The 57,671-nt window shown below is 32.7% G+C and carries 53 protein-coding genes (1 of these 53 running past the window's edge); 20 read left to right on the forward strand and 33 right to left on the reverse strand.

Annotated elements, in window-relative coordinates; genetic code table 11:
- Positions 1-18: 18 nt before the first annotated feature.
- The 6 genes from C4S29_RS13300 to C4S29_RS13325 form a co-directional block, all read right to left on the reverse strand.
- The gene (locus C4S29_RS13300) at positions 19-924 is read right to left on the reverse strand and encodes a UDP-3-O-(3-hydroxymyristoyl)glucosamine N-acyltransferase (RefSeq protein WP_103914587.1); all 906 of its coding nucleotides are present in this window, start codon (positions 922-924) and stop codon (positions 19-21) included.
- 172 nt (positions 925-1,096) lie between these two features.
- On the reverse strand, positions 1,097-1,660 hold the full coding sequence (efp, locus tag C4S29_RS13305) for an elongation factor P (RefSeq protein ID WP_103914588.1): 564 nt from the start codon (positions 1,658-1,660) through the stop codon (positions 1,097-1,099).
- Positions 1,661-1,694: 34 nt separating this feature from the next.
- The gene (lpxA, locus tag C4S29_RS13310) at positions 1,695-2,483 is read right to left on the reverse strand and encodes an acyl-ACP--UDP-N-acetylglucosamine O-acyltransferase (RefSeq protein ID WP_103914589.1); all 789 of its coding nucleotides are present in this window, start codon (positions 2,481-2,483) and stop codon (positions 1,695-1,697) included.
- Positions 2,484-2,489: 6 nt separating this feature from the next.
- Entirely contained in the window at positions 2,490-3,887 is a 1,398-nt protein-coding gene (locus C4S29_RS13315; RefSeq protein ID WP_103914590.1) for a bifunctional UDP-3-O-[3-hydroxymyristoyl] N-acetylglucosamine deacetylase/3-hydroxyacyl-ACP dehydratase, read from the reverse strand.
- Positions 3,880-4,911 (reverse strand): UDP-3-O-(3-hydroxymyristoyl)glucosamine N-acyltransferase, encoded by a 1,032-nt coding sequence (lpxD, locus tag C4S29_RS13320; protein ID WP_103914591.1) that lies wholly within the window; start codon positions 4,909-4,911, stop codon positions 3,880-3,882. The genes C4S29_RS13315 and lpxD overlap by 8 nt, the downstream gene beginning before the upstream one ends.
- A 57-nt stretch (positions 4,912-4,968) precedes the next feature.
- Entirely contained in the window at positions 4,969-6,183 is a 1,215-nt protein-coding gene (locus tag C4S29_RS13325; protein WP_103914665.1) for an HD domain-containing protein, read from the reverse strand.
- 261 nt (positions 6,184-6,444) lie between these two features.
- Between C4S29_RS13325 and porX the strand changes: the two genes are divergently transcribed.
- The 3 genes from porX to C4S29_RS13345 all read left to right on the forward strand — a co-directional run bounded on the left by porX (position 6,445) and on the right by C4S29_RS13345 (position 10,047).
- A complete protein-coding gene (gene porX / locus C4S29_RS13330; RefSeq protein ID WP_103914592.1) occupies positions 6,445-7,989 on the forward strand; it encodes a T9SS response regulator signal transducer PorX in 1,545 nt (514 codons plus the stop codon).
- Positions 7,990-8,615: 626 nt separating this feature from the next.
- A complete protein-coding gene (locus C4S29_RS13340) occupies positions 8,616-9,374 on the forward strand; it encodes an exodeoxyribonuclease III (RefSeq protein ID WP_103914594.1) in 759 nt (252 codons plus the stop codon).
- A 199-nt stretch (positions 9,375-9,573) separates the two neighbouring features.
- Positions 9,574-10,047, forward strand: a complete 474-nt coding sequence (locus tag C4S29_RS13345; RefSeq protein WP_103914595.1) for a hypothetical protein — start codon at positions 9,574-9,576, stop codon at positions 10,045-10,047.
- A 454-nt stretch (positions 10,048-10,501) separates the two neighbouring features.
- On the opposite strand, the gene kdsA is transcribed toward C4S29_RS13345, so the two are convergent.
- Positions 10,502-11,311: a 3-deoxy-8-phosphooctulonate synthase gene (gene kdsA / locus C4S29_RS13350; protein ID WP_103914596.1), complete on the reverse strand. Its 810-nt coding sequence runs from the start codon at positions 11,309-11,311 to the stop codon at positions 10,502-10,504.
- Positions 11,312-11,686: 375 nt separating this feature from the next.
- Between kdsA and idi the strand changes: the two genes are divergently transcribed.
- Positions 11,687-12,196, forward strand: a complete 510-nt coding sequence (gene idi, locus C4S29_RS13355; RefSeq protein WP_103914597.1) for an isopentenyl-diphosphate Delta-isomerase — start codon at positions 11,687-11,689, stop codon at positions 12,194-12,196.
- 181 nt (positions 12,197-12,377) lie between these two features.
- Positions 12,378-13,457 carry a glycine cleavage system aminomethyltransferase GcvT gene (gene gcvT, locus C4S29_RS13365; RefSeq protein ID WP_103914599.1) on the forward strand — a complete coding sequence of 360 codons (1,080 nt, stop codon included), beginning with the start codon at positions 12,378-12,380 and terminating at the stop codon, positions 13,455-13,457.
- A gap of 73 nt (positions 13,458-13,530) precedes the next feature.
- Here gcvT and C4S29_RS13370 read toward each other — a convergent pair whose 3' ends face one another.
- Positions 13,531-13,884 (reverse strand): arsenate reductase family protein, encoded by a 354-nt coding sequence (locus C4S29_RS13370; RefSeq protein ID WP_103914600.1) that lies wholly within the window; start codon positions 13,882-13,884, stop codon positions 13,531-13,533.
- 421 nt (positions 13,885-14,305) lie between these two features.
- Between C4S29_RS13370 and C4S29_RS13375 the strand changes: the two genes are divergently transcribed.
- Positions 14,306-15,001, forward strand: a complete 696-nt coding sequence (locus C4S29_RS13375; protein WP_103914601.1) for a nitroreductase family protein — start codon at positions 14,306-14,308, stop codon at positions 14,999-15,001.
- Positions 15,002-15,101: 100 nt separating this feature from the next.
- Complete coding sequence (locus tag C4S29_RS13380; protein ID WP_103914602.1) at positions 15,102-15,569, forward strand: acyl-CoA thioesterase; 468 nt, start codon at positions 15,102-15,104, stop codon at positions 15,567-15,569.
- Positions 15,570-15,598: 29 nt separating this feature from the next.
- Here C4S29_RS13380 and C4S29_RS13385 read toward each other — a convergent pair whose 3' ends face one another.
- From C4S29_RS13385 to C4S29_RS13435, 10 genes are all read right to left on the reverse strand, one after another.
- Complete coding sequence (locus C4S29_RS13385) at positions 15,599-16,243, reverse strand: response regulator transcription factor (RefSeq protein ID WP_103914603.1); 645 nt, start codon at positions 16,241-16,243, stop codon at positions 15,599-15,601.
- A 9-nt stretch (positions 16,244-16,252) separates the two neighbouring features.
- Complete coding sequence (locus tag C4S29_RS13390) at positions 16,253-16,966, reverse strand: sensor histidine kinase (RefSeq protein ID WP_159969858.1); 714 nt, start codon at positions 16,964-16,966, stop codon at positions 16,253-16,255.
- 62 nt (positions 16,967-17,028) lie between these two features.
- A complete protein-coding gene (locus C4S29_RS13395) occupies positions 17,029-17,685 on the reverse strand; it encodes a hypothetical protein (RefSeq protein ID WP_103914605.1) in 657 nt (218 codons plus the stop codon).
- A 2-nt stretch (positions 17,686-17,687) separates the two neighbouring features.
- The gene (locus C4S29_RS13400; RefSeq protein WP_103914606.1) at positions 17,688-18,194 is read right to left on the reverse strand and encodes a hypothetical protein; all 507 of its coding nucleotides are present in this window, start codon (positions 18,192-18,194) and stop codon (positions 17,688-17,690) included.
- 134 nt (positions 18,195-18,328) lie between these two features.
- Entirely contained in the window at positions 18,329-19,897 is a 1,569-nt protein-coding gene (rny, locus tag C4S29_RS13405; RefSeq protein ID WP_103914607.1) for a ribonuclease Y, read from the reverse strand.
- Between the two features lie 253 nt (positions 19,898-20,150).
- Complete coding sequence (locus tag C4S29_RS13410; protein WP_103914608.1) at positions 20,151-20,438, reverse strand: cell division protein ZapA; 288 nt, start codon at positions 20,436-20,438, stop codon at positions 20,151-20,153.
- Complete coding sequence (locus C4S29_RS13415) at positions 20,438-20,740, reverse strand: hypothetical protein (protein WP_103914609.1); 303 nt, start codon at positions 20,738-20,740, stop codon at positions 20,438-20,440. The genes C4S29_RS13410 and C4S29_RS13415 overlap by 1 nt, the downstream gene beginning before the upstream one ends.
- Positions 20,741-21,757: 1,017 nt before the next feature.
- Positions 21,758-22,543, reverse strand: coding sequence for a type IX secretion/gliding motility protein PorT/SprT (porT, locus tag C4S29_RS13425; protein ID WP_103914611.1), 786 nt, complete (start codon positions 22,541-22,543; stop codon positions 21,758-21,760).
- Between the two features lie 2 nt (positions 22,544-22,545).
- A complete protein-coding gene (ubiE, locus tag C4S29_RS13430; RefSeq protein WP_103914612.1) occupies positions 22,546-23,265 on the reverse strand; it encodes a bifunctional demethylmenaquinone methyltransferase/2-methoxy-6-polyprenyl-1,4-benzoquinol methylase UbiE in 720 nt (239 codons plus the stop codon).
- An 88-nt stretch (positions 23,266-23,353) separates the two neighbouring features.
- Positions 23,354-23,923 carry a FixH family protein gene (locus C4S29_RS13435; protein WP_103914613.1) on the reverse strand — a complete coding sequence of 190 codons (570 nt, stop codon included), beginning with the start codon at positions 23,921-23,923 and terminating at the stop codon, positions 23,354-23,356.
- Between the two features lie 101 nt (positions 23,924-24,024).
- Here C4S29_RS13435 and C4S29_RS13440 point away from each other — a divergent pair, with 101 nt between their 5' ends.
- Positions 24,025-25,101 carry a 3-oxoacyl-ACP synthase III family protein gene (locus C4S29_RS13440; RefSeq protein ID WP_103914614.1) on the forward strand — a complete coding sequence of 359 codons (1,077 nt, stop codon included), beginning with the start codon at positions 24,025-24,027 and terminating at the stop codon, positions 25,099-25,101.
- Entirely contained in the window at positions 25,102-26,310 is a 1,209-nt protein-coding gene (locus tag C4S29_RS13445; RefSeq protein WP_103914615.1) for a metallophosphoesterase, read from the forward strand.
- Positions 26,311-26,314: 4 nt separating this feature from the next.
- On the opposite strand, the gene C4S29_RS13450 is transcribed toward C4S29_RS13445, so the two are convergent.
- Entirely contained in the window at positions 26,315-27,271 is a 957-nt protein-coding gene (locus C4S29_RS13450; RefSeq protein ID WP_103914616.1) for an NAD-dependent epimerase/dehydratase family protein, read from the reverse strand.
- 130 nt (positions 27,272-27,401) lie between these two features.
- Between C4S29_RS13450 and C4S29_RS13455 the strand changes: the two genes are divergently transcribed.
- From C4S29_RS13455 to rplI, 4 genes are all read left to right on the forward strand, one after another.
- The gene (locus C4S29_RS13455) at positions 27,402-27,881 is read left to right on the forward strand and encodes a GNAT family N-acetyltransferase (RefSeq protein ID WP_103914617.1); all 480 of its coding nucleotides are present in this window, start codon (positions 27,402-27,404) and stop codon (positions 27,879-27,881) included.
- 143 nt (positions 27,882-28,024) lie between these two features.
- Positions 28,025-28,366: a 30S ribosomal protein S6 gene (gene rpsF, locus C4S29_RS13460; protein ID WP_103914618.1), complete on the forward strand. Its 342-nt coding sequence runs from the start codon at positions 28,025-28,027 to the stop codon at positions 28,364-28,366.
- 32 nt (positions 28,367-28,398) lie between these two features.
- Positions 28,399-28,701, forward strand: coding sequence for a 30S ribosomal protein S18 (gene rpsR / locus C4S29_RS13465; protein ID WP_103914619.1), 303 nt, complete (start codon positions 28,399-28,401; stop codon positions 28,699-28,701).
- Positions 28,702-28,796: 95 nt separating this feature from the next.
- Positions 28,797-29,327 carry a 50S ribosomal protein L9 gene (rplI, locus tag C4S29_RS13470; protein ID WP_103914620.1) on the forward strand — a complete coding sequence of 177 codons (531 nt, stop codon included), beginning with the start codon at positions 28,797-28,799 and terminating at the stop codon, positions 29,325-29,327.
- A gap of 121 nt (positions 29,328-29,448) precedes the next feature.
- On the opposite strand, the gene bglX is transcribed toward rplI, so the two are convergent.
- The 8 genes from bglX to C4S29_RS13510 all read right to left on the reverse strand — a co-directional run bounded on the left by bglX (position 29,449) and on the right by C4S29_RS13510 (position 43,987).
- Positions 29,449-31,776, reverse strand: a complete 2,328-nt coding sequence (gene bglX, locus C4S29_RS13475; RefSeq protein WP_103914621.1) for a beta-glucosidase BglX — start codon at positions 31,774-31,776, stop codon at positions 29,449-29,451.
- Positions 31,777-31,893: 117 nt separating this feature from the next.
- Positions 31,894-32,682: a carboxylesterase family protein gene (locus C4S29_RS13480; protein ID WP_103914622.1), complete on the reverse strand. Its 789-nt coding sequence runs from the start codon at positions 32,680-32,682 to the stop codon at positions 31,894-31,896.
- Positions 32,683-32,693: 11 nt separating this feature from the next.
- Entirely contained in the window at positions 32,694-34,064 is a 1,371-nt protein-coding gene (locus C4S29_RS13485; protein WP_103914623.1) for a glucoamylase family protein, read from the reverse strand.
- A gap of 3 nt (positions 34,065-34,067) precedes the next feature.
- Entirely contained in the window at positions 34,068-35,465 is a 1,398-nt protein-coding gene (locus C4S29_RS13490) for a glucoamylase family protein (RefSeq protein ID WP_103914624.1), read from the reverse strand.
- A 269-nt stretch (positions 35,466-35,734) separates the two neighbouring features.
- Positions 35,735-36,715, reverse strand: coding sequence for a LamG-like jellyroll fold domain-containing protein (locus tag C4S29_RS13495; protein WP_103914625.1), 981 nt, complete (start codon positions 36,713-36,715; stop codon positions 35,735-35,737).
- 17 nt (positions 36,716-36,732) lie between these two features.
- Positions 36,733-38,199, reverse strand: a complete 1,467-nt coding sequence (locus tag C4S29_RS13500; RefSeq protein ID WP_103914626.1) for a RagB/SusD family nutrient uptake outer membrane protein — start codon at positions 38,197-38,199, stop codon at positions 36,733-36,735.
- An 18-nt stretch (positions 38,200-38,217) separates the two neighbouring features.
- Complete coding sequence (locus C4S29_RS13505) at positions 38,218-41,001, reverse strand: SusC/RagA family TonB-linked outer membrane protein (RefSeq protein ID WP_103914627.1); 2,784 nt, start codon at positions 40,999-41,001, stop codon at positions 38,218-38,220.
- Positions 41,002-41,281: 280 nt separating this feature from the next.
- Positions 41,282-43,987: a two-component regulator propeller domain-containing protein gene (locus tag C4S29_RS13510; protein WP_221405540.1), complete on the reverse strand. Its 2,706-nt coding sequence runs from the start codon at positions 43,985-43,987 to the stop codon at positions 41,282-41,284.
- Positions 43,988-44,279: 292 nt separating this feature from the next.
- Between C4S29_RS13510 and C4S29_RS13515 the strand changes: the two genes are divergently transcribed.
- From C4S29_RS13515 to C4S29_RS13535, 5 genes are all read left to right on the forward strand, one after another.
- Positions 44,280-44,969 carry a DUF4197 family protein gene (locus C4S29_RS13515; RefSeq protein WP_103914629.1) on the forward strand — a complete coding sequence of 230 codons (690 nt, stop codon included), beginning with the start codon at positions 44,280-44,282 and terminating at the stop codon, positions 44,967-44,969.
- Positions 44,970-45,013: 44 nt separating this feature from the next.
- Positions 45,014-45,319 carry a DUF493 family protein gene (locus C4S29_RS13520; RefSeq protein ID WP_103914630.1) on the forward strand — a complete coding sequence of 102 codons (306 nt, stop codon included), beginning with the start codon at positions 45,014-45,016 and terminating at the stop codon, positions 45,317-45,319.
- A 219-nt stretch (positions 45,320-45,538) separates the two neighbouring features.
- On the forward strand, positions 45,539-48,298 hold the full coding sequence (locus C4S29_RS13525) for a TonB-dependent receptor (RefSeq protein ID WP_103914631.1): 2,760 nt from the start codon (positions 45,539-45,541) through the stop codon (positions 48,296-48,298).
- Between the two features lie 13 nt (positions 48,299-48,311).
- On the forward strand, positions 48,312-49,703 hold the full coding sequence (locus tag C4S29_RS13530) for a hypothetical protein (RefSeq protein WP_103914632.1): 1,392 nt from the start codon (positions 48,312-48,314) through the stop codon (positions 49,701-49,703).
- Between the two features lie 258 nt (positions 49,704-49,961).
- On the forward strand, positions 49,962-50,855 hold the full coding sequence (locus tag C4S29_RS13535; protein ID WP_103914633.1) for a TIGR01777 family oxidoreductase: 894 nt from the start codon (positions 49,962-49,964) through the stop codon (positions 50,853-50,855).
- Positions 50,856-50,912: 57 nt separating this feature from the next.
- On the opposite strand, the gene arsC is transcribed toward C4S29_RS13535, so the two are convergent.
- The 4 genes from arsC to C4S29_RS13555 form a co-directional block, all read right to left on the reverse strand.
- A complete protein-coding gene (gene arsC / locus C4S29_RS13540; protein ID WP_103914634.1) occupies positions 50,913-51,263 on the reverse strand; it encodes an arsenate reductase (glutaredoxin) in 351 nt (116 codons plus the stop codon).
- Between the two features lie 122 nt (positions 51,264-51,385).
- On the reverse strand, positions 51,386-52,000 hold the full coding sequence (locus C4S29_RS13545) for a deoxynucleoside kinase (protein WP_103914635.1): 615 nt from the start codon (positions 51,998-52,000) through the stop codon (positions 51,386-51,388).
- A gap of 46 nt (positions 52,001-52,046) precedes the next feature.
- Positions 52,047-52,751, reverse strand: a complete 705-nt coding sequence (locus tag C4S29_RS13550; protein WP_233740557.1) for a hypothetical protein — start codon at positions 52,749-52,751, stop codon at positions 52,047-52,049.
- 122 nt (positions 52,752-52,873) lie between these two features.
- Positions 52,874-53,899 (reverse strand): glutaminyl-peptide cyclotransferase, encoded by a 1,026-nt coding sequence (locus C4S29_RS13555; protein ID WP_103914637.1) that lies wholly within the window; start codon positions 53,897-53,899, stop codon positions 52,874-52,876.
- Positions 53,900-54,134: 235 nt separating this feature from the next.
- On the opposite strand from C4S29_RS13555, the gene C4S29_RS13560 reads away from it, so the two are divergent.
- Both C4S29_RS13560 and C4S29_RS13565 read left to right on the forward strand, forming a co-directional pair.
- Complete coding sequence (locus tag C4S29_RS13560; protein WP_185116969.1) at positions 54,135-55,235, forward strand: MBL fold metallo-hydrolase; 1,101 nt, start codon at positions 54,135-54,137, stop codon at positions 55,233-55,235.
- Positions 55,236-55,358: 123 nt separating this feature from the next.
- Entirely contained in the window at positions 55,359-56,573 is a 1,215-nt protein-coding gene (locus C4S29_RS13565) for an acetyl-CoA C-acyltransferase (protein ID WP_103914639.1), read from the forward strand.
- A 68-nt stretch (positions 56,574-56,641) separates the two neighbouring features.
- On the opposite strand, the gene C4S29_RS13570 is transcribed toward C4S29_RS13565, so the two are convergent.
- Both C4S29_RS13570 and rsgA read right to left on the reverse strand, forming a co-directional pair.
- Complete coding sequence (locus C4S29_RS13570) at positions 56,642-57,028, reverse strand: DUF1398 domain-containing protein (protein WP_103914640.1); 387 nt, start codon at positions 57,026-57,028, stop codon at positions 56,642-56,644.
- Positions 57,029-57,057: 29 nt separating this feature from the next.
- Positions 57,058-57,671 carry the 3' portion of a ribosome small subunit-dependent GTPase A gene (rsgA, locus tag C4S29_RS13575; RefSeq protein WP_103914641.1) on the reverse strand. 313 nt of this gene lie beyond the right edge of the window, so the window shows 614 of its 927 coding nt (coding positions 314-927); its start codon lies off the right edge, out of view; the stop codon is at positions 57,058-57,060.

Below are 57,671 nucleotides of genomic sequence, written 5' to 3' on the forward strand. Positions count from 1 at the left end.
GTAAAATATTAGAAGGTTTTATTTTAAATTCTTTAGTTTTATTTCTTTTTTTAAATAATCTCGAAATTCTTCCGCCAATTGGCCGAAATAGGTTTTGCCACCTTCTAAATCTTTATTCACGCCTGTTTTCCCTAAAATTATTGCGCCTTTGCCTACTCTTTTCCCCGAAGCCATCGCGACTTGCCCCCAAATGGTGACATCTTCTTCAATAGTGCAGCAACCTGCAATGAGAACTCCTGAAGCCACTAAAGTTCTTTCGCCGAGCACAGTATCGTGCCCAATTTGAATTAGGTTATCGAGTTTTGAACCTTTTTTTATAATGGTAGAATCTGTTACGCCACGATCGATGCAGCAATTATTTCCAATTTCGACGTTGTCTTCTAAAATAACGTTTCCAACAGAAATCATCCTATCATATTCTCCGTTTAATTTTCTATAATAAAAGGCATCTCCACCCAAAACTGTGTTGGATTGAATGATGCAATTGTCGCCAATTTGCGTTCTATCTCCCAAAACTACGTTTGGATAAATAGTGCAGTTATTTCCGATTTTTACATCATTACCGATTACTACGCTTTTGTGGATGTGTGTATTTTCGCCGACTTCAAAATTATGAAGTTCTTTTAAGAAAGGATTTGGCGAGGTGAAATGGGTATTTATTAAATTAAAATCCCGAAACGGATCATCCGATATTAAAAGTGCTTTTCCTTCGGGCGCTTCAACTTTTTTATCTATTAAAATGATAGTTGCGTCTGAATTTAACGCTTTATCGTAATATTTTGGGTGGTTTACAAATACAATTTCGCCGGCTTTTACTCGGTGAATTTCATTAGAACCAAAAACAGGAAAATCTTCTGCGCCGACAAATTCTGCGTGAATTAATTCTGCAATGGATTTTAAAGTTTGAGGTTTGTTGAAAGTCATTTTTTGCAGTATAAGATTAAACTTACGATAAATTTTGTTTTTTGTAGTATTTGCAGCCCGACTTGAGTGGAGCTCTCCGCCGCGGCGAAAGCGGGAACGGAAGGCGGAAATGTCTGCCCAAAAGAGTTTAGACTACTTCCAACAAATTGTTTCTGTTCTCTCGCAATGACTTTTATTTTACACGTTCCAAGTAACTACCATCTTCCGTATTTACTTTTATTTTGTCGCCTGGCTCTATAAATAAGGGTACATTTACCGTTGCACCAGTTTCTAATACGGCTCTTTTCAAAGCGTTGGTTGCGGTATTTCCTTTAATGCCTGGGTCGGCTTCTGTTACTTCTAAATATACAGTTGGCGGGATTTCAGCGGAAAGTGGAGACTCATCTGCTTCTTTTAAAATGATGGTTACTTCTTCCCCGGCTTTCATAAACTGAGAATTTTCGATCATGGATTTATCAATATAAATCTGCGAATAATCGTCATTATTCATAAAGTGAAAACCGTTTTCGTCATCATAGAGATATTGAAATTTTCTGGTGATTACTTTTACCTCATCAATTTTATTGCCTGCAGAAAATGTATTTTCAAGAACTTTTCCGTTGGTTACACTTTTTAATTTTGTGCGCACAAATGCTGGACCTTTACCTGGTTTTACGTGCAAAAATTCTATTACTTTGAATATGTCATTGTTAAATTCAATGCAAAGACCTTTTCTAATATCGCCGCTTGTTGCCATTTATTTTTTTTAATATTTTATTTAATTTTTCAATTTATTCTTTACCGCTTCCGTATCCTTTTACAATTCCGCGAGGTGAATTTTGTATAAATGTTAGAATTTCATCGCGTTCCAAAGTTGGAAGCATTTCTTTTTCTATATAACTCACGGCTTGTGAAACATTAAGTTTCATTTGGAATATGGCGCGATAAATTTTTTGAATCTCGAAGATTTTCTCGTTGCTATAGCCTCTTCTTCTTAGGCCGACAGAATTAATTCCTGCGTAAGAAATTGGAACTCTTCCAACTTTTACGTAAGGTGGAATATCTTTTCTAATGAGTGAGCCACCAGAAATCATGGCATGTTTACCTATTTTGCCGAATTGTTGTATTGCAGAAAGTCCTCCCATAATTACAAAATCACCAATTTCTACGTGTCCTGCTATTCCACAGCCATTTGCAATAATAACGTTATCACCAATTAGACAATCGTGCGCAACATGAGAAGTAGCCATTATAAGGCAATTTTTTCCTAGTTTGGTGTAGCCCAAGGCTTTGGTACCGCGGTTTACGGTTACACATTCTCTTAATGTAGTTCCATCACCAATTATGACTTGTGTGATTTCACCATCAAATTTTAGATCTTGTGGAACTGCAGAAATAACAGTTCCGGGAAAAATTTTGCAATTTTTGCCAATTCTAGCACCATCCATTATGGTGACATTCGGCCCTATCCAAGTACCATCACCAATTTCTACATCTGGCGCAATGCTTGTGAAAGGTTCTACTACAACATTTTTACCAATTTTTGCTCTTTTATCTACAACTGCTAATTGATGGATCATAGGCTTTTAATCTTGTTTCATTTTGGCAACTTGCGCCATTAGTTCTGCTTCTACAACTACGCTGTCTCCTACATACCCATAACCTTGCATGTGAACAATGCCGCGTCTAATAGGTTCTAACAATTCGATTTTAAAAATAATAGTGTCACCTGGAACTACTTTTTTCTTAAATTTTACTTTATCAATTTTAATAAAATAAGTAGAATAATTTTCGGGGTCTGGCACGCTCGCTAAAACTAAAATCCCTGCTGCTTGCGCCATTGCTTCTACTTGCAGAACACCTGGCATAACTGGTTCTTTTGGAAAATGCCCTTGAAAGAAAGGTTCATTCATGGAGACATTTTTCAAACCAACAACATGATTATCCGATAACTCTAAAATTTTATCAATTAATAAGAATGGCGGCCTGTGCGGCAATAAGCGCATAATTCCGTTAATATCAAAAACAGGAGGTTTCGTTAAATCAAAATCTGGAACGTTCTTCTTTTTTTGAAGTCTCCATTGCCTAAAAAGTTTTCTTGCAAACTGAGTATTAACGTGATGCCCTGGCTTATTGGCAATTACTTTTCCTTTAATTTTAACACCAACTAAAGCTAAATCTCCCACAACATCTAAAAGTTTGTGTCTTGCGGCTTCATTTGGGTGATTTAATGTTAAATTATCTAAAATTCCATTTGGTCGGATGGCAATTTTATCTTTTCCAAATGCTTTTTTAAGTTTTTCTGTGGTTTCTGGCGTTAATTCTTTATCAACATAAACAATTGCATTGCTGATGTCTCCGCCTTTAATTAAACCGTTATCTAAAAGCATTTCTAATTCGTGCAAAAAGCTGAAAGTCCTTGCATTTGCGACTTCATCTTTAAATTCAGAAATATCCTTTATTGAAGCATTTTGAGTTCCTAAAACTTTGGTACCAAAATCCACCATTGTTGTAACTTCATAATGATCGGATGGAATAATTGTAATTTCGGAGCCAGTTTGCGCATCTACATAACTCAAAACTTCTTTTACCACCAAGTATTCTCGATCCACACTTTGCTCTACTACGCCTACTTTTTCTATGGCTTCCACAAAAAACTTTGAGGAGCCATCCATAATTGGTGGTTCGGCATTGTTCATTTCTATATAGCAGTTGTCTACATCCATACCGACTAAAGCAGCAAGTATATGTTCACAAGTATGAATTTTAACGCCCAATTTCTCTAAAGTGGTGCCTCTATCAGTTGTGGTAACATAAGTAACATCGGCCTCAACTTGTGGGTTGCCTTCCAAATCTGTACGGACAAAGACAAAACCTGTGTTTTCTTTGGCAGGTTTTAGATTAACGTTCACTTCTTTTCCTGTATGCAAACCAATGCCAGAAAGTGTAACTTCTTCGTTTATGGTTTTTTGCTTATCACTCATTCGTACTATCTTTTGAGTTTTTTTCTAATTTATTTATTCTTTCTACAATATCTGCAAAATTTCTAAAATGCACATAATTTCTTCTGTATTCTCCGGCGTTCATTGAAGGTGATCCGTATAAAACTTCACCATCTTTCACATTGCTAATAATTCCGCTTTGTGCTTGTATTTTTACTTGATTGCCTATTTTTACATGTCCTACAATTCCAACTTGTCCGCCAATCATATTCCAATCCCCGACTGTAGAAGAGCCAGCAATGCCCGTTTGCGAAGCAATCACATTATGCTTTCCAATTTTCACATTATGTGCAATCTGAATTAAATTATCAATTTTTGTTCCTTCACCAATAAGCGTAGGACCAATTGTTCCGCGATCTATACTGCAATTTGAACCAATTTCTACATTATTTTCAATAATAACATTTCCCAGTTGTGGTATTTTCTCAAAACCTTTTTCTGTAGGCTGAAAACCAAATCCATCGGAACCAATTACTGTATTGGAATGAACGATACAATTGTCGCCAAGCACGCAATAATCATAAATTCTTGCACCACTATATATTTTACAATTTTTACCAATTTTAACATTTTTACCTACAAAAACTTGCGGATAAATTTGTGTAGAATCGCCAATAATTGCTTTTTCTGAAATGTAGGTATGAGCACCAATAAAAATATCGCTGCCCAATTTTACAGTTTGATGAATGGTTGATCCTTCTTCGATGCCAGATTTTTTAGATTGCATTTCTTGGTACAAATTCATTAAAATTTGAAATGAAAGATAGGCGTTTTCAACTGAAATTATCGTGGGTTTGTATGATTGTTCTTTCAGTAAATGTTCTGATACAATTAGTACAGAACATAGTGAATTTTGTAAATAATCGGAAAATTTTTCTTGTGCCACAAAAGATAGATGTCCTTCTACCCCATTTTCTATAGGTGAGACACCATTTATACCGGCGTTTTCATCTCCTATAATTTTGCCGCCAATAATGCCTGCGATTTGCGCTGCTGTAAATTCCATATCCTGCAAAGATAATAAAAAACTCTTTTATTGAAATATTTAATGAATCCAAAATTATTATCCAATTTCTCGTGGGAAATATAGAATATATTTGGTCTTCGCTTGTGAGATTGATGAAGACAAAATTTGATTTTCAGATTCTTCTAATTTTACTTTTTTTCCATCTTTATTAAGCAAATAAATAGACTGATTTTCAGCATCATAAGGCAATAAAATTCTTTTTATTGTACCTAGCATTTCGTGGCCATTTTCTATTTTAAAATATTGATTTGCTTTTCTAATTTTTTCATTAATAAATTCTTCTGAAAACGGTTTGGAAGAAATTATTGTTTTAGGAAAATTTCTCTCGATAATAGATTTACAATAGTAAGACAATAAAAAATCTGGAGATTTGGTCCAAATTTTTATACTTAAAAAAACGTCATAGTCATCAAGTTCGGTGAATCTTGCAATGTCATCCTTACTTGTTTTTGAAAGTGGATTTCTATTCAGAAAATATTTTAAATTTTCTGAAGCTGGTAAATCGATGCCTTCGGAAGATAAATATTTTGCCCGCTCTAGAATTTTAACTAAAAAATGTTCTGCCAAAGAAGCCGTTTTATGAAAATAAACCTGCCAATACATAAACATTCTGGCCGTGAGATAATTTTCAACAGAATAGATACCTTTTGCGTCTATCACCAATTCATCCTCAGAAACATTCATCATAGAAATAATGCGCTGTGTATTTATATTTCCTTCAGATACGCCAGAAAAAAAACTATCTCTTTTTAAATAGTCTAGCCGATCAACGTCAATCTGCGAAGAAATTAATTGATTAAAAAATTTACGTGGATATTTCCCTTGAAACATTTCAATTGCAGTAGTCAGTTCGCCATTAAACTCTTCATTCAACTGTTGCATAAGTAACAAAGACAATTTCTCGTGGTGCCAATCTTCAATTAAAATATTTTCTAACGCGTGAGAAAACGGCCCGTGACCAATATCGTGTAATAAAATCGCTAAAAGTGCAGATTTTTCTTCCTCCTTGGAAATTTTAACACCTTTAAGTTTTAAATTTTCGAGCGCTGTAAACATCAAATGCATCGCACCTAAAGCGTGGTGAAATCTCGTATGTGTAGCGCCGGGAAAAATTAAATTTAATAAACCAGTTTGCGAAATTCGCCTTAAGCGCTGAAAAATAAGATGTTCGATTACATCAAATAAAATCTCGTATGGAATTTTTATAAAACCATGAACCGGATCATTTATTATTTTTAATTTATTGGTCATTTCAATTTTCATTAAGGCAAATTTAAAGTTAAAAAAAGAAATCGATTTACATTAATTATAAAAAACAAAGGAAAAATAAAAAAACTTTAAATTTATTGTCTTTCAAAGATTTTGAAAATGATTCCAAATAATTCTATAAATTTTATAAAAATAGATTTAGATCTGAAGAATTAACTAATATTTAACTTTAAAATAGCATATTTTGGGTATTTCAAACGAAGAAATTCTTGTAATTTTGAGGAAATAATTTAAAATAAATAGATGGCAAACAAAATATTATGGATTGATGATGAAGTGGATCTTTTAAAACCACATATAGTTTTTTTAGAAAACAAAGGCTACGAGGTGAAACCCATTAATAATGTAAATGAAGCGCTTGAAATTTTAGCAAAAGAAAAATTTCAGTTGGTACTTTTAGATGAAAACATGCCAGGAATTTCTGGCTTGGAAGCCATTCCTTTAATTAAAGATAAAGATTCTTCCTTAAAAATTGTGATGGTTACCAAAAATGAGGAAGAAAATATTATGGAACAAGCCATTGGCTCGCAAATCGCAGATTATTTGCTTAAACCCATTAATCCCAACCAAGTTTTATTGTCTTTGAAGAAAAATTTACAAAGCGAAACTTTAGTAGAACAGCAAACCATTTCCGAGTATCAGCAAGAATTCCGAAATCTTTCGATGGAACTGTCTTATTTAAAAACCTATAAAGATTGGGCAGAATATTATAAAAAAATCCTTGCTTGGGAAATAAAATTTGACAAAGTTTTCGATAATGATTTTGCAGATTTACTACAAAGTCAAAAAGAAGAAGCCAATATCCAGTTTTCAAAATTTATAGAAAATAATTATGAAGATTGGTTAAATACAAATGACAAACCATTAATGAGCCACACACTTTTTAAAGAAAAAGTAAAACCTGTGGTAGAAAAAAGTAAAACTTTACTCTTGATGGTAGATAATTTGCGCTACGACCAATGGAAAATGATAGAGCCACTTTTTACAAAATACTACAACAAAACCTCAGAAGATTACTATTACAGTATTCTGCCGACAGCCACACAATATGCTAGAAACTCTTTCTTCGCAGGACTTTTGCCCTCCGAAATAGAAAAAAGATTCCCCGATAAATGGTTTAATGATAATGAAGAAGGCAATAAAAATGAGTTTGAAAAAGAATTTTTAGAAGACCAAATGAAACGACTCGGGCTTTCTGCAAAGACGATCAAATATTTAAAAATCTTAAATTCTGACTTTGAAAAGAAAATATTAGATGATTTTAACCAATACAAAAGCAATGATTTATTGGTAATTGTTTACAATTTTATAGATATTCTATCACATGCAAAGACCGACAATACCATTGTAAATCAATTAATTAGAGACGATAAAACCTTTCGCGCACTTACGCAACATTGGTTTGAAAACTCATCATTAATTAAAATTATAAAACTAGCCGCAGAAAACGGTTTCAAGTTGGTGCTTACAACAGACCACGGAACTATTTATGTAAAAAAACCAAGCAAAGTAGTTGGCGATCGAGAAACATCAACAAATATCCGCTACAAAACAGGGCGAAGTTTAACTTATGAAAAAAGCGACGTTTGGGCAGTTGAGAATCCCGAAAAATTATTTTTACCAAAAGGAAACCTTAGTTCAAAATACATATTCGCAAAAACAAATTATTTTTTAGCATACCCGAAAAACTACAACCATTTTGTAAATTATTATAAAGAAACCTACCAACACGGCGGCATTTCTTTAGAAGAATGCATCATACCAATTAGTATTTTCGAACCCAAATAGTTTTTTTTTCATAGTTTATTTTCTTTGGGTTTAGGCGCGAAAAATCAGAAGATTTTTCGCGCTTTTAGAATAATCCCTCTCCATTGGAGAGGTTTTTTTTTCGAAAATAAGGAGCAACACAATTCTGCCTTTTCTGAAAATCCGTCCCGTCTTCCACTCTATCTTTTTTGGCGCATCTCCACCTCTGGCGGATCGCGCCAAAAAAGGATGCCGTTTCAGCCGCGGCTATTGAAGAAAGATTTTCTCACTTTCCGAAGGGAAGATTACAACGAAATAAACATGCACAATTGACCTCGAAAACTGAACCTTTAAGAAAATTTGATATTAATTCATTAAAAAATTCCTCTGTTTGCTTCAATATTTTATTTTAATCTAATGAATCAGAGAAATACCATTTGATTGTCGGCAAAAAAATAACAACTCAGAAAATAAGCAAAATTTACACCCGAGTTTTGGAAACCCAACAAAGTGGTTCGGCGACTTGTAAGGAGTCAAATTTTGGGCAAAAATTTATTTTTTAGTTGAGTTTCCAGTCATAATTTTTTGGTTATTTTTTATCAAGAAAAAAGAACAAATTAATTTGTACAAAAGATATTCGTAAATTTGAAATCATATAAAATAGAAAAATGAAAATAATATCCTACAACGTCAACGGCATTCGAGCCGCCTTCACAAAAAATTTTTTAGGCTGGCTGCAAATTGAAAACCCAGATGTAATTTGCATTCAAGAAAGCAAAGCCGGAACCGACCAAATTGATATTGAAAGTTTAGAAAAAGCTGGCTATTTCAGTTATTGGCATTCTGCGCAAAAAAAAGGTTACAGCGGCGTAGGAATTGCCAGTAAAACTGCACCAAAACATATTGAAATCGGTTGTGGAATTGAAAGTTACGACAATGAAGGCCGCATTATGCGCGCCGATTTTGAAGATTTTTCGGTAATCTCGGTCTATGTTCCTTCCGCTACAAATATCGACAGATTAGATTTTAAGATGCAATTTTGCGAAGATTTTTTAGACTATATTAAAGAATTGGAGAAAAAAATCCCAAATCTGATTATTTGTGGAGATTTTAATATTTGTCACGAAGAAATAGACATTCACAATCCAAAAGGTTTGAAAAACACGTCTGGTTTTCTACCGATGGAAAGAGAATGGATGACCAAATTTTTAGCAGAATGTAATCTCACAGACAGTTTCCGATACGTTCATCCAGAAACACAAAAATTTTCTTGGTGGAGTTACCGCGCCGGTTCTCGTGGTAAAAACCTTGGTTGGCGCTTGGATTATCATTTTTTAACGAAACCTTTAATTAAAAAATTAAAATCCGCAGAAATTTTAACTGAAGTCGTGCATTCTGATCATTGCCCGATTTTGGTGGAGATTTAAGGAGAATTTTAATTTAGATTTTGGATGGAAATAACAATATTTCAAAAAACTTTGTCAAAGTTACTATTGCGACGCTTTAAAACTTTGACAAAGTGAGAGATAGCAAGAAATTTAAGTAAAAAATAAAATTATAATTAATTTAAAACTTTGTCAAAGTTACTATTGCGACGCTTTAAAACTTTGACAAAGTGGAAATCCAATGAATATTGACAAGGATGAAATAAAAATGAAATATATCGTTTTAATATTACTTTTAGGAATTTGTTGGAATTGTAAAGATTCCACAAAAAATACAAGTCAAAAAAATCAGATTCAAAATTCTGTAGAAAATCTTTCTGAAAAGGATTATGAAGTAATACTTCAAAAAATTTTAAATCTCAAAAACATTAATCAGTACTTTCATAAACGCGAATTTTATATTTATTCGGAAAATAAGAATATTAATTCTAAACTGAATTTAAAATATAGAAATAAGAAAATAATTATATTAAATCAAAAGAATCTCCTTTCTGTAAATCAACGTGATATTTTTGAAATTACTAAAATAGAACTAAAAGGAAATGTGGTTAAAGTTTCATTACATTATAGTTTTCAAGGCATGTCTTCAGAAATTTCATTAACAAAAGTGAATAATATGTGGGAAATTATTGATGAACATACTTATGAAACCTAAAAGAAAAAAAATGAATACAAATGTTTCAAAGTTTTAATATGTATCTAAAAAACTTTGTCAAAGTTACTATTGCGACGCTTTAAAACTTTGGCAAAGTGAGAGATAGCAAGAAATTTAAGTAAAAAATAAAATTATAATTAATTTAAAACTTTGTCAAAGTTACTATTGCGACGCTTTAAAACTTTGACAAAGTGGAAGCCCAATAAACCTTGTCAAGGTTTTGAACCTTGACAAGGATGACAAAATTAAAGTTACTACCTCTTCGCTAAAAAACTTTGGCAAAATAACCGAACCTTCAAGGTTTTTAAAACCTTGAAAGTTAAAAATAAGGAAAATGTAAACTTTTAAAAAATCCTGTGATGGTTTTAATCCTTAACAAATGAAAATTACTAGGAAAGAAAACTAGGTTTTTTAAAGTTTAAAATTCTGTGGAAAACATAAACTATTTTAAAATCTAAATAATCGCCTCTCTAACTCGAGTAAGTTTTTGCAATAAATCTTCCAACAAATCCAATCGCAACATATTTGCGCCATCGGAAAGGGCAACTGCCGGATTTGGGTGCGTTTCTATGAATAATCCATCTGCGCCAACTGCAATACCTGCTTTTGCGATGGTTTCAATTAAATCTGGTCTTCCGCCAGTTACACCAGAAGATTGATTGGGTTGTTGCAAAGAATGCGTCACATCAAGAATAACGGGTGCAAAATTTTTCATTGTGGGAATTCCTCGGAAATCGACAACTAAATCTGTATATCCAAAAGAATTTCCACGCTCGATAATGGCGGTTTTTTTATTACCTGAATCGGTCATTTTTTCGACTGCAAATTTCATAGATTCGGGCGAAAGAAATTGCCCTTTTTTCAACGTAACACATTTTCCCGTTTTAGCGGCTGCAATTAAAAGATCTGTTTGCCGAACCAAAAATGCAGGAATTTGCAACACATCAACATATTGCGCCGCCAAAGCGGCGTGCTCATTTTCATGAATATCTGTGGTAGTCGGAATATTGAAAGTTTCACCTACTTTTTTTAATATTTCTAAAGATTTTTCTTCGCCAATAGTCGTAAAACTATCCACTCTAGAGCGATTTGCTTTTTTAAAACTGCCTTTAAAAATATATGGAATTTCATACTTATTGGTAATTTCAATCACTTTTTCTGCAATTCTTAAAGCCATATCTTCACCTTCGATGATGCAAGGTCCGGCAATAAGGAAAAAATTTTTTGACTTTTTATGCTGAATATTCTCTAAATATTGAATCATTTTTATTAAAATTTGGTTTGGTAAAAATAATTAAAGTTTATTTAAAAATTCCCGAATCTGAAAATAGATTTTTTTTTAATCAATTTGCTCCTTTTCAATCGCAATAGATAAGAGCCTGTTTAAATTTATAATTTATTTTTACCATTAAGGAATTAAGCCATTTTCGCTTAAAAAACTTAATAAAAATCAATTTATTGATTGCTTAATCAGAATAAACTTAACTCACTGAAATTCTTAATGTTAAATTTAAGAATAAACAGATTTTATTTTAATTTAGAAAATTAAGAAAAGCCTATAAAAAATTTATTGAATGAAATTTAAACAGGCTCTAAGTCTTTTATCAATTAAAATTATTAAATTTGGCGCTAATAAAATATGGAAGAATTAGTAGTTTTAGTGACGCCTGAAGACCAAGTTTTGGGGCAAATGGAAAAAATGAAAGCCCACCAAACCGGACTTTTGCATCGGGCGTTTTCTGTTTTTCTATTTAATGAAAAAGGCGAAATGCTTCTGCAAAAAAGAGCCGCAGAAAAATACCATTCTCCAAAGCAATGGACCAATGCAGTTTGTTCTCACCCAAGATTAAATGAAACTTATTTGCAAGCCGCAAATAGAAGATTAGAAGAAGAATTAGGAATTAAATGTGAATTGAAATCTAAATTTAATTTTATTTACAAAGCAGAAGTAGGCCAAAATCTTTGGGAACACGAGTTAGATCATGTTTTTGTGGGACAATATGAAGGTGATTTTAAATTGAACGAGAAAGAAGTTTCGGAAGTACGTTACATTTCTATGTCAGAATTAGAGAAAGAAATGGCTGCAAAACCTCAAGATTTCACAGAATGGTTTAAAATTATTCTGGAAGAATATAAAGAACACTTATAAACTGATTTTCTTCCTTTGAAAGAAAAAAATAGTAGCGAAAATTAGCCCCGATTGAACGGTTTGTTTGAGCTCTTCCAAAAAAATCGCATTTGGATTTTTTTTGGAAAGCGAGCCGTGAAAGCGGGAAGATAAGTGGAAAAATATAAAATTTTCTGCTTCTAAAAAATAAAAATATACAATTATGAGTAAAACGGCATTGTACGAAAAACATGTTTCTTTGGGCGCAAAAATGGTAGATTTTGCAGGGTTTGAAATGCCTGTGCAATATTCTGGGATCAATGAAGAGCATTTTGCAGTGCGCGAAAAAGTGGGGATTTTTGATGTTTCGCACATGGGGCAATTTTATGTAGAAGGCGAAAAAGCAAAGGATTTATTGCAATTTACTTGCAGCAATAATGTAGAAAATCTGGAAAATGGGAAAGCGCAATACACTTGTTTACCAAACGGAAAAGGCGGAATTGTAGATGATTTAATTATTTATAAAATTAATGATACGCAATATTTCGTGGTTGTAAATGCGGCTAATATCGACAAAGATTTTGCTCATTTCCAAAAATATAATGAAAATTTCGGGGCAGAATTAAAAAATGTGTCTGATGAAATGTCGTTAATTGCTGTGCAAGGGCCGAAAGCGAGCGAAACTTTACAAAAATTAACCGATACAGATTTAGCAAAAATTCCATACTATCATTTCGGAATTGGTAATGTTGCTGGTTTTTCGGATGTAATTATTTCAAACACTGGCTATACCGGAAGCGGCGGTTTTGAAATTTATTTTAAAAATGAAAATGCCGAAAAAATCTGGGATGAATTGACAAAAGCAGGGGAAGAATTTGGACTTTTACCTTGCGGTTTAGCAGCAAGAGATACTTTGCGTTTAGAGAAAGGATTTTGCCTTTATGGAAATGATATTGATGATTCTACTTCGCCTCTGGAAGCAGGTTTAGGTTGGATTACAAAATTTGAAAAAGATTTTGTGGACAAAGAATTTCTTGCAAAACAGAAAGCAGAAGGCGTTACAAAAAAATTGGTTGCGTTTGAAATGCAAGAAAAAGCCATCCCAAGGCACGATTATGAAGTGGTAGATTCTGAAGGAAATATTATCGGAAAAGTGACATCTGGAACGATGAGTCCGATGAAAAAAGTTGGAATTGGTTTGGCTTATGTGGCGAAAGATTTCACAAAAGTGGGAAGTGAAATTTTTATAAAAATTAGAAATAAAAACATTCCTGCCAAAATTGTAAAATTGCCTTTTGTTTAGGAAATAGCAGCAAAATCACGAATTTTAATTGTTTACGATATTTTTTATTCATTTAAAATTCGTGATTTGGTTTTTAAAATTCATTGAAAAAATCGGTTAAATTTTCAATATTTTTCTTGTCATTTCCAACAAATATTTCCTTATCGGTTACGAAAACTGGGCGTTTTAGAAAACTATAATGTTCTAAAATTAATGTTTTAAAATCGGATTCTTTTAAAGTTTTAACATCAATATTTCGCGCCTTGATTTGGGTAGATTTTTTACTAAATAATGCTTCATAAGAATTGGTGAATTTGTATAATTCCGCTAGTTCTTCTTCTGAAATATTTTGAGATTTTAGTTCGCGAAGTTCCCAATCTGAAAGATCGAAAAGGTTCATAATTTTTCTACAAGTGCCGCAGGTTTTTAGATAAAATACTTTTTTCATATGTAGATATTTATTGTTTTTAGGACATATGTTATCGCCTTATCTTCATAGGTGTTGGTTTGCAAATTTTTTAATGGCGATTTCATATTTCTAATTTAGTAATATTTTTTCATTACTTTTAAATTTAATTTAACCTGTTGTGCATTTAGACAAGCTGCATAATTAACCGTAAATCAAGTTAAACGCAAAGGCGCAAGAACTTAGTTACTATGAAAATAGTTCTAAGGCGCAAGAAAATCAAAGATTTTCAACTTTTAACGAAGTTAAAACTTTGCGCCTTATAAACGTAAATATCTGAAAATAAATTATTTGCGCCTTTGCGTTTAATATTTTTCAATATGCACAACAGGTTTAATTTAAAAAAATCTAGTAAACTTATATAAAATGGTTTCGGATTTTTTTGAAGAAAGAATTTTAAATTATGAAAAGCGACAATTACATTCTTATAAACGGTTTCAAACATATTTCGTACAATTCTTCGGCCGATTTTGACGAAAAAACAATGCTAGAAAAAAGTGAAGCATTTTTAGAAAAAATAAATACAAGAAGATCCATTCGCACATTTAGCGATAAACCAATTTCTAAAAAAATAATTGAAAATATTATACTTTCTGCTTCTACCGCGCCTTCTGGAGCGCACAAGCAACCTTGGACGTTTTGCGCCATTTCTAATGCTAAACTCAAAAAGAAAATAAGAATTGCGGCGGAAGAGGAAGAAAAAATAAGCTACGAAAGCAGAATGAGCGAGCGTTGGAAAAAAGATTTAGAAAAATTAGGAACGGATATGAATAAGCCGTTTTTAGAAAATGCGCCATGGCTAATTATCGCTTTTAAAAAAGTTTATGAATTAGACGAAAATAATGAAAAACAAAACAATTATTACGTAAATGAATCTGTGGGAATCGCTTGCGGATTTTTGATAGCGGCCATTCACAACGCTGGTTTAGTGACTCTTACGCACACGCCAAGTCCGATGAATTTTTTAGCAAAAATTCTCAATCGTCCTGCAAATGAACGTGCTTTTATTTTATTTCCGGTTGGCTATGCGCATTCTGACACTTATGTTCCTGATATTGAAAGAAAAACTTTGGACGAAGTCAGCGAGTTCTATGAGTAAATTTATATTTGTAACATTTTAAATAAAATATTTTTTATTGTAAATCACCAATTTTCATTTTCAAATAATATACTTTTGCACAGCAAAAAAAATAAAAACCATGACCAATTTACCTGTTATTTTTCAGTTTATATCCGAACCTTCAGACGTTAATTATGGCGGAAATGTACACGGCGGAAGTGTGATGAAATGGATTGACCAAGCGGGTTATGCGTGCGCCACAACTTGGAGCGGAAATTATTCTGTAACCGTTTATGTAGGCGGCATTCGGTTTTTTAAACCTATAAAAATTGGCGAAATTGTAAAGGTGGAGGCGCAAGTCATCTACACCGGAACTACGAGTATGCATATTTCTATTAATGTTTTTTCGCGAAATATAAAACAACCGGTTTTTACTAAAAAAACGCATTGCATCATCGTTTTTGTGGCTGTTGATGATAATGGAAATTCGCTTCCAGTTCCAAAATGGATTCCCGAAACAGAGCAGGAAAAACAACAAGAACAATACGCAAAAAGGCTAATGGATTTGCGGAAAACGATTGAAGATGAAATGAAACCGTTTTTATAAAATTTTAAATAAAACTGAATTAGTTTATATTAGTTCAGTTTATGTTTTAAGGCAAAAAGAACAAGGCCTACTCTATTTTTTACATCTAATTTCGCGAAAACTGAATCTCTGTAGCCATCTATGGTTTTGGGACTTAAGAACATAATTTCGGCTATTTCTTTGTAAGTCATTTCGCTGCACGCCAACTTGATGAAATCTTTTTCTCTTTCTTTTAATTCTTCCACACTATCCTGCACTGCATATGTTTCTGTGGGAATATTTTGCAAAGATTGTGTTACCAAATCTGTATAAAAAACACCTTTTTCATAAACGGCATCAATGGCTTCAAATAAAATTTTCGGCGACATATCTTTAAGTAAATAGCCTTTTGCACCAGAATTTATCATAGAAATAATGGTTTTTTCATTATCTTCCATCGTTAAGGCAATGACTTTAATTTCAGGGAAATTTTCTTTTAAATATTGTGTGGTTTCCAAACCGTTTTTTACTGGCATATTTATATCCATTAAAACTACATCTGGTAAAATATCGTTATTTTCAAGCGTATTCAAAAATTCTTCACCGTTACAAGAATTACTAACGACATTATATTTTTCATTACTTGAAATCATTTTTTCTATAGCAGCAGAAAGCATTTTGTGATCGTCTACAATTCCTACTTTGATAGTTTCCATCGTTTTGTTTTATTTAATTTTTTTATAAACTAATTTTATGGTAGTGCCTTCACCTGCATTAGAAGTAATATTAAAATCTGTATTTATAAGATTGGCTCTTTTTTGCATGCTTATAAGTCCGCTACCATTTTTAGAGTCATGATTTTCAAACCCAATTCCGTCATCTTTTAATATAATTTCTACCGATTTTTTTTTATCTTTCAATGAAATGGTCAGATTTTTTGCGCGAGAATGCTTTAAAACATTATTAATACATTCTTGAATAATTCTAAACAAAATAAGGCAATCTTTCGGATTTACATCAATTTTTTCAGAATCATTTTGAAAAATTATCTGCATTAAATTTAGCCTATCAATTCTAGAAACTTCCTTTTTGATTGATTCTATTAAGCCAATATTTTCTATCTGCTCGGAAATAAAACTTTTACTTAGGTTGCGAATATCTCTTATGCTTTCGCCAATAATTTCATTAATTTCTAATAAAATTTCTTTTTGACTACCTTCTGCGTTTTCTAAACATTGATTGACCATTAGTTTTGCGACAGACATTTTCTGGCCTAAATCGTCATGAAGTTCTTGGCCAATGTAACTTAGCGTAACTTCTCTCATTTCTATAATGGCAATAGTCAATTCTTGCTGAAATTGCGTCTCTTTAAATTGTCTTTCGAATAAGAGTTCAGATTTTTTTCTGTAGAAAAATATATAGACAATCACCAGTATCATTATAATAGTTAATACCAATAATGTGGTAAAAATGTATATTAAATTGAACTCTGAAAAATCCATTATTTATCTAATTTCTTTGCTTTAAACAAGCCTATTAAAAGAGTTCCATAACCCGCAAGATTGACTAAAAAAACTATAAACGACCATAAATTTAAAGAATTTTTGCTACTTACAATTTTACTTATAAAAATGGAAGGAACAACGCCAAGATATATTATTATTAACCCTAATGAAAACCAAAATGGATAATAATGGCTTATTTCTAAAATTAAATCCGTTTTAAAAGTATCTAATAAAAATAAAGATATACCGAATATTAGTAGAAATACGTTGATAAATAAAATAATATCAGGGAAACCATTTGAAATTTTTATTGTAAATATTTTATAAAAATATAAAATCAGAAAAAGAACAGTGATAAAGGTTGATATTTTTTTTAGAAGACGATCCTTAATTAAATTTTGATACATTAAAAAAATAATCAGAAAAAAAAGCCCAAGACCGCCATAAATGTAAATATAAAGAATATATATATTATTAATACTCGAACAACGGATAATAAACGTCACCAGATCGATAACATAAGTTAAGCCCATTGCAGCCATCATATAATAAAAATATTCGCCTAAAACAGTTCTTTTTTTGAACAACATTACGCAAATACTCAACATTAAAATATTGATTATCGAAAGGCCTAAATTAGTATTCCATTCCATAATTAATTTGGTGGAGATAATTGTCCAAAATCAAAAGTTTTAATTCCATCTGGATCACATAAATGTTTTAAAGAATCATTCGGTGATTTTATAATTTGTTTTATTGTCGGCTTCAAAAAAACAGTTTGATAGCCCAAGTAATTTGGATTCAGTCTTTTGTCAAAATCCCCATTATTTGGATATTGTCCGAAAGCAATTGTGATGCCTACATTTGCAATTCCTTTACTTTTTGCTTCTGCTTTTACGTATTGAATGTATTGTTCTAAAACATCAATATCATAATAAATTTCTTTAGAATCTGGCGTTTTCCGCTGGGCGTTTATTATTTTATAATTGTTATTCTCATATTCAGTTGCTAAAATTTTTGCTTGCTCCTGAGTTATAAGATGGGCTTCTAATTCTGGAGAGTTTGACACATTTCCCGAGCGAGTTTTATCCTTACAGGAAATGATTGTAAAAATTATTGAAACTGCAACTGCAGAAACAATGAAAAAAGGTTTAGATTTCATGTTACTAGTTTATAACAAATATATTAAATTGAATTAATTAAAATATAAGTGTTTTACCCGTTTTCTCTAAATATTTAACTAAAAAAAATACCAATAAATTTAATTATTGGTATTTTTTTTAAGTTTTAAAAATTTTATCTCGCGATATTGACAGCTCTGGTTTCTCGAATTACAGTGATTTTCACTTGTCCAGGATAAGTCATTTCATTCTGAATTTTTTCCGAAATGTCATAAGACAATTGCGCTGCAACATCATCTGAAACTTTTCCGCTTTCTACCATTACTCTTAATTCTCTTCCTGCCTGAATGGCATAAGCGCTCGAAACACCATCAAAACTTAGCGCGGCTGCTTCTAAATCCTTCAAACGCTGAATGTAAGATTCTAAAACCTGTCGTCTTGCGCCCGGTCTTGCACCAGAAATGGCATCTGCAACCTGAATAATTGGCGATAAAAGTGATGTCATTTCAATTTCATCGTGGTGCGCGCCGATGGCGTTTACAACTTCTGCATTTTCGCCCAATCTTTCGGCCCATTGCATTCCTAGAAGTGCGTGTGGCAATTCAGATTCTTGCTCTGGCACTTTTCCGATATCGTGTAATAAACCTGCTCTTTTGGCTAATTTTACGTTTAAACCTAATTCTGCCGCCATTGTTGCAGCAATATTCGCGACTTCTCTGGAGTGTTGCAGTAAATTCTGGCCATAAGACGAACGGAATTTCATTCGCCCAACAACTTTTACTAACTCTGGATGAAGACCATGAATTCCCAAATCTATAACCGTTCTCTTCCCTACTTCAATGATTTCTTCTTCGATCATTTTTTGGGTTTTTTCTACCACTTCTTCAATTCTCGCAGGGTGAATTCTGCCGTCTGTTACCAATCGGTGCAAAGATAATCTTGCAATTTCACGACGAACGGGATCAAAACAAGATAATAAAATGGCTTCTGGCGTATCATCAACGATAATTTCTACTCCCGTTGCAGCTTCTAAAGCACGAATATTTCTACCTTCTCGCCCGATAATTCTACCTTTAATTTCATCAGATTCGATATTAAAAACAGACACAGAATTCTCTATCGCTTGCTCTGTTCCAATTCTTTGAATGGTTTGAATCACGATTTTTTTGGCTTCAGCTTTAGCATTCATATTTGCTTCTGCCATTATGTTTTGCACGTGCGCTTGGGCTTTGGTTTTGGCCTCGGCTTTCATCGCCTCTACCAATTCGTTTTTGGCTTCTTCAGCAGAAAAATTAGCCACTTTTTCTAAAATCTCTACTTTTTGAGCGGTAATTTTATCTAATTCTTGTTGTTTTCTTTCAATAATTTCAGTTTTTTTGTCGAATTCTGCTGATTTTCTTTCCAAATCTTTTTCTAATTTCCCAGTTTTACTGAGTTCATCATTTAGTTTTTGTTCTTTGTCTTTTATTCTATTTTCTGCATCTTGCATTTTCTTTTCGCGACTTTGGATATTGGCATCGTGCTCAGATTTAAGTTCTAAAAACTTTTCTTTTGCTTGGATGTGTTTCTCTTTTCTAATCGCTTCCGCTTGAAGTTTAGTTTTTTCTAATAAGGCATCTGCATTTTTCTGTGCATCTTTTAAGAGAAAATTCGCTTTAGAATTCAGCGTACTTTTGCTGTATAAAAAGGCGGCAATTGCCCCTAAAACTAGGCAAATTATACCGACTGTTATTGTTGTGATCATTTATTGTTATTTATGTTAATGTTTGTTTTTAATATTTTTTATCTCATTTTTTTTTGCATAAAAAAAGCCTACAATAATTCAAAAGATGTAGAGTAAACTCCTAATCGACACGTTTTGAACTCATTTTCCCCGTCTGTAATCCGAAGTAAATCGGCGCGCCATTCTGGGAACATTTGCTCGGCTTTTTAATAGTGTTGAGTTTACCTTAATGTGTTAGAACTATTGTAGGCAGATTTTGGTGGAAAAGAACAATCTACTTTTCCAGTTCTTCTAAGAGTTGGTTTATTTTTTTCACCCGCTCTGTAGAAGCAATAATATTTTTTTCTTGAGACATTTTCGCTACTTCTGCGTCGGTGCCCATTCTTAAGGCACACATTGCAATCGCATCTTGCTTATCTCGTACATCGAAGTTGGCTTCGAATTCTTTAATCATACTTTCAATTTGCTTTCCCACGCGGCGAAGCGTTTCTTCTTCTGCGGAAGGCACATTTAGCGGATAGGTTCGCCCTGCGATATTAATTGTAATTCTTCTTACATCCATTATAAACCGCTGTTTTGCAATTGCATTATACAAGAATCTACTTCTTTTACCAATCTATTGATGTGATTTTTCATCAAGCGATTGTGGTCTGAGTTTCCTGAAAGTGCTGAATAAAGTTTTATATTTTTCTGTTCTTCTGCTAATTCCTGATTTTTTTTGCGCTCTTCTTCATATTTCTTTTTCATTAGCTCATACTCTAGACTCAATTCTACAAACTGCTCATTCAAATTTTTATAATTCTTATGAAGATTGAGAATTTTTTTTTCTAAAACTGAAAAATTATTTTCTAAGTCTTGAAGCATTTCAGGTTTTAATTCTAACTTTTACAAAAATATAAAATTTAAATTTCATATTACTATAAAGTTAAATTTATTTGAATTTTTCTAAAATGTGATAAAATTTATTTAAAAAAACTCTAATTAAATTACGTGTAATTGATTTAAAAGAGCGGATGATAATCTATATTTTTGGATTTTTTTGCCCATTATGGTATTTGTTTCCACCCATCTTGAGGAGCAGATTTTATGCTATCTGGAACTGGATATTCTACTAAAATTTTAGAAAGACCTTCGTCACCTGAAACAAAGATTGTAATAAATCTTATTATGTAAATCCTTTTTATTATTATAATATTCATCTGAAACACCTGATGAACCCGTGTAGTTTTTATTTTTAACTAAGTAAGAATAAAAAACTGTTCCGCCACCTCCTCTCATAAAATCAAACTTATTAACAATTCCTATTGTGTATTTTCCATTTTTGTGAAATTTTGGTTGTAAAAAATTTTTCCGTAAAAATACATTATAGCAAAGGGACTTAATAAAATGATAAGTGCCATTGGACGGGTGATTTTAATTTTATTTTCCATAAATAAAATTATCAGTTATAAAATAATTTTAATTTGTTAACTGATATAAATTAACAAATATTTTCTAATTTAAACTTACTTTTCTAATGTAAATGTAAAGCCATTACGACCTTATAAAATTTTTTGAAAATATTTAAGAATGTAAATATAGGGAATAGGTAAAATTATAACTATTAATAAAAGATATAAAATAAAAGAAATAATAGTCTTTTTGTTTACTAAAACAAAATATAATAATAAATCAATTATTAGTGGCAAAAATGTTCTAAAAAACACAATATTCATGATTGAATACTGTGAATCATTATTAATCCGGACATTAATTAATGAATCTAAATCTATAATTCTATAATATACAATTAAATAATAAACAAAGTTCACGCTTATTAGTATTAAAATTAATTTTAATACTGACAAAGAATTTGATTTATTAATAATTGTTTTCAAATCGCTACTCAAACTTCAAAATAAACATAAATGCTCTACTTTGCATCGTAGAAATTGCCGCAGCCCAATAAGGCGGCGTTGTTGCATTGTCTGAAACCAATTCGTTATTGGTGAAAAATGTGCCACGAAAGGCTGGTGTAAGTTTAAATCTGGAAAAATAAAACTGAATGCCTAGTTCGGCAGTCCAACCAAAATTAGTAGAAGTGGACCTAAAAACACCTTGCTGATTATCATCTGTGGCCGAACTGTTGGATTGCAAATTCACAGCGTAATTGATACCTGCAGCGGCGTAAGGACGAGAATTATACCAACGATCGCCATGAAATTCTAGCAACAAAGGAATATCCAAATAAGTTGATTTTACTTTTCTAAATTTATCCGCTTCGGTCAAAGTTAGAGGCGTAAAAGGTGCATTAGTCGTAGTTCCTGCGGCATATTGATCATTAGATTGCGTATCAAACGTTAACTCTCTATCCACAAATTGCAAGCCTGGCTCTAATCGCAAATCAAAATTATCATTCAAACGCAATCTACCGATTAGTCCTGCGCCAAAACTGAAAGTGGTTTTACTTTGCACTAAATTTTTCTGACCATCCATGCCATATTTTGGGTCTAAAACTAATTTATAATCAAATTGATTGGCGTTCAGAAAAAAGCCGTAACTCATTTTTTGATCATCTACCCCTTCTAAATTATCCATTCGGTCTTTGGTACGGAATAGTTGCGCCTCTAGAAGTGTGGCTGCAGAAAATACAGTTAAAAATATTATTTTTAGAAATAATTTATTCATCATTATTTTGTGGCTTTGTAAATTGTGGCAACGCCCAAAGTTAATTTTTTATATTCAACTTTTTTAAATCCTGTTTCTAGCAAAATATTTTTCATTTTTTCACCATAAGGAAAAGCGTTTACTGAATCTGGCAAATACGTATAAGCACGCGCATCTTTAGAAACTAATCGCCCAATTTTTGGTAAGATATTTTTAAAATAAAACATATAAAATGGCGCTAGAAAGCCTTCCACTTTTGAGAATTCTAAAATAAAAACGCTTCTATTTTCTTTCACTACTCTTCTCAATTCTTCCAAACCTTTATTTAAATTTTCGAAGTTGCGCACTCCAAATGCAACGCAAACAGCATCAAATTTATTATCTGTGAAAGTAAGATTTTCTGCATCGCCTTTTATCATTTCAATTTGGGAATCTAAATTAATATTTTTAATTTTAGTAATCCCAACATTAAGCATTTGCTGCGCAAGGTCTAAGCCAACCACCTTTGCGCCGGTTTTTTTCTGAACAGCAATGGCTAAATCTCCTGTGCCGGTTGCAACGTCTAACACCAATTTTGGTGCATCTTCATTCATCCATTTCACTAATTTATTTCGCCACAAAACGTCAATTTTCATTGATAAAACGTGGTTGAGCAAATCGTATTTCGGCGCGATATTATCAAACATATCTTCTACTTCGCGCTTTTTTCCGGCTTCTGTGTTATAAGGCGTAACTGGTTTCAAATTATTTTTTTTATTTATTTTAATACTTTTTTAATGATTAGTTTAAAAAAGTATTTTTTTTAGTAATTGTTTCTTTTTCTCTTAAAAATCAAAATTTATAAATCGATCGATAATAATTAATAAAATCTTGTTTTCTAAAAATCTTAGTGCGAGATTCTACAGTGGCTATATTTTTAATAATCTTATCGTAATCTTCATCTACGTTATAATAAAAATCGTCGGTGTAGAGTTTATTAAAGTGTTTTGCACCGCCAAAATATCTTTTGCCATCAATTTCTATAATATCTTGCGAGCGCAAAAGTGAATCTTTGTTCAAATTATAGCCATAATATTGACGGTAAATATAATAATCTTCATGCGCAATATTTATTAAACCACGGATTTTTTTTACTTGGAAAGTAGAATCGTACAATGGTTTTTTAGCCTCATCAAAAACAGCAATATTATTGCTTCCCTTTTTTATTTTTACTCTTACACTTTGGCCAGCAGCAACTACATTTTCTTCACCATTATTAATTTTGAAATAATAATTTTTTTGGGAAGGATTATCAACAACATAATAATTTTTTTTCGCTAAATAAAGAAAGTAGATAGTAAACGCAAATACCACTGCCAAAACCGCAATCACAAAACCTCTTACCGCTGCATTGTTTTTCATAAAATTTAAAAATATAGATATTGCAAATTTAATAATAAATTTGTTTAAGTACGATTTTAATATAAATTCATAACTTTGCTCCTCAAATATTTAGTTTTAAAATGCCAAACACTATTATCATCGGTTCTGGAAGCCATATTCCTGAAAGAATTATCACAAGAGAACATTTCCTAAACTCAGAATTCTACTCCGACGAGGGAGAATTATTAACCAAACCAAATGCGGAAGTTATTCAGAAGTTTGTAGAAATTACAGAAATTGAAAACCGAAGGTATATAAAAGATGAAGAACACAATTCTGATATCGGGTTTAGAGCAGCAGAAGAAGCGATTATAGATGCTAAAATAAACCGCGAAGATTTAGATTATATCATCTACGCTAGCAATTTTGGTGAAGTGGATACCAATGGAATGAGCAATTTTATGCCATCACTTTCTGCACGTGTTAAAAATAAATTGGGAATTAAGAATCGGAACTGTGTAAATTATGATATGATTTTTGGTTGTCCCGGCTGGGTTGAAGCCATGATTTTGGCGGATACTATTATTAAAGCAGGCAAAGCAAAATTGATTTTAGTGGTTGGCGCAGAAACTTTGAGCCGTGTTACAGATCCACACGATAGAAATAAAATGATATTTGCTGACGGCGCCGGAGCCGTTGTTGTAAAAGCAAGTGATGAAGAAAATGTTGGAATAATTTCTAATAAAACCTACTGCGATAATGATGCAGAATTAATGTTTTTAGAAAATTCGCCTTCACTAAACAAATCTGCCGAGCAAAAAACATTATACATCAGAATGCACGGACGAAAAATTTATGAATATGCCCTGAAAAATGTTCCCGATGCCATAAAAGAAACCATTGATGCAGCAAATTTGGGAATTGAAGATATTGATAAAATACTCATCCATCAAGCAAATGCCAAAATGGATTACGCCATGATTTCTCGGCTTTTCAAATTATATGACATTAAAGACTACGACCATTCTATAGCGCCAATGACGATTCAAGATTTTGGTAATTCTTCTGTTGCAACTATTCCCACAATGTTTGATCTTATTATTAAAGGTAAAATGGAAAATCAATCCTTCAAAAAAGATGGAAATATTGTTTTCGCTTCTGTGGGCGCAGGTATGAATATTAACGCTATAGTCTATAGATTTCCTTCAAAAAAATAAATGCAAAGTAGAATATTAATTATCACAGGAATCGTATTTCTGTTAGAATTTTACGTTTACCAGGCATTTAAAACACTTACTAGTAACACCTGGCTTCGTATTTCTTATTGGATTATTACGGTAGCCGTTTACGCTTTTTGTTTTTACCAGATTTTAAATTTTAATCGTGGCGATCGGGATCAGCACAAAATACAGACTTTAGCGGCTATTTTTGTGATATTTATTATTCCAAAACTTTTTATTGTTTTACTTCTTTTGCTAGAAGACGTTATCCGGATCTTCAGTTACGGCATAAGTTCTGTTGGTTCTAGTTCCACAGCGCATTTTCCGGCGAGAAGAAAATTTTTATCAATTATTGGTTTTGGAACAGCATCTTTGCTTTCGTATGCTTTTATTGATGGTATTATTTTTGGAAAATACCGCCATAAAGTGAGAAAAGTTAAAATTAAAATTGCCAATTTACCAGCAAGTTTTAAATCTTATAAAATTTTACAAATTTCCGATGTTCATAGCGGAAGTTTTTTTCATCCAGAAAAATTGCAGCATGCGGTAGATTTAATTAATGAGCAAAACGCAGATTTAGTTTTATTTACAGGCGATATGGTTAATAATTTTGCGGAAGAATTTGAACCATTTATTCCTTTATTTAAAACGATAAAATCTAAAGACGGAAAATTTTCCATTCTCGGCAATCACGATTACGGCGATTATGCAGATTGGCCATCACCAGAAGAAAAAGCAAAAAATATCCCAAAATTAATCGGGTTTCAAAAGCAAGCCGGTTTTGAAATGCTCCGAAACGAGCACCGAATTATTGAAAAAAATGGGGAGAAACTTTATATCTTAGGTGTAGAAAACTGGGGAATAAAACCATTTCCGCAATATGGAGATTTAGACAAAGCTTCTGAAAATGTCCCGCCAGAAGCCGCAAAAATATTAATGAGCCACGATCCTACACATTTTGATTATATTGTAAAAAAACATCCTTCAAACGTACAACTCACACTTTCGGGCCATACACATGGAATGCAATTTGGGATAGATTTAAAGAATTTTAAATGGTCGCCGGTAAAATATAAATATCCAAAATGGGCAGATTTATATGAAAGTGAAGGCAAAAACCTCTACGTAAACAGAGGTTTTGGAGTGATTGGTTATCCTGGAAGAGTTGGGATTGAGCCTGAAATTACTTTATTTGAATTGAGATAAAATACTATTTCTTTAGTTTAATTCTTAAATTTTTCAACATATCTTTCGTCATTTCAGAGATATCAAAAGTATAATTTAAATCCCAATCTTTTTTGGCGATAGAATCATCAATAGACGCGGGCCAAGATTCTGCAATTTTTTGGCGAAAATCTGCTTCGTAAGAAATTTCGAATTCTGGAATTTCTTTTTTTATTTCCGCTGCTAATTCTTTTGGTGTAAAAGTCATTCCGCCCAAATTATAAGAAGTGTGAACCGTCAATTTTTCTTTTGGAGCCGCCATTAATTGCAATGTTGCTTCAATCGCGTCATCCATATAAAGCATCGGCATTGCGGTGTTTTCTGTGATATAACTTTTGTATTTTTTTTCTTCTATTGCTTCATAAAAGATTTCTACAGCATAATCTGTGGTTCCGCCACCGGCAGGTGTTTTCCAAGAGATTAATCCTGGATATCTGATGCTTCGTACATCTACGCCGTGTTTATCAAAATAATATTCACACCATTTTTCGCCCGCCATTTTAGATATTCCATAAACGGTGGTCGGGTTTAAAACCACATCTTGCCCCACATTTTCTTTTGGAATTCCTTTCCCAAAAACAGCGATAGAACTTGGCCAAAATATTTTTGAAATTAAACCTTCTCTTGCCATTTCACAAAAATTGAGCAAAGGTTCTATATTAAGTTTCCACGCAAAAAGTGGCTGTTTTTCAGATGTTCCGGAGAGTAGCGACGCTAAATGATAAACCGTGGTAATTTCGTAATCTTTGATAACTTGCCGCACAAGTTGCGTATTGCTCACATCCATTCTCTCATAATAGGCGGCAGAAGTTAGATTTTTCTGCCATCTATCTAATCCTGAAGCAACGACATTTTCAGCACCATGTATTTCTACCAAACGATTGGTGAGTTCGGTTCCAATTTGGCCTAGTGCGCCAGTTATAAGTATTTTTTCAGTTGTCATAGTTAGATTTATGCTTCGCAAATTTAATAAAATTAAAGCTTCTAAAATAAATCATTTAATTAAAAAAACATCCGATTGTAAAAATTGTTAACATTGATTTTCATATTTTTGGAGTTGAAATAAAATAAGTATGACAGAAAATAAATTTATCATCAGAAAAGCCACAAAAAATGATGCAGAATTAATCTATAATTTAATAGTAAAACTTGCCATTTATGAAAAGATGGAAAATGAAGTTGTAACTTCTATTGAAGAACTAAGTGAAAATATTTTTGAAAATAATTTTGCCGAAGTTGTTATCGGTGAAGAAAATGGAAACGCTATTGGCTTTGCACTCTATTTCTTTAATTTCTCAACATTTTTGGGAAAACCCGGTTTATATTTAGAAGATTTATTTGTAGAAGAGGATTGCAGAGGAAAAGGTTATGGTAAAAAGTTATTGCTTCATTTGGTGAAAATTGCTAAAGAAAAAAACTGTGGCAGAATGGAATGGTCGGTTTTAAACTGGAATGAGCCTGCTATAAAATTTTACAAATCTTTGGGTGCCTTGCCGATGACAGAATGGAGCGTTTATCGTTTAGATAAAAAAAGTCTTGAAATACTTGTTTAGAATTAGTTTAGAAAAACAAGTAAGAATATTAATTATAGTAAAACCTGTAAGTTTTTTTACAGGTTTTTTCTATATAAAGCCTTGTAATTGAATAAATTTTATTATTTTTGCACCTTGAAATTATTAACAACTAATTTACAATTATGAACAATTACGAAACTGTTTTCATTTTAACTCCCGTTCTATCTGAAGCACAGGTGGAGGAAGCAGTACAAAAATTTGAAGATTTATTAACTTCAAACAAATGCGAAATCGTTGCCAAAGAAAATTGGGGACTGAAAAAATTAGCGTATCCAATTCAGTTGAAAAAGAATGGATTTTACACTTTAATCGAATTTAAAGGCGAAGGAACTGTAGTTGCAGATCTAGAATTGGCTTTTAAACGTGATGAAAGAGTTATCCGTTATTTGACGACTAAATTAGATAAACACGCTATAGAATGGGCTGTAACCAGAAGAGCAAAAAGAAAATCTGCTAAAGCTTAATTAAAATTTAACCCTTAAAAAAAGAAAAAGACATGGCAATAGATGATATGGCACAACAAGCTGCTGCTGGTGGAGAATCTGAAATCAGATATTTAACTCCAATCGACATCAACACAAAATCTGGAAAAAAATATTCTAGATTCGAGAAATTCGGTATTAAATATGTGGATTATAAAGATCCAGATTTTCTTTTACAATTTGTAAACGAGCAAGGTAAAATCTTACCAAGACGTTACACAGGAACTTCTCTAAAATACCAAAGAAAAGTATCTTCTGCAATCAAAAGAGCAAGACACTTGGCTTTGATGCCTTACGTAGCAGATTTATTAAAATAACATTAATCATTGGTTGTTGGTTTTCGGTTATCAGTTGTTAGTTTTCTAACATCTAATTTCTAAAATCTAACTTCTAAATAAAAAGGACAACAACAATGCAAATTATCCTAAAAAAAGACGTAGAAAACTTAGGTTTAGAATTCGATACTATCGATGTGAAACCTGGCTATGCAAGAAATTTCTTATTACCAAAAGGTTATGCACTTTTAGCAACGCCTAAAAACAGAGCCGCGCTTGCAGAAACTTTGGAAGCGAGAAAAGAAGAAGAAGCAAAATTAGTTGCTGCTGCAAATAAAATTGTAGATCAATTGAAAAAAACTGCTTTAGTTATCGAAACCAAAGTTGGTGCTGGTGATAAACTTTTTGGTTCAATCAACAATGCTAACATTTCTGAAGAACTTAGCAAAAAAGGAATTGAGATTGATAAAAAATATATCAAAATCCCTGGAAATACCATTAAAAGAACTGGTAAATTCTCTGCAAAAGTAAGATTACATAGAGAAGTGGAACATGATTATAGTTTTGATGTTATTTCTGATGCGCCACCTGTAGTTGAAAAACCAAAACCTGCACCTGCTCCAAAAAAAGCAGAGGTTTCTGAAGAAACAACAACAGAAGAAGCATAAGCAATTTCTAAAATATAAAGAAAAGTCCCGACATAAATTGTCGGGACTTTTTTTATGAAAAAAATTTGATAAGCAAACCTCATAGGTTTAAAAAACCAATGAGGTTAAAGGAAATTAAAAATCATTTTGTCCAGTTGATTTTTATTTTTTGAACGTCGTGCGAATTGGTTCCGACCATAATTTCAAAATCGCCAGATTCCCAATCGTATTTTAAATCATTATTATAAAATTTTAAATCTTCAGGTGAAATTTTAAAAACTACTTTTTTACTCTCGCCTGCCTTTAAATATATTTTTTGAAAACCTTTTAGTTCCTTTACAGGTCGAGAAATACTTCCCACCAAATCTCTGATATAAAGCTGAACGACTTCTGCGCCATCATATTTCCCAGAATTTGTTAAAGTTACACTTGCATCAATAGTTGTATTTCCTTTTGGTTTTAAATTGGAAACATTAAAATCCGAATAATTAAATTGGGTATAACTCAAGCCAAAACCAAAGGGATAAAGTGGCGTATTGCATTCATCAAAATAAGCACTTTTGAATTTTTCAAATCCACATTTTTCGGTTAATTCTGTACTCAAAGGTCTCCCAGTATTCAAATGGTTATAGTAAATTGGAATTTGGCCCACACTTCGTGGGAAAGTCATGGGAAGTTTTCCGGATGGATTTACATCGCCAAAAAGAATATCGGCAATCGCTAAACCGGCTTCAGTTCCGGGAAACCAGGCATCTAAAATAGCATCTGCTTTTTTACTTTCGTCTACAATTGTAAGCGGTCTTCCATTGAAAAGCACTAATACAATTGGCTTTCCTGTCTTTTTTAGTTCATTAAACAAATCCTTTTGCGCTTCAGGAATATTAATATTTGTTCGTGAACTAGATTCTCCCGACATTTCTGCACTTTCACCAATGGCCAAAATGATAACATCGGATTTATTTGCCGCATCTAATGCTTCTTGTAAAATAACTTCTTTTGGTCTGGAATCTCGCATTGTATTTTTGCCAAACATCGCTGCTCTTTCCTCCAATTTTTCATCGTAATAAATATTGCTGCCTTTTGCGTAAATAAATTGCGCTTTATCCCCAACTACTTGTTTTAAACCTTGTAATAGTGAAATAGAATTTTCTTGTTTTGCACCAACGCTCCAAGTTCCGGCCATATTCAATTTATTATCCGCTAAAGGGCCAATTACAGCATAAGTTCCTTCCTTTTTTAATGGCAATAATTGATGGTCGTTTTTTAACAACACCATTGATTTTGTGGCGACTTCTCGGGCAAAATTTTGATTGGCTTTGGTGAAAACTTCAGTTTTTGCGCGGCTAGAATCATTATACCTATATGGATCATCAAATAAACCCAAATCATATTTTGCTTCTAATATTCTTCGTGTGGCATTGTCAATATCTTTTTGTGTAACTTTTCCTTCGGAAAATGATTTTTTTAATGTTTTTAAAAATCCTTCGCTCACCATATCCATATCAATTCCGGCCTTTAATGCCAACGCTGAAACTTGTTGCAAATCGCCGATGCCATGGTCTGTCATTTCACTGATTCCGGTGTAATCTGTAACTACAAAACCTTTAAATTTCCACTGATTTCGCAAGACTTCTGTTTGCAACCATTTATTTGCAGAGGCTGGAATATTATTTACAGTATTAAAGGAAGCCATCACAGAACCTACACCAGCATCCACAGCGGCTTTATATGTCGGGAAATATTGGTTATACATCTTCAATTTGCTCATATCCACAGAGTTATATTCTCGTCCTGCTTCGGCCGCACCATATAAAGCAAAATGTTTTACACAGGCAAGTCCAGTATTATTTTTTGCTAAATCTGTGCCTTGATAACCAAAAACCATTGCTTTAGAAATTTCACTTCCTAAAAAGGGATCTTCGCCTGCACCTTCTGCCACTCTCCCCCATCTTGGATCTCTAGCCAAATCCACCATCGGAGAAAAAAACCAATTAATTCCCTGTGAAGTGGCTTCATTTGCGGCAACTCTTGCTGTTTTTTGAATTAAATTTGGATCCCAAGAAGATGCTAAAGCAATCGGAATTGGAAAAGTGGTTTCGTAGCCGTGAATAACATCCATCCCAAAAATCAAAGGGATATGCAATCTACTTTTTTCAATGGCTATTTTTTGAACGTCTCTTATTTTATCAACACCTTTTATATTAAATAATCCGCCAACTGCACCTTCTTCAATTTTTTTTGCAATACCAGAACTTTGGGCTGTTCCTGTGGTAAAATCGCCAGAAGATGGAAGATTTAGTTGCCCAATTTTTTCATCTAATGTCATTTTTGACAAGAGGTTATTCACAAATTTTTCTTTTTTTATTTGGTAGTCTTTCGTTTGAAAACTTTGGACGGGCTGCGATACTATTTCTTGCGCTGAAAAGCATGTTGCCAATGCTACAGATGCCATTATTATTGCTTTTTTCATATGTTTTCGTTATTTATTTTTTCAAGTTAATATGGAATCGCATCATTTCATAATTTTTTTTGCAAACTTGTAAACGGCGATTTCTAATATAATTTTTATTATGTAGTGAACTAATTTTTATTTATCTAATTTTTGTGCAAACATCCATTCATACAATTTTGGGTTAGAATAGGCAGAATCCCAAGAATTGTGATTGTCATTTTCAAAAATGGTGTAATGTACATTTGCATCACAGGATTTTAATGTTTTATACATTGTGGTACTATTTTCTAGCGGAACAATATCATCTAATGCGCCATGAAAAATCCAAATTGGTTTGTCTTTTAGTTGCATGCATGCTCTGGAAAGTGTCGGCCGATTCATCGGGCCGCAAACGGGTGCTACGGCAGCAAATAGTTCTGGATGTTCATCAGCGAGTTTCCAAGTTCCCCAACCGCCCATAGATAAACCTGTGAGATAAACGCGGGTTTTATCTACATTATAATTTTTTAAAATATATTGCAGTAATTCGTAAACGGCGGTTGTATCCCAATATTGATTTTCTGGGCATTGCGGTGCTAAAATTGCGACGTCTTCTTTTATTAAGTTTTTGTAAGTAAATGGACTGTGCGCTTTTACTTTGTCTAAATCTGTACCGCGCTCGCCTGCTCCGTGTAGAAACAAAATTAATGGAAATGGTTTTGTTGTATCTTTTGGTAAATCTAAAATATAATTTAAAGATACATTTTGTTTAACTTCTGCCGAAAATTCTTTGCGGATTTCCTGACTTTTTAGCGGAAAAAATACTAAAAAAAACAAAAATGTAACTAGCCCTGATCGCAGTGGAAATCCTTTTTTATCGGCGCGCAAGCGACGAAAAAAAGATTGAAACGGAGAGCAGGAAAAAGCTTCTAATAAATATTTCATAATTTTTTCTTTTAATTAATGTGATGTTGTTTAGACTTAAAACCTAATTTTTGTAAACCTGTTCTAATTTCTGGTGCATTCATAAATAAATCCCAAAGCAAGCCTGTGCGGTAATTTTCTATCATCGGGGAAATTGTGCCTTGGTCTATGGCGAGATATTTCTTGGCAACCCAGTCGTTATATTGAATTGAAGTGGCGTCGTAAGGACCTGCAACGCCAATGAATTCTGGTTTTGTATAAATAAATTTTAGAAAATCCATCGATTTTTTTGGTGTATATGGAAAACTAGAAAGTGCAGCGGTTGGTGTAATGACGCCATTGTCATTTGTCGGCGAATGTGCGGTGTAGCCAATGCTTCCGTCTTTATTTCTGGTGTAACTTGCCGTTAAACCCCAATAATTTTTGCCGTATCCTTTGAAGTTTTTGGGATTTTCTAGGCAATATTTGTAATCGATTAATACTTGGTTTTTGTTTAAATCAAAGTAATTTTTCACATATTTATCCGATAAGCCTCGTGGATCTAACGCTAAATATGAATATTGCGACCAAAAAAGTGGACCGCCGTATTCTTCTGAACCATTGTGCTTTACGAAAAGTGGTAGATTATACTTCTTTTTATCTGTAGTGTAAGTGCCGTTTCTGCTCCAGCCTTTTTCAAAGGTTTCTCTATCAATGGAATATTTGGGTGAAGATCCTGCTAAAACGTAGGTAATTAAGCATTCATTATAGCCCTGTAATGGAAAATTCATTGCCCAGCCGTAATCTGGCGACCAATGCCAATAGAGGACTTTTTCGCCGCCTTTTGTGTACCAATTCCATTCTACGCTTCGCCAAAGTGCATCACAATTTTCTGCTAGCTTTTTTTCTTCTGCATTTCCGTTTTTAAAATATTCTCTTACGCAGATTAAACCTTGGGTTAAAAATGCGGTTTCTACTAAATCTCCGCCGTCATCTTTTTTACCAAAGGGTACAGTTTTGCCTGTTTCACCGTTGATCCAATGTGACCAAGCGCCATGAAAACGATCTGCGTTTTTTAAGAATTCTGTAATGTGCGTCAATCTCTTTACTGCTTCGTCGCGCGGGATAAAACCACGATCGACACCGACAAGAATTGACATTAGGCCAAAACCAGAACCGCCTGTTGTAACAACATTTGGATCGTTTTGCGGATAGATTCCATCGGGATGAAATCTTTCTCTTCCCATAAGTGAGTTTGGCTCGGCATAATCCCAAAAATATTTTAGCGTTTGTTTTTGAACTAAATTAAGAAGTTCGGTATCAGAATTAGAACTATTTGCTGTGCTTCCACCATCGGGAGATTTTGTAGCGCAGGAGAAAAACATTAAAATAACAATTGATAGGGATACTAATTTTTTTAGCATATTTTAAAAATTATATTTTGTGGAATGAAAGCCTAATTTTATTAATCCTTGTTTTACTTCGGGTGCATTCATAAATAAACTCCAAATAAATCCTGTTTTATAATTTTCTACCATTGGCGCAATTGGCCCTTGATCGATGGCTAAATATCTTGGTGTAACCCAATTGTACTGTAAAGAATAGGCATCATAAGGCCCAGCAACGCCGATATATTTATCGTAATTATCATTATATAAAAATTTTAGCATTGCCATACTTTCGGTTGGTGTATAAGGAAAACTAGAAAGCGCCGCTGTCGGAGAAATTATACCCAAATCATTAAGTGGAGAATGTGCAGAATAGCCCGTTGAACCGTCTGCATTTCTTGAATAACTAGCGGTTAAACCCCAACTTTTTGCACTGTAACCAACATAACCTTTCGGGTTTGCCAAACAATACTGGTACATTATTTTTGCATGATTTGTGGTTACATCTTGGTAGTTTAAATTAGCATCAGACAAGCCATTTGGATCTAAACCTAAAAATGAATAATGGGAAAAAAACATGGGCCCAACATTTCCGCTTGCGCCTGCATGGTTTGCCACGACAGGAATTCCGTATTGAACTGCTCCATTTTTAATACTTCCACCGGATTCATAACCTTGATCAAAAACCACTTTTGGAATGCTGTGCGTTGGTGAAGCGGCAGCCAAAACGTAAGTCATTAAACATTCATTATAACCCTGAATTTTTAAATTAATTGCCCATTGATTGCTCGGCGACCAATGCCAATATAGCGCATTTTGATTTCCTTGTCTATACCAATCCCATTCTACGCCTTTCCAAAGTGCGTCTGCTTTGGTAACCAAAGCCTTCTCGGTAGGATCGGTAGAATCTTTAAAAAATTCTCTTACGCAAATTAGACCTTGAACTAGGAATGCAGTTTCAACTAAATCACCGCCATTATCTAAATTTCCAAACGGAATTACTTTCCCTGTCGAACCGTCAATCCAATGCGGCCAAGCGCCATGAAAACGATCTGCATTTTCTAAGAATTGCAGTGATGTTGTTAATCTGGATACGGCTTCAGAACGTGAAACATAGCCATTTTTTATGCCCACTAAAATGGTCATTAAGCCAAAACCAGAACCGCCAGTGGTCACTATATTTGCATCTAAACTAGGGTTATCTGTATTGTAACGTTCCCGTGCTAATTTTGAATTAGATTCTGCATAATCCCAAAAATATTTTAGTGGATCTTTTTCTGCTAAAACTAAAAGTTCGGCTTCCGAATATTGGGTGGTTGTGGGAGGGTTTCCTGAACCGCCTCCAATTGGAGTACCGCCACCAGTTGGTGTAGAATCTGATCCACTACAACTCATTAGCATTAAAAAAATCAGGATTAAAATTGAATAAATTTTCATATGTAGATTTTTATTGTCTTTTTAGGTGATATGCAATCGCTCAATCTTCCTAGGTGTTTGCAATTGCAAATCATGGCGATTTCATAGGTGTTTATCTATTGTTTGCAAAGGTTATATGCAAAAGAATAACTTTATCAGTGTTTATCTCTCAATTAAATTATTTTAATCAGAATCGATGATTTTTCAATTGTTTGCAAACATGTTAACGGCGATTTCATAAAATAAATTTAAAAAAAAAGAGCCAAAAAGTGGCTCTTTTAAATTAGAAGTTAGCGTCCATCTTTTTCTAGTTTATAGAGCGCAGCAACATCTGCGCTTGGCAAAGCAATGTTGTAAATCCTAAATTCATCTAGCATGCCTGCATAACTTGTAGCCCAACCTTGTGGACCGCCATTATTAAGTGGTGGCGTAGTTTGAAACTGATGGTTGCCGAAAAGTACCTTTCCATTTGTACCCTTCATTAAGAAATCTCCATATCCTGCTGCATTATTTGGATTATCTAAACCTCCAGGATTATCTGCAAATAATTTCGCAGATCCTTGAACGCCACCTGCCGGAGCATATGGAAAATTTCCCAAATTAGCCGCAGGTTCTCCATCTTTATATGCGCTTAAGGTACTGGTCTTAGCGTCGTAAGTATATACAACGTGAATCCATTTATTTTTTGCGTTATCAATATTCATAATAGCACCTTGGCTTCCCCAAGCAACTCCTGGTCTTCCATTTTCTAAGTCAATTTTAAGTCGAATTCTATCGGGAAATGCACCATCTGGATTTTCTAAAAACAGATTAATTCCGCCCCAAAACTCTGTAGGTCTAACAATGGAAAAAATACCTTGTGCACCTTTTCCTTGGCCTGCAACAGCAGGATCTACAGTGCCTGCACTGTTCATCCAAAAGGCAATTGTAAAACTATTTAAACCAGTAATTGAAGCATTTGCATCTCCCACGAAATAACGCATTTGGCTACTAGAACCTTGGTAAGCGTTACCTTTTACTCCTGCTACATAAGCAACATTCGTTGGTTGTGCATTTGTTATTGCAGCCATTTTGTCTGTTAGAGCATTTTCAAAACTAAATTTTGAAACTAAATTGCCGGAAGCAATTGCATCAGAATTTTCGTAACCGCCAATTGCCGGATATGGAATTGATGGATTATCTTTATCTATACTCTCATTATTACAATTGATAAAAAGTGTCGAAATCACTAGCGCTGCGGCTGTATATTTTAAAAATTTAATATTTTTCATTTATTTAATAATTTGTATTAATATCCAGGATTTTGGGCTGTTAAACCTTTGGCTTCAGAAATAAAACTTTGAGGAATTGGGAATACTTCATTTTTACCTACTGTGAAAGTTTTACCATCGGCAGCCATTGCTGCAGCGGCTTGACCAGTTCTTACAAGATCAAACCATCTGTCGTGCTCGAAAGCCAATTCTAGTCTGCGTTCTTTCCAAATTGCAATTCTCATATCGGCTTGCGAAACTGCGGTTGTTTTTGGTAAGTGTGCGCGATATCTAACTTCGTTTAAAAAAGGTGCGGCTGCAGATGTTTGGTTCAATTCATTCATTGCTTCAGCTTTCATAAGCAAAACTTCTGAATATCTTAGGTAACGGATATTTGCATCAGAATCATCATCCCCAGTAAAATTAGAAGAATAGCATTTGTAATTATAATAAGGATTTTCAACTGTTGAAGGAACTACTCTTCCATCATATAGTGTAGAATTTCTAAAAATTATAGTGGCATCTCTTCTTACTGTATCTCCTGCAGCATTGTATGCATCTACTAGATTTTGAGAAGGCGTATTAAAACCCCAGCCCCAGCCGCCAGCGCCACGAGCACCTTGGGTTTGCGAGTATTGCTGAATTCCAGGTTGTGATTGGCCACCTTTTCCTTGAATTTCGAAAATAGATTCTTGATTATTTTCACCTGATATTTTATAAATATCCGCAAAGTTTGGTGTTAAAGAATAGCCTACAACTAAATTACAATTATCAATTACTTGTTGCCATTTTTTTTCATAAAGTGAAACTTTAGCTAATAAAGCGTAAGCGGCACCTTTGGATGCTCTACCCACATTTGCGCCAGTATATGCACTTTTATCTGGCAAGGCTGCAATCGCATCTTTTAGATCATTTTCAATAAATGCGTAAACCTCTTCTTTTGTTTTTTTTGTTAAAAGCATCGCTCTATCTGCTTCATCACCTGGATTTGCCACGTGATCTACAATTGGAACTCCACCAAAAGAACGAACAAGTGTAAAGTAGGCAAATGCTCTTAAAAATTTTGCTTCACCAATTAATCTCGCTCGTAATGAGGCATCCGCTTTATCAAGCAAAGGTAAAAACAACAAGGCTTGATTAGACCTGTTTATGGCTTGGAAATTACCTTGCCAAACATCTTGAAACGATGGCATTGTTGCGTTAAAATTTAAAGCGTCTAATAAATCTTTATCTGATCCTGTATCACCTGGCGAAGAGCCTTTGTCGGCATCATCAGATGTGATACTTGAAACACCATTCCAAGAAAAAGAACTGATATTCCAATCTAAAAATTTTGCATAATTTGCTGTAATGAAACTTTCTGCGCCTGCATTGTTATTATATAAAGAAACGTCTGTTGCAGAAACCGCTTCTGTTGGTTTTACATCTAGAAAATCATTTGAGCAACTTTGATTTACTGCTGCAAAAATTAACAATGTAGAAACTAGTATTATTTTTTTATTCATTTTTCTAAATATTAAAAATTAAAATTGAAGATTAAGTCCAACTACGAAAGATCTTAAAGTTGGATAGGCATCTAACTCTACGCCTGTATTTCCATAAGGATTTCCGTCGGCATTAAGTTCAGGTGAAAAACCAGAAAATTTCTGGAAAATAATTGGATTTATTGCACTTACATATAGTCGTACGCTTTTAAGATAATCCACTGGTTTTGTTAGAGTATAACCCACTGAAATATTATTTATTCTGAAGAAATCTCCAGATTCCAAATAATAGTTTGAAGCAATAGGCACTGTATTAGATGGTGCTGGGTTTGCAGCGCCAGTGTTTGTGCTAGACCAAAAATCTGTAGCAACACTATATTCTATGTTTTCGCCAGAAAATCGTTGTGCTTTTTTACCATTATAAACTTTAGAGCCAATTGTTCCGTAGCCATTGGCAGAAAAATCTATATTTTTATATTTAAAACCAACGTTTATACCATAAGTAGAACTTGGAATGTACGAACCGAAGAATTTTCTATCTGTGGCGTCATCTGCACCCGTTTTACCGTTTCCATTGGTATCAACATAAGTAAAATTTCCGTTTGCATCTTTCCCAGCAACTTCCCACAGCCAAAAACTACCTAAAGGTTGCCCAACCGCTGTTGCATCTAATAATTTTGTGTATTGCCCATTTCCTAAACCACCACCTCTAATAGGGCTTACGTTGGCGTCACTTAGGCTTGTGAGTTCATTTTTATTATAGGAATAATTTCCACCGATATTATAAGTGAAATTTTCATTTACACGGCCATCATAACTTAAAGTGGCTTCTATCCCTTTATTTACGACAGAGCCAAGGTGAGATAAACCACTATTCGAAATACCAGACGTTGAAATAGGGATTGAGGCTAGAATAATATTAGTAGTTTCTCTGTTATACACATCTACACTCCCTTTAAATTTTCTATTTAAAACTTCGAAATCTACACCTGCACTTGTTTCTTCAGTAATTTCCCAAGAAAGATTCGGATCAAATATTTTATCAATAGTGGTTCCGCTGCTATTTGGCATATTATTAAAAGAATAGTTATAATTAACACCAGTAGCGAATGGAAGGTAGTTGGTCGGTATATTTTGATTTCCTAATTTTCCCCAACCACCGCGTAGTTTTAATAAATTAAAAAACGTGCTGTCTTTTAGGAAATTTTCTTCTGAAATAACCCAACCGAGACCAAATGCTGGAAATGTTCCCCACTTATTACCATCTGAAAATTGGGAAGAACCATCTCGTCTAATTGTTGCGGATAATAAATAACGATTCATTAATTTATATTGTGCCCGCGCAAAATAAGAATTAGTGGTATTTTTATTTCCATTTACGCTATTAAGTTGTAAAATTTGGTCTAAATAATTGGTTCCAGAAACATCCCAATAATTTGGATCATTGATGACGTTTTTTCTTAACATGTAGAGAGAATTTATACCGTCTTTCACTGTGGCTTCGGTACCAACTGTGGCTTCGATATCATGGATTCCAAATTTTTGAGCGTAAGTCAAATAATTAGTTAACGTCCAGTTAAAATAATCTTGTGTATTATTTGCCAACGTATTGGTGTATTGACTTGCAGTTTGCCCAATTAACCTCTGTTGACCATCAAAAATATACGATTTAAAATTAGAATATTCTCCTGAAAACTGTGAAGTAAATTTTAAATGTTTAATAATATCAATATCTAATTTTAAACCACCTTGCATTAAGTAAGATTTCTGTTTTTCATCGTTAAACGCCAATTGTGCGACAGGATTTCCTACATTATTAAATTGTGAGATCCCCGTTGCGGAAGCAAAACCATCTGCCCCAACAATCGGCACACCGTATTCCCCATTTGGAAAAAATACTGGAACTATCGGTGACTGTTTATAAGCAGTAGTGAACGCACTTAATGGCTTGGGCGTTGTATGATTAAATGTTACACTAAAATTTTGGGTAACAACAATTCCTTTTCTAATTTTAAATTCATTGTTTGTTCTAACCGTAGTTCGATTATAATCTGTTCCGTTCAAGATAGATTTTTCCTCATAATTGCTTAAACTTAAAAAATATTTTGCACTTTCTGACGCGCCCGATAGCGAAATGCTATTATTACTGTACATGCCCGTTCTTGTAATTTCTTTAAACCAATCCGTATTTACTGGTTGATCTTGTGAAAACTTAGTAGCACCTAAAGCCGTATTGGTATAGTAAGAAAACAGATTACTACCCGCCATCTTCACTTCTTTAAGCGGCATTCTTACACCCACATAGCCATCATATTCTACATGAATTCCCTTTCCTCGTCCTGTTTTAGTTGTAATGATAATAACTCCATTTGCTGCTCTGTTACCATAAATTGCCAATGCTGAAGCATCTTTCAAAATATCATAACTTAAAATATCATTGCTGTTGATGTTATTAATATTATCTACAAACAAACCATCTACAACATACAACGGATTTCTACCAGATAACGCAGTTCCTAAACCTCTAATTATAACTGTAGGTGTGGAGCCTGGTAAATCTGAAGCAACAACAGTAACACCTGCCGCTTTACCTTGTATTGCTTGTGTGGCATTTAAAACTTTAGTTTTATTTACCTCTTCAGAATTGATGGTGCTTATAGAGGTAGTATTATCTACCTTTTTCCTGCTTCCATAACCAATCATCACAACTTCTTCTATTTTATTTTCTTTAGTTAGCGTGTCTTGTACTTGCTGCGCACTTAGATCTGCAGTGAAATAAAAGACAGCAATTGCACTAACAAATTTTAATTTTTTATTTTTCATATATATACATTTTTACTTTTAACAAATATAGAAGATTATTTTCTGAGTGTTAATATTTCTTAAAATACATCAATGACACATCTATTAAAATATTCTACAAAAAAGACACATAAACCATACATTATAAGATACTTATGGAATTTTTTGTAAAGACTATTAAATTATTATTGATGTAGTTATGATGTAGTATAAAATAAAAATTGATGTACTTATTGCTAGTAAAATTGTATAAAAAACACCAATTTAATCAACGAAAAATTGTCTGCTTTGTATATAGTCATTAAAAACTGATCATATATTTGGATAAATTAACTTGAGAATCTAAGTTCATTTTTTTTCTGAGGCGATATCTGTGGATTTCTACTCCACGATAGGTGATCGAAAATAGCGGTGCTATTTCTTTTGAAGACAAATTCATTCTAAGAAAAACGGAGAGTTGTATATCTTTTGGAGTTAAATTAGGATGTGCTTTAATAAGTCGTTTTATAAAATCATTGTGTACAATGTTGATATTCGCTTCAAAAACTTCCCATTCTTTTTTAGATTTGTTTTGGTTGATCATTCTTTTTAATTTCTTTTTCAAATCTTCATCTTCACTTTTTGAAACTAAACTGTTAATATCGTCTTCCAATCTGTTGTATTTTGCTAATAATAAAGCTTTGGAAGCTAATTCTGAGCTTTTTAAATTATAATCTGTTTCTATTTTATGTTTTTCTAAAGAAATTTGGGCTTTTTCTAACTCTTTTTTCTTTTCTAGCATTTCCATTTCGTGCAAATGTTTATTCTCTTCTTCAATGAGTTTTATTTTCTGTTTTGTCTTTATATGCTGAACATTAAAATAAATATAAATTCCAAAGAAGAGAAATAAAATATAAAATAGTATCATCCACCAAGAAAAATACCATGGGGAAGCAATCTTAATATCTACCTTGTCTATCTGTTGTATTTTATTTTGGATGTTTTGATAGATTTTTATCTCATATCTTCCAGAGTTTAGGTGTGATAGATTGATCTGATTATTTTTAATAAGAATTGGCGCCAAATCATTGTCTAAAGAATAGTATAGAACTGGCGCATTATCTCCATAATACCCACTTAAAACATTTAAGAATAATTGCTTATGCTGAAAAGGTATATTTTTTTTAACATTGAAAACAGAATCTTCTATTTTTATTTGATATTGTAATTTTGCTTTTTTATCCGAAATATGATGCGGATTAATTAAAAAGAAACCATCATCCAGAGTAATGAAAACAGTATCTGAAGACTTATCAAAATCAACAAAATTTGGGATAAGTTTACCTCTATAATACTTTTCTTGAATGGGAATGCTTAAAAATTTGCCATCTTTATACTTAACCAAAAAAGCGCCTATATCATTAATGAGAAACCATTCTTTATCACTTATATTATAGACTTCTAAAGTATTTTTGAATTGATTGTTTAGCAGTTGGTTTTTTTCTAATTTTTCTGTGATGGGATTATACTGATAAAAAATCTTGTCTACCAAAAAATAAACATTGGCGTTTAATTCTACCAAAGAACAATGATAATCTTCCTTCAAATTGCTCTTCTCAGTGATATTGGTGGTAGCAAAAGATTTTAAATCATTATCATACTTTATAGCATAAATACCTTTTTGAAAATCTAACGCAAAAATAATATTCTTATGAATGGTCGATATTTTTTTTATAGGTCTATTTGGATAATTTATTTTCTTCCAGGTCCAATTTCCATTTTTATATTCATACAAAAAAACTCCAATATAGGAAGATTGAACATAATAATTAGGAATACCTAAAGCTTGAAAATCTGTACCGCTGTTGTTGTTAAGCTTTGTGGATTGTTGGTTTTTATAAATATAAGTGCCATCATTTCCACCGCAAATAAATTGATTTTCAAAGGGGAAAATATCCCACATCTGCCCTTCCGCATTAGGAATTTTTTGCAATTCATTATCATTAAAACGATACAAACCATGGTTTGATGCGAGTAAAAATTCTTTGTCGTGATATTTTAAACTATAAACAGAACCCAATTTTCCGCTTAAATCCGTCATAATTTTATAAGGCGAATTAAACTCTAAATATGCAATACCATTATCTAATCCCAACCAAATATTTTTTTCTTTATCCTGAAAAATGGCAAGCACAGAATTGTTCATCAAACCCAAACTATGATTTATAATTTTGTAGAATTGGGTTGCTAGATCATATTCTATTAAGCCATTATTTACGGTCCCAATAAGCAATTGGTTGCTTGAAATTTGAAGAACATTATTAATTAAACTCTCTTTCAAGATTTTGTTTAAAGGGCTAGACAAAGTCACTAAAGTTTTATCCTTTAAAACAAAAACGCCATATTTTAGGGTAAAAATCCACAATTGGTTATTTACATTCTTTATCGAATGGATAATCTTATTCGATAATTCTGGAAATCGATATTTGAGTGTAATTTTATCATTTTTAAGTTGATAAATTGCGCCAGAAACACCACTTATTAAAATTTCATTACCAACCACATAAGCAAAAGTAATAGTTTCGGGAAGTGGAATAATTTTGATTTTACCAGAATCTAGAATGTAAATTGTATTAAAAGATTGAAAATAAATTTTATTCCCAAATTTGAATATTTTCCAGATTTCTTCGCTACTTTGTTTAGAAAAAAGATTCTTGTTTTCGGTTAATGAATGGTATTTATACTCAAGATTTTCATCTGCTTTCCAATATCCAAATTCTTTATAAGAGCCGCAATACAAACGATCTCCATCTGCAAAAACAGAACGTATAACGGTCTGTTTCGGATACTTTAATTTTTGCCAAAAAGCACCATTATATTTTAAAATATTATGATTATTAGCAAAAAACATATTCCCAAAATTATCTTGCGCTACAGACCAATTCTGGTTTTCACCAGAATAATCATTTTTAGAAAAATTTTGATAAAATGGCAAAAGATAACTTTGAGCTTGCAACGCTAAACTCAAAAAAATAAAAAAAAGTTTAAGATATTTCTTCAACATATTGGTGTAGATCAATATTCAAAAATAGCAATTTATAAATTACTTAAACTATTATAGAAAATTAAAATATTTGCAGTGCGAAACTACTTTTAGTATTAAATATAAAGTAGACAGTAATTGAAATATACTATTATCTAAACAATTTGAAAAAGAAAAAAATATTTATCTTTCTTTGTTGAAATTTTGTAACTTCTTGGCTCAATTTTTGAGCGTCGAAATCTGAAAATTTTATGATTACAAATTAAAAACATATAAAATGAAAAAAAATTTTATCATCGTTGCGGCTGTTTCTACTGTTGCCATTGCTTCTACAGCAACTTCTTGCGTGGCACTTGCTACATCAAGTGTTGGTTTAACGATTATTAAACAAGTTTTACTTGGCGGCATTACAAAAGGCCTAAATATTTTTAAAGATAAAAATAGTTTCCTTTCCAATAATTTAATAGATCAGGCTATACCTACACAACTGCAAAAAGTAAATTCTACTTTGCAAAGTATTGGCTTAAGCAGTCTTGTGGCAAAAGAAAAAGATTACATTGCGCAAGCAGCCGCATACACAGTTGGAGTTGCCCAACCCATCTTAACCAACGCCGTAAATAATTTAACCACAGAAGACGCTGCTAGAATCGCGCAAGGAGGTTCGGGCGTTGCCACTCAAATTTTAAGAGAAAAAACTGAAAGCCAGTTAATTGCTGCCATTACTCCTAAAGTAGATGAAAAATTAAACCAATTTGGAATCGTTAAATCTATCAACACGGCTTTAAGCGGAAGTAATTTGCTTGGTTCACTATTAGGAAACAACAATTCTAATAGCAGCGCTTTGAGTGGTGGTTTAAGCCATTTGGCTTCTCAGCAATTGGTAAATGGATTATTTAATATCATCCAAAAACACGAAATAGACAATACTTCTTTACTGAAAAATGCACTGAATCAAAATTTAAAATAAACAACTTTCGTAAGGAAGTTTTTCATCAATTATAAATAAAAAACATGAATATAGTAGGCCAAAATACCACTTCAGATCCAGAGGCTTTTTACGAATCATTAAAGGAAAAATTAGAGCAAACACACAATTTTCCCGAAGATTATTTGTTCAAATTTATCATCACAAACAATCAATCAAAACTAACGGAAATTTACCGCGTTTTTGATGGAATAAAATACACACTCACAAACAGAGATAGCAAAAACGGGAAATACACTGCGGCAAGTTTTAACGCTTTTGTTTTAGACGCCAATCAGGTGATAAAAATTTATAAGGAGGTTGGCTCTATTGAAGGTGTTATGATGCTTTAGCACACGTTTATTGAATTAAAAATCTCTTTGAATATTAATTTTAATAAAAAATTAATATGAATTTCTTGTTAACGATTTACTAATTATATTTTATATTTTACTTAAAAAAAAACTATAATATTAAGTTATAGATAAATCTATATTTTCAAAAACGAAGCGAGGCTTTTAGCTTTTACATTTGTACCGAAATTTTTTATTAATTAAAAAAAAAGGTTGATTATGAATCTAAAAGTGACTTTGTTATTTATTTTTTTTGTTAATTTCTATTTTGCACAAAGTATTTCAGGTATTGTGAAAGACAATATAACGGGTGAAGCCGTTGTGGGTGCTAAAGTAGAAATAGAGGGAAACAATCAAAAAACCGTCGTAAAATTAGATGGTACTTTTATATTAAAAAAAATTCCGCCCGGATCTTATACGCTAAAAATTTCATCACCCAATTACGCGAAACAAGAAGAGCAAATTTCAGTTCTAGAGAATCAAAATACAAAAGTAGAAGTGCTTTTGCATGCCAAAAACGAAAAATCAATAGAAACGGTTTTGATAATTGGAAACCGTGAATCTGACAGAAATATTCAGAATATTGAAAAAAATTCCGATCAATTAAAAAATATCGTGTCTTCAAAGAACATTGAATTGATGCCAGATATTACGGTTGCAAATGTATTGCAGAGAGTTTCAGGTGTAAATATTGATAGAAACAATAGTGGTGAAGGCAGATATCCGGTAATCCGAGGAATGGATAAAAGATTTAACAGCACTTTGGTAAACGGAATAAAAATCCCAAGTCCAGATAATAAAAACAGATATGTACCGCTAGATTTATTTCCTTCCGAAATATTAGAAAGATTAGAAGTCATTAAATCTTTAACTCCCGATATGGAAGGCGACGCAATTGGTGGCACCATCAATTTAGTGATGAAAGACGCTCCAAGTAGAGAATTATTACAGATTAATTCTTCTGAAGGTTTTAGCACTAGTTTCACAAAAAACAATCCTTTTTTATCTTTTAACCATAGTGTAATAAATAAAAAATCGCCTTCCGAATTATATGGCGAAGATTACCACGCCGTAAGTTCAGACTTTCCTAGGGCAAATTTATCTTACACCAATCGAAATATGCCGCTTAATTATAATTTCGGCTTAACTTACGGAAACCGGATTGGAAAAAATAAAAAATTTGGATTTCTACTTGCGGGAAGTTATCAAAAAAATTATACAGGTTCCTCTTCAATTTTTGTAAAACCAAATGCGGAACCAAATGCGGGAAATGAACCTACTTTTTCAGATATTTTGATAAGAAATTATTCTACAGAAAGCGCAAGATTGGCCTTAAATGCAAAATTAGATTATCGTTTTAATTCAAAAAATAAAATCAGTCTTTTTAATCTTTACACAACTTTAGACCAATATCAAGCAAGACATACTGTAGATTCTATATTTGCAATACAACGAACAGGACCCGGAAGTGGAAACGTGCAAATTTTTGAAAGAACATTCAGACAACTTCAACATATTTATAATACAACCTTGCAAGGCGATCATCAATTAGCTAATAAATTAAAATTTGATTGGAGCGCTGTTTATTCTCGTGCTAAAAATGAGTTGCCAGATTGGGCAGAATACAGTTCACTTCACGCCGTATATCAAAATCAAAGCGTTACAGCCGACCAACTTCAAGGTATGGAAAGGCAATGGACCCGCAACACGGATCAAGATATTTCTGGTTATATTAATTTTACTTACGCCCCAGAATTTTTCGGACGAAAATCAAGTTTCAAACTAGGTGGAATGTATCGACGTAAGAACAGGAATAATTATTTTAATTCCTATTCGTTTTCAGCGATTCTCAATCCCGACGGTAGTCCACAAGTTTTTACTAATATTTTTGATGCGCAATATGGTTTTAAAGGCACAAATACAGGTTTAGCAGGAGATCAAGGTGCAAATAATTATACATTTGATGAAGATATAGCCGCAGGTTATCTTATGGGCAAAATATCATTAACGGATAAATTGGAAGTCTTAGGTGGTTTAAGAATAGAAAGTACCCAAGCTAAATACAACACTTTAGCAGGTGATACTTTTGATTACAAAGACGGTAGAATTTCTTACAATGATGCTTTACCAAGTGCTCAAATAAAGTATGAAATAAATAATCACCAAAATATTAGAGCATCTTATTACAAAGCAATTTCCAGACCTGGTTTTTCTGATATTGTGCCATTGAGAATTATTGGAGATGTTTATGACGAAGTGGGAAATCCATTTATAAAAAGAACGCAATCAAGCAATTATGACTTAAGATACTCTTATCTTTCAGGTGTAGCAAATCAGTTTTTGGTGGGTGCTTTCTATAAAAACATCATCAATCCAATTGAAACGACTGTGCAACACCTCGGTAATTTACCCGGAAATGTTGTATTAACACCATCTAATTTTGGTACATCTGTTAATTATGGTTTAGAGGTAGTTTATTCAAAATATTTTGGAAATCTTGGTTTTTTAGCAAATTACACCTACACACATTCCGAAATTACAACAAACAAATTACAACAAACAAGCAGCAATTTACCAGAAATTGTACAACAAAAAAGACCTCTACAAGGACAAGCAGAACATATAGGAAATCTATCATTAATATATAAAAATCCGAGATTGGGTATCAACACTCAAATCGCCTTTGTTTATACCGGACAGCGAATTGCGCAAGTGAGTGCTTTTAAAGATTTAGATTATTGGCAAAAAGCATATACCAAATTAGATTTTTCTTTGGAAAAAATATTCGCCAAAAAGTTCTCATGTTTTGTGAAGATCAATAATTTAACGAACTCTCCTTACGAGTTATTTTTAAAACAACCCAATATTTACCGTTCAGGAAAAGGCATTCTACCAATTCAGGACAGCGACAATAGAATTAATGTTCAAAGAGATTATTACAAACCCTCATTTTTATTAGGCGTTAGATTTAAAATGTAAAAAATAAAAAATTATGAAAATTTCCCATCTATTTTTAATCGGTATTTTACTTAGTTTTATTTCGTGCTCAAGGTTCGAAGAAACTAAAACTGATCTTTATGCTCACGTCGATGCACCATCTAATCCTGTGAGTGATACAGCGCCATTGCACGGAAGCATTAAAGGAACTATGTTGAAAGGAAAAACCTACACTATTGATGCAGATGTTTATGTCAATAAATCGGATACACTTATCATTCAAGAAGGTGTACACCTTAATGTAATAAACAGCGCTGGAATTCTTGTGAAAGGTGTTTTTATTAGTCTTGGTACAAAAGAAAACCCAAATTGGATTACCGTGCCGAATGTCGTTAAAACGGATGAACCTGGCGCAGATGTAAACAGCGATCCGGCTTATAAAGGATTATGGAAAGGGATTTTAGCAACTCCAGATTGCCCTTTAATGGTTATAAAATGGACGCATGTGGAATTTGGCGGTGCAGCAGTTATGGGCTTATTTTCAGATATTGGTTTCAACTCTGGGAATAAAGGCGCTTATGATATATATTTTCAAAATCCCGCTGGATTATTTGTGCTAGAAGATTCATGGATTTATGGTTCGGTAGATGATCCCGTTAGAGTTTTAGGCGGCCGAGTTGAAATGTTTAGAAATACATTCGAAAAGTGCGGTTACACGGGCGGTGAAGCGGTTAATTTGAAAGCAGGTGCGGTAGGCGATTTTGCCTATAATCTTTGTATTGGTATTGCCACAAATGGCCCAAAAGCGTCTAATAAATCTGCAACAATTGCACAAACTAATATGAGATTTTATAACAATACCATTGTAAATTGTGGCTTTAGAAGAGCAGATCCAGGGAGAGGTGGTTCAATAAATTATGAAGAAGGAGCAGCAGGAATGTACTACAATAATTTGGTTGTAAATTGTAGATATGGCCCGAGAGTAGTTCCCAATCCAATTGCAGACATTGCACATTTATTTTACGGAAACACTTTTCAATATGCAGATGATGCAGCGATGGCTTCTGAGTTTTATCCCCATGGTTACATTCAAATTCCACAAACATCAGATTTCCCGAAACCAAGTACATTTCTCCCAGCTAGTTACCAACCAGGAGATGTTTATGATGGCTCATCATTAGTCGGTTTAAATAATCCGCAATTTGTTAATGCTCCAATTCCCACCCCACCCGGTCGTCAAGCTAGTGATTATAGCGCCGTAAATAATTTTAATTTCTCACTTAAACTTAATTCGCCTTGTATAGGTAAAGGTTTTACAGGATTTAAAGCATTAGGAAATGAACAAAATTTCCCTATTGATTTAAAATATGGTGCTTCAGAAATTACTCCGCCAGGAAAAGACATCGGTGCCTATCAAATTAACGGAACAGGAAATCAACATTTTTAACAAAAAATAAATATCCAATAATAGATTAGTTTAAGGCAAATATTACTTATAAAACTTTCTGAATTTACCGCATTTGTACGCCAAACTTAATATTAAAATCAAAGTTTTTGGCGTACTTTGTATTTAAGAATTTATCACAAATGCTACAGACATTTTTGTTTTGAATATAGCAAGATAATTTTCATAAAATAAGTTCAGTTTATTTTAATTTATTTGTTTAAAAAGAACTTTAATATCTTAACCTTTTAAAATTAGAAATTGAAAATATTAATTACAGGCGCAACTGGTTTAGTTGGAACAGATTTAGTTAAAAAATTACGCGAAAGAAATCACGATGTAAATATTTTAGTTAGAAGAAAAACGGGCGCACAAAACGAGTTTATTTGGAACCAAAAAAAGGGTGAAATAGATGAATCTGCATTCGATGGCATAGAATCTATTATCCATCTCGCAGGTGCAAGTGTCGGCAAAAAATGGACAGAAAATTACAAAAAAGAACTCTATAGCAGTAGAATAGATACCGCTCATCTTCTTTTTAAAACCTGTAAAAAATTAAATTTAAAACTAAAATCTTTCATCATTGCTTCTGGTGTAAATTACTATGGCACTTATACTTCAGATGAAATTTTAACTGAAACAGATTCCGTGCAACACCAAGATTTTCTCTCTCAACTTTCCGTAGCTTGGGAAAATTCTGCGGACGAATTTCAATCTGTTGCAGAACGAATTGTTTGGCTTAGAACCGCCGTGGTTTTATCAAATAAAGGTGGCTCATTTCCACTGTTAAAAAAACTGACAGATTTCAACTTTGGCTCAGCAATCGGCTCTGGAAAGCAATGGATGAATTGGATTCATCTTGAAGATTTGGTAAATATGTACATTTTAAGCGTAGAAAACACAGCGATTTCAGGAAAATATAACGCGGTTGCAGATGAAATTCCCACCAATAAAGAATTTATGCAGAAGTTAGCAAAATCTTCAAATAAATTTTTCTTACCGATAAATGCGCCCGCTTTTGCAGTGAAATTAGTAATGGGAGAAATGTCTGAAATTATTTTAGAAGGCACTCGCGCCTCCAATTTAAAAATTAAAAATGCTGGTTTTGAATTTAAGTATAAAACTTTAAATCAGGCCTTTGAGGATTTAGTTTAGTAGAAATAATATTTTCTTAAGTTTCTTTTGCGGTAGAAAATTTTTACCAAAAATGCGCTATTTCCCAATAAAGTATTTCACATTTTCAATAGGTCTTCCAACCATTGCGATCTTTCCTTTTATTAAAATTGGTCTTTGCAAAAGTTGCGGATGCTCGCATAATAAATCTATAATTTGCTCGTCAGAAAGTGCGTCAATATTCAAATTCAGTTCCTGAAATTCTGTGTCGTGAAACCGAATAATTTTCTTAGGATTGCAATTTAATTTTTTTAAAACCGTCTGAATTTCCATTTTTGACAATGGATTTTCTATAAAATCAATAATCTCAAATTTTACATCATTTTCATCAAGATACTCCAAAACAGTTCGCGATTTTGAGCAAGAATTGTTGTGTAAAATTTTTATCATTATTTATTTAAACGCTTTAATTTTTAGTCTTAATTTTAAAAATCTTATTAAAATATATTTTAAAGCCTAGTTAAAAGAAATTAAAACACATATTTTTTAAGATTTTAATTGATTTTTTTTACTTAAAATAAACCGTTTAATTCTGCATCAATTCTTTCTAAAATAAGACCAAAATCTTCAGCATTCGCCACGAAATCTAAATTATTTACATCTATAACCAATAATTTTCCTTCGCTATAACCATCAATCCACTTGTCGTATTTTTTGTTGAGTTTTTGCAAATAATCTATGCTCATTTCCGCTTCATAATCTCTGCCGCGTTTTGCGATTTGCTTCACCAAAGTTGGGATTTCTGCCTTTAGATAAATTAGCAAATCTGGTGCTGTGGTAAAACCTTTCATAAGGTTAAAAACCGCATTATAATTATTAAAATCACGCTCCGACAAAAGATTCATTTCACTCAAATTTTCCGCGAAAATATAGGCGTCTTCATAGATTGTTCTATCCTGAATCACGCTTTTTCCGCTCTCGCGAATTTCTTTTACTTGGCGAAAACGGCTTCCCAAAAAATAAATTTGCAAAGCAAAACTCCACTTCGACATATCTTTGTAAAAATCGTCTAAATACGGGTTGTGATCCACGTCTTCAAACTGCGCTTCCCAATTGTAATGTTTTGCTAACATCGTGGTTAAAGTGGTTTTACCAGCGCCAATATTTCCCGTAACTGCAATATGCATGTCTTAATAATACTTGATGATTAATGAATAATAATAGAAAAAGAAATTAAAATTTCTGTTCTTTTTCGATGTTGTAAAGATAAAGTTTGTTTCCTACCAATGCGAAATATTTAGTTGAATTTTTATCCACAATTTTTGCGTTTGGTGCTTCAAATATTTTACTAAATCCTTGCGCTAAATTCCATTTAAAAATTTTATCATTTTCAATAATAAAAAAATCTCCGTTTTCGCGGCGTAGTTTTCTTCCTCCGTCAATTTCAGTTTTAAAAATAAGACGACTTTGAAAATCGTACACAGAAAATTCTTTTTCCTTTAAAATGTAAATGTTATTTTTAAAAACTATTAAATCTTTAATGCCTTCAAAACTAAAATTCATAAGGTAAGAATTTTGCACATTTCTATCTCGAAAGCGATATTTAATGAGCCTTTTTGTGCTGTCTTCCAAAAGCCAAATGTTTTGCAAATCGGCACCAAAAACCATCACCATAGAACCGAAATTTTGCCGCAAATTTATTTTCTGAATTTCTACTAAATTTTGATCATACAATCTCATTTCTTGCGCATTTTCAGAAAACGCAAAAATATTTAATGGGTTTTCTACAGATTGTATCTTAAAAGGCAACGTAAACATAATTTTTCCCAGTTGCAAACCAGTAGAATCATATTTTGTAAAACTAAAATTTTTGTTTTTATAAAGGTAAATATTGCCATAATCATCAGCAAAAAAATCTTGAGTTTCCTTTAAATTCATAGAATCTAAAGGATTTATTTTTTGTGCTGAAATGCAACAAAAGGAAATTAGAAAAAAAATAAAAATTGGTTTAATGTTTTCTTTATTTTAAATGTGACTTGGCAATAATTTACCGAATAAAATTATTCACTAATTTTAACCTCATAAATTTTACTCCAATTTTTACCTGTGACTAGCATGTTATCGCCCTTGAAAGCAATTCCATTTAAAACAGAATTTTCATCAACTTTATTTTTATTGAAAATATCCGAAAAATCAAAAACTCCCACGACTTCCCCATTTGCAGGATTTATTTTTAAAACAGTAGGTTTTTGCCAAATGTTTGCGTAGATAAATCCATTGTGATATTCCAATTCATTTATATTATCAAACCCTTCTGTATGGCCCGCGACAGAAATGTAACGCTCCAATTTTGATGGATCATTTGGGTCTAAAAAGTAAATATTTTTGGTGCCATCAGAAACAATTAAACTTTTACCATCGGTCGTCATTCCCCAACCTTGGCTAATCATAGGAGGATAATCAAATTTTCCTAAAACTTTAAAAGTATTTTTGTCATAAATGTAACCAAATTTTGTGGTATAAGTTAGTTGGTACAATTTATCACCTACAATAGAAATACCTTCCGAGAAAATATCATCTGGCTGTTTCACTTCCAAAATCGGTGTTGTGCTACCCAAAGTGTATTTCATTAATTTTGATTTTCCTTCTAAACCAATACTTTCATAAACCGTGTTTCCATCTAGAAAAAAACCTTCTGTAAAGTTTTTGGTATCGTGTGGATATTCCTTTACAATTTCGTGGCTTAATTTTTTCTCTGGGTTTTTCGCAAAAACATTAATGGTAGCATCTTGCTGAAGAATTTCACCGTTTTTTTTGGTTATATTATAGGTAATATCATTTTCGCCCAAAGTGAAATAATTGGGATCTACCACCATTTTATCTAAATCTTTATCACCAAAACTGATGGAAATACTTTCTGCATTGTCCGTTACATCTTTGGGCAAATCTAACGCATCGCCAAAATGGTAGCCTTTGCTTTCCATAGATGTGCTGTAAGAATTTAATGAATTTAAAATCTCTTTATCTTTATTACATGCTGTTAATAAAAATAGCGAAAGCAATCCTACAAAAATATATTTTTTCATTTTTTAATTTAATAATTTGCCCAAATTTACAAAAATTTGCCGTTTATTAGCACGCCGCAAGTTGCAACTAAATTCTTCTGTTTTGTAGAAACGATTTTAAAATTAAATGAAAGCCAAATCTTTCAAAATGTCGATTTTTACTTAAATTTACAAAAGTTTTGAAATCAAAATAATGTCAAATTGATTATATTTAAAAACTAGGACATTCATCCACATCTTAAACTTTAAACTAATAATGATTATATTTTTTCTCTTAATTCTCATTTTAATTTTGGGTATTTTCTTGTTTATGAAGCAAGCAAAATTTGGCAAAAAACCCTCCGGAAAACGTTTAGAAAGAATAAAAAAATCTCCTCATTACAAAAATGGAAGTTTCAATAATATTAATTTTACACCACAACTTGCAGAAGACACTTCGATGCCAAAATTGCTGTGGAAATTTCTTTTTGGTAAAAAAGTTCAAGTACAGCCAAGCGCGGCATTCAATTTTGCAAAAACAGATTTAAAAAATCTAGATCCTAATGAAAATCTATATGTTTGGATGGGGCATTCGTCATATTATCTGCAAATTGATGGCAAAAAAATTCTTGTAGATCCTGTTTTTAGTGGCAATGCTTCGCCCGTTTCTTTTACTACGAAAGCATTTTCGGGAACAGATTTATATTCTACCGAAGACATCCCAGAATTAGATTACCTTATAATCACTCACGATCATTGGGACCATTTGGATTATAAAACCGTTAAAAATTTAAAACCAAAAGTACAAAAAGTAATCACAGGTCTTGGAACCGCGGAACACCTTGAATACTGGCATTATGACCCAAATAAAATTATAGAATTGGATTGGTTTGAAGATTTTGATTTGGGAAATGGCTTTAAAATTTATTGTGAAACTGCGCGGCATTTTTCTGGGCGAACTTTTACTCGAAACAAAGCAATTTGGGCAAGTTTCGTCTTTGAATCGCCTAAAAGAAAAATCTACATTGGAGGCGATTCTGGTTTTGATAATCATTTTGAAAGTATTGGTAAAAAACATGGCGGTTTTGATGTAGCAATTTTAGAAAACGGCCAATACAACAAAGATTGGCGCTATATCCACATGCTTCCAGAAGAATTTTTTGTGGCTACAAAAAACTTGAATTCTAAAAGAGTAATTGCCGTACACAACTCTAAATTTGCTCTCGCGTTTCATCCTTGGGACGAACCATTAAAGAAATTAACGCATTTGAATGACAAAGAACACCAAAGATTAATAACACCAAAAATTGGTGAAAAAGTAAATTGGGAAAATGATGAGAAAATCTACGAAAAATGGTGGGAACACTTTAATTCTTAATTAAAAATTAATTATGATTTTAGAATTCAAAAATTTATTTTTTCACTTTTACCACTAAAATATTTTACTGTAAACTGTAATTTAATTTTAAAAACAATGACTTTAAATCATTAAAATTATACAATGAAAAACGCATATATTATAGACGGAACACGCTCTGCAATTGGGAATTTTAAAGGAACACTTGCAGATTTACGCACGGATGATTTGTTGGCACAAATATTAAAGAATTTAATGGAAAAAAATCCAGAAATTCCTTTAGATAAAATAGATGATGTGATAATCGGATGCGCAAACCAAGCGGGAGAAGACAACAGAAACGTAGCAAGAATGGCTTTGCTTTTGGCAGGATTGCCGTTTTCGGTTCCGGGTGAAACCGTTAACAGATTGTGCGCTTCGGGAATGAGCGCCATCGCTCAAGCCGCAAGAGCGATAAAATCTAATGAAGGCGAAATATTTATTGCAGGTGGCGTGGAAGGTATGAGCAGAGCGCCGTACGTCATTTCTAAAAGTTCTAGCGCTTTTGGAACCGATTCTAAAATGTATGATTCTAGTTTCGGATGGCGTTTTACAAATCCGAAAATGGCAGATTTATTTGGTGTAGAAGCGATGGGAAATACCGCCGAAAATCTAGCCGAACTTTATAAAATCTCACGAGAAGAACAAGATGAATTTGCCTTAAATTCTCAATTAAAAGCCACAAAAGCGCAAAAATCTGGGAGATTGGCGCAAGAAATTTCGGATATAAAAATACCACAAAGAAAAAAAGAAGATTTAATTTTTAATGAAGATGAATTTATAAAACCTAAGTCCTCGCTTGAAGTATTAGCAAAACTTCGCCCTGCTTTTAAAAAAGAAAACGGAAGCGTAACGGCGGGAAATTCTTCGGGTTTAAATGATGGCGCGGCCGCAGTTTTAATTGCTTCCGAAGATGCTGTGAAAAAATACAATTTGAAACCATTGGCTAAAATTATTTCTTCTGCCGTTGTTGGCGTAGAGCCAAGAATAATGGGAATTGGCCCGGTTGAAGCCACAAAATTGGCCTTAAAAAGAGCGAATTTAACATTAGACGAAATTGATGTAATTGAACTAAACGAAGCATTTGCCGCGCAAAGTATTGCCGTTTTAAAAGAATTAAATTTAAAAAATGACGATTCTCGTGTGAACATTAATGGTGGCGCAATTGCACTCGGTCATCCACTCGGAATGAGCGGCACACGCATCACGCATTCCGCGGCATTAGAATTAAAAAATTCTGAAAAAAAATATGCGTTAGTAACCATGTGCGTTGGTGTTGGACAAGGTTATGCCGTGGTTTTGGAAAATACTTCTATTTAAACTTTTGTGGGTTTTTATAATTTTTTTTAACTAAAACAAGTTTTAAATAAATTTCAATTTTTTTCAATCTAAATTGAAGGAATTTTTTCTACCAAAACAGAATTTCCTTTTTTATCAAAATAAGTGCAGGTCATTTTTTGTAAATCTACCACCCAATTATCTACTCCATTTTCTGCGCAATCTTTGCAAAAAGTTAAAAAATCTGTTCCGCCTTGCTGATGCAGTTTTAAACGTTCTTCAAATTTCGCTACATTTAATTGATCTGAAATTGAAAAATTATTAATTCCATCGAAGGAAATTTGTTCATTGTTTTGATCAAAATATTCTGTAAGACCATTTGATACAAACGTTTTAAAATTAGTAACACCAATTTCTTTTAATTCTTTTACAAGTTTTGGAAAATTAAAATTGCTATTAATATTCGCTTTTTCAATTTGATTTTTATTAAATTCCATCTTTGTTATATTTTTTATTTCTAAATAATTTACTTTTTATGTATTTCTTGGGCTTCTTCCATTAATTTTAGATAAGTAATGTAGCGCGACTCTTCTATTTTATCATCCTCTAAACCTTTCAAAACAGCGCATTTTGGCTCGTTGATGTGCAAACAATTGTGAAATTTACATGCTCTTCCGAGTTTAAAAATTTCTGGAAAATAATGCTGAATATCTTCCTTTTCTACGTCTATCATTGCAAACTCACGCACGCCAGGTGTATCAATCACGCTTCCACCAAATTTCCAAAAATGCATTTGTGCAAAAGTTGTAGTGTGTTTTCCTTTTTGATGAATTTCTGATATAATGCCCGTTTTCAAATCCAAACCAGGTTGCAAAGCATTTACCAAAGTTGATTTCCCACTTCCCGAGTGTCCGAAAAAAACTGAAGTTTTATCTTTGATTTTACCCAATAATTTGTCCAAATTTAATCTTGAAACGGAAGAAATAAGCATACTTTGATACCCAATATTTTGATACATTTTTTGAATTTGTTCTACAAACTCTATTTCTTCTTCAGACAAAAGGTCGATTTTGCTGAATAAAATTAGTGGTAAAATATTGTAGGCTTCGCAACACGCGAGAAAACGATCTAGAAAACCAA

Source organism: Halpernia humi, from assembly GCF_900108025.1.
In the GTDB taxonomy this organism is placed as follows: Bacteria; Bacteroidota; Bacteroidia; order Flavobacteriales; family Weeksellaceae; genus Halpernia; species Halpernia humi.

What these genes read in the sequence shown, in the direction of transcription:
- C4S29_RS13300 (WP_103914587.1), bottom strand. Translation starts at nt 924, where the DNA reads ATGACTTTCAACAAACCTCAAACTTTAAAATCCATTGCAGAATTAATT.
- efp (WP_103914588.1), bottom strand. Translation starts at nt 1,660, where the DNA reads ATGGCAACAAGCGGCGATATTAGAAAAGGTCTTTGCATTGAATTTAAC.
- lpxA (WP_103914589.1), bottom strand. Translation starts at nt 2,483, where the DNA reads ATGATCCATCAATTAGCAGTTGTAGATAAAAGAGCAAAAATTGGTAAA.
- C4S29_RS13315 (WP_103914590.1), bottom strand. Translation starts at nt 3,887, where the DNA reads ATGAGTGATAAGCAAAAAACCATAAACGAAGAAGTTACACTTTCTGGC.
- lpxD (WP_103914591.1), bottom strand. Translation starts at nt 4,911, where the DNA reads ATGGAATTTACAGCAGCGCAAATCGCAGGCATTATTGGCGGCAAAATT.
- C4S29_RS13325 (WP_103914665.1), bottom strand. Translation starts at nt 6,183, where the DNA reads ATGACCAATAAATTAAAAATAATAAATGATCCGGTTCATGGTTTTATA.
- porX (WP_103914592.1), top strand. Translation starts at nt 6,445, where the DNA reads ATGGCAAACAAAATATTATGGATTGATGATGAAGTGGATCTTTTAAAA.
- C4S29_RS13340 (WP_103914594.1), top strand. Translation starts at nt 8,616, where the DNA reads ATGAAAATAATATCCTACAACGTCAACGGCATTCGAGCCGCCTTCACA.
- C4S29_RS13345 (WP_103914595.1), top strand. Translation starts at nt 9,574, where the DNA reads ATGAATATTGACAAGGATGAAATAAAAATGAAATATATCGTTTTAATA.
- kdsA (WP_103914596.1), bottom strand. Translation starts at nt 11,311, where the DNA reads ATGATTCAATATTTAGAGAATATTCAGCATAAAAAGTCAAAAAATTTT.
- idi (WP_103914597.1), top strand. Translation starts at nt 11,687, where the DNA reads ATGGAAGAATTAGTAGTTTTAGTGACGCCTGAAGACCAAGTTTTGGGG.
- gcvT (WP_103914599.1), top strand. Translation starts at nt 12,378, where the DNA reads ATGAGTAAAACGGCATTGTACGAAAAACATGTTTCTTTGGGCGCAAAA.
- C4S29_RS13370 (WP_103914600.1), bottom strand. Translation starts at nt 13,884, where the DNA reads ATGAAAAAAGTATTTTATCTAAAAACCTGCGGCACTTGTAGAAAAATT.
- C4S29_RS13375 (WP_103914601.1), top strand. Translation starts at nt 14,306, where the DNA reads ATGAAAAGCGACAATTACATTCTTATAAACGGTTTCAAACATATTTCG.
- C4S29_RS13380 (WP_103914602.1), top strand. Translation starts at nt 15,102, where the DNA reads ATGACCAATTTACCTGTTATTTTTCAGTTTATATCCGAACCTTCAGAC.
- C4S29_RS13385 (WP_103914603.1), bottom strand. Translation starts at nt 16,243, where the DNA reads ATGGAAACTATCAAAGTAGGAATTGTAGACGATCACAAAATGCTTTCT.
- C4S29_RS13390 (WP_159969858.1), bottom strand. Translation starts at nt 16,966, where the DNA reads ATGATACTGGTGATTGTCTATATATTTTTCTACAGAAAAAAATCTGAA.
- C4S29_RS13395 (WP_103914605.1), bottom strand. Translation starts at nt 17,685, where the DNA reads ATGGAATGGAATACTAATTTAGGCCTTTCGATAATCAATATTTTAATG.
- C4S29_RS13400 (WP_103914606.1), bottom strand. Translation starts at nt 18,194, where the DNA reads ATGAAATCTAAACCTTTTTTCATTGTTTCTGCAGTTGCAGTTTCAATA.
- rny (WP_103914607.1), bottom strand. Translation starts at nt 19,897, where the DNA reads ATGATCACAACAATAACAGTCGGTATAATTTGCCTAGTTTTAGGGGCA.
- C4S29_RS13410 (WP_103914608.1), bottom strand. Translation starts at nt 20,438, where the DNA reads ATGGATGTAAGAAGAATTACAATTAATATCGCAGGGCGAACCTATCCG.
- C4S29_RS13415 (WP_103914609.1), bottom strand. Translation starts at nt 20,740, where the DNA reads ATGCTTCAAGACTTAGAAAATAATTTTTCAGTTTTAGAAAAAAAAATT.
- porT (WP_103914611.1), bottom strand. Translation starts at nt 22,543, where the DNA reads ATGAATAAATTATTTCTAAAAATAATATTTTTAACTGTATTTTCTGCA.
- C4S29_RS13435 (WP_103914613.1), bottom strand. Translation starts at nt 23,923, where the DNA reads ATGAAAAACAATGCAGCGGTAAGAGGTTTTGTGATTGCGGTTTTGGCA.
- C4S29_RS13440 (WP_103914614.1), top strand. Translation starts at nt 24,025, where the DNA reads ATGCCAAACACTATTATCATCGGTTCTGGAAGCCATATTCCTGAAAGA.
- C4S29_RS13445 (WP_103914615.1), top strand. Translation starts at nt 25,102, where the DNA reads ATGCAAAGTAGAATATTAATTATCACAGGAATCGTATTTCTGTTAGAA.
- C4S29_RS13450 (WP_103914616.1), bottom strand. Translation starts at nt 27,271, where the DNA reads ATGACAACTGAAAAAATACTTATAACTGGCGCACTAGGCCAAATTGGA.
- C4S29_RS13455 (WP_103914617.1), top strand. Translation starts at nt 27,402, where the DNA reads ATGACAGAAAATAAATTTATCATCAGAAAAGCCACAAAAAATGATGCA.
- rpsF (WP_103914618.1), top strand. Translation starts at nt 28,025, where the DNA reads ATGAACAATTACGAAACTGTTTTCATTTTAACTCCCGTTCTATCTGAA.
- rpsR (WP_103914619.1), top strand. Translation starts at nt 28,399, where the DNA reads ATGGCAATAGATGATATGGCACAACAAGCTGCTGCTGGTGGAGAATCT.
- rplI (WP_103914620.1), top strand. Translation starts at nt 28,797, where the DNA reads ATGCAAATTATCCTAAAAAAAGACGTAGAAAACTTAGGTTTAGAATTC.
- bglX (WP_103914621.1), bottom strand. Translation starts at nt 31,776, where the DNA reads ATGAAAAAAGCAATAATAATGGCATCTGTAGCATTGGCAACATGCTTT.
- C4S29_RS13480 (WP_103914622.1), bottom strand. Translation starts at nt 32,682, where the DNA reads ATGAAATATTTATTAGAAGCTTTTTCCTGCTCTCCGTTTCAATCTTTT.
- C4S29_RS13485 (WP_103914623.1), bottom strand. Translation starts at nt 34,064, where the DNA reads ATGCTAAAAAAATTAGTATCCCTATCAATTGTTATTTTAATGTTTTTC.
- C4S29_RS13490 (WP_103914624.1), bottom strand. Translation starts at nt 35,465, where the DNA reads ATGAAAATTTATTCAATTTTAATCCTGATTTTTTTAATGCTAATGAGT.
- C4S29_RS13495 (WP_103914625.1), bottom strand. Translation starts at nt 36,715, where the DNA reads ATGAAAAATATTAAATTTTTAAAATATACAGCCGCAGCGCTAGTGATT.
- C4S29_RS13500 (WP_103914626.1), bottom strand. Translation starts at nt 38,199, where the DNA reads ATGAATAAAAAAATAATACTAGTTTCTACATTGTTAATTTTTGCAGCA.
- C4S29_RS13505 (WP_103914627.1), bottom strand. Translation starts at nt 41,001, where the DNA reads ATGAAAAATAAAAAATTAAAATTTGTTAGTGCAATTGCTGTCTTTTAT.
- C4S29_RS13515 (WP_103914629.1), top strand. Translation starts at nt 44,280, where the DNA reads ATGAAAAAAAATTTTATCATCGTTGCGGCTGTTTCTACTGTTGCCATT.
- C4S29_RS13520 (WP_103914630.1), top strand. Translation starts at nt 45,014, where the DNA reads ATGAATATAGTAGGCCAAAATACCACTTCAGATCCAGAGGCTTTTTAC.
- C4S29_RS13525 (WP_103914631.1), top strand. Translation starts at nt 45,539, where the DNA reads ATGAATCTAAAAGTGACTTTGTTATTTATTTTTTTTGTTAATTTCTAT.
- C4S29_RS13530 (WP_103914632.1), top strand. Translation starts at nt 48,312, where the DNA reads ATGAAAATTTCCCATCTATTTTTAATCGGTATTTTACTTAGTTTTATT.
- arsC (WP_103914634.1), bottom strand. Translation starts at nt 51,263, where the DNA reads ATGATAAAAATTTTACACAACAATTCTTGCTCAAAATCGCGAACTGTT.
- C4S29_RS13545 (WP_103914635.1), bottom strand. Translation starts at nt 52,000, where the DNA reads ATGCATATTGCAGTTACGGGAAATATTGGCGCTGGTAAAACCACTTTA.
- C4S29_RS13550 (WP_233740557.1), bottom strand. Translation starts at nt 52,751, where the DNA reads ATGAATTTAAAGGAAACTCAAGATTTTTTTGCTGATGATTATGGCAAT.
- C4S29_RS13555 (WP_103914637.1), bottom strand. Translation starts at nt 53,899, where the DNA reads ATGAAAAAATATATTTTTGTAGGATTGCTTTCGCTATTTTTATTAACA.
- C4S29_RS13560 (WP_185116969.1), top strand. Translation starts at nt 54,135, where the DNA reads ATGATTATATTTTTTCTCTTAATTCTCATTTTAATTTTGGGTATTTTC.
- C4S29_RS13565 (WP_103914639.1), top strand. Translation starts at nt 55,359, where the DNA reads ATGAAAAACGCATATATTATAGACGGAACACGCTCTGCAATTGGGAAT.
- C4S29_RS13570 (WP_103914640.1), bottom strand. Translation starts at nt 57,028, where the DNA reads ATGGAATTTAATAAAAATCAAATTGAAAAAGCGAATATTAATAGCAAT.